This window comes from Paenibacillus sacheonensis, assembly GCF_009909195.1.
GTDB classification, from domain to species: Bacteria; Bacillota; Bacilli; order Paenibacillales; family Paenibacillaceae; genus Paenibacillus_Z; species Paenibacillus_Z sacheonensis.
The window spans coordinates 115,344-173,014 of the sequence record NZ_JAAAMU010000003.1; the positions used below are offsets into that span (position 1 = coordinate 115,344).

Genomic DNA, 57,671 nt, shown 5'->3' on the forward strand with positions numbered 1-57,671 from the left:
GCCGCATCGGCTAGTGGTATGATACAAACAGAGAACGAAGCGGGTATAAGGAAGGAGTGGTCGGCGATGAACGAGCCGAATTCAACGCTTGCTGAGCGGCTGGCAGCCGCGCTTGCGGAGATCGAGGAGCTGCGCGGCGACAAGCTGCGCCTGCAGCGGGAGCTCGTCCGGCTGCGCGGCTTGCTGCGCGGGGAACCGCGGGAGCTCAGGTCCACGAAGCTGAACGAGGCGCTGCGGGAGTAGGCGGGATGGACAGCGTTGTGGGGGGCTGCGGGAAGGCCGCAAGGAACCTGCAGTCGGGTTGCGAGTGACTTTCGCAACGGGCGAGGCTTCCAGCGCGCGTTTTGACAGCGCTGAAGGCGGCCTGCCGCCGAGCCGCCGCGTGAAAGAACTTGCGCGAACCCGCGGATGGCTACTGGAAAGCATAGCGAAAAAGCGCTACAATACGAGTAGTACAAACAGGGCGAGGTGATCTCAATGTCAGAAAACCAAACGACGCCGGAATCGCAGGAGCAAGAGCTGGATCAGCCGAAGAAGGTATCCCTAGCCGATGCCGTCAAGCAGAAGCTCGCGCAGAAGAAGCTTGAACAGGCGAACGGCGGCAAGCAAAAATTCGGCCCAGGCGGCAACCAACAAACGATGAAGAGCCAGAATACGAAGAAGGTCAACAACCAGCGCAAGAAGATGGGCGTGTAACGCAAACGACTGGCACGAAGGAGCGCAGTCGCCGTTATTCGGCGACAAAGCTTCTTCCCGCACAAATAGGAGGCAAGGATGCCGGAGACGGAGCCTTCCTTCATTTTTCTAAACTGAAGGTGGTCGCCGCCTTCAGTTTTTTCATGATCGGGGGAGGAGAGCGAGTCATGCGATTAAAATCATTCACTGGAATAGGGACGGAAGAACGTCACGCGCTCATTCTGCTGGACAGCTACCGGCGGCTGCTAGGAAAGCCGCTCATGGAGACGAATGCGGACAAGCCTGCGGCGGAGCAGCTGTTCGAAGCGCCGATCGCGGTGCTGTCTCACGGTACGCAGCTGGCTCCCGTGCTCAATTATGGCAATCGGACCGCGCTCGGGCTGTGGGAGATGGACTGGAACGCATTTACGTCCATGGAATCGCGTCATACGGCCGAACCGCTCATCCAAGCCGAGCGGCAGCGGTTTCTCGAAGCTGTGGCGGCGAAGGGCTACATTGACGACTACAGCGGCATTCGCATTGCCGCGAGCGGCCGCAAGTTCCGTATCGAGGAAGCCGTCGTATGGAATCTGGTTGACGAAGCCGGCGATTATTATGGCCAAGCGGCTGCCTTCGCCAAATATACGCGGGTATAGAGGAGGCTGCAAGCAGCGATGAAACCGATAATCGATTACTGCTTGTCCATGAAATGCGCGGAGAAGGATTACCCCTTCGGACCGGAGCCGCTCGTCATGAAAGTCGGCGGCAAAATGTTCGCGCTCATCTCGGACAACGACATATCGCTCAAATGCGATCCTGCTATCGCGGAAAATCTGCGCGAGCAGCATGAAGCCGTGAAGCCGGGCTATCACCTGAACAAGAAGCATTGGAATACCGTTACGGTCGACGGCACCCTGCCGCTGGCGGAGATCTACGACATGATCGCGCATTCCTACGCGCTGGTCTTCAGCGGGCTGCCGAAAGCGGAACGCAATCGGATCGACGCCTTGCTGCGGCTGCCCTAATTCAGCTGGCTGCCGGGGTCGATGCGGCGTGCCGCCTGAATGCCGTGCGCGGCTGGATCGTCTTTGGGAATCACCGCATACCCGCTTGTAGTCGACGGCGGGGCATGCTTAGCGGATGGGGCACCATCCCGGCGGTCCCGAGCAGATGACGGCGGTAAAGCCCGGGGCGTCCTTCGCGAGGTCGGCGAAATAGCTGCTGATGACATGATTGCTGCCTACGGAGCCGTTGCGGAAGCTGCGCTTCACTTCTTCTTTGACGTGGAGGTAATAATAGCTTTTGTCCGTCTTGGGCGAGTTATAGACGAGCGGCGGCAGATGCGGCACGACATCGTATTCGTTCTGCACGCGGAAGTTGATGGGCACGGCGGCGTTGTAGCTGCGGACGAAGGACGGATCGCCGACGCGGGGCGCGCCGAAGGTATACGTAATCAGGCTGGGCGGCTTGCGATTGACGGCAATATCAAGCGAAGCGAGCGTGGCGAGCGCGCCTCCGAGGCTGTGGCCGGTCACGAACAGCGGTTTATCCGCGGACGTCTGGTCGAGCAGACGGAAGATTTCGTCCCGCGCCGACATGTAGACATCGGTGAAGCCGCGGTGGGTGAGGCAGCCTTTGCCGACCGGCTTGAAAACGGTCTGCTGCGCAATCATATCGGTGATCCAATCCGTCGGCGAGCTGGTGCCGCGGAAGGCGAGAATAATGCCGCGCTCGGACTCCAGCACGAAGCCGAACGGCTCCTGGCCCCCGGCGTAGGAGGCGGCGCCGAACGGCCCGACCAGCCGGTAGGTTTCGGGGATCAGGAACAATCCGCCGTTATCGTATTGCACGTAGGTTTGACTGCAGACGGCCGCCAGGAAGATTGCCGTTCGCAGGTCCATCGCGCTGCCGTTGTTCATGGGTGTTCCCCCTCTCGATACTTCCATTGTATGAGGCGCTGGGCCGCTGTGCTTTAGGCGTCTGCCCTTTCGATGGGCCAAAGCGGCGATTCAACGGAGAGGAACCGGGGTAATAGAAGACAAGAGTCTTGCGATGAGCGGCGGGTAGACGGTAAGGCCGAAAATCATGAATAAATAGGAGAACCAGCTGGCATGAATAAATTAACGGCATTGGACGGGGCGGGGAAGAGATGGCATATGCGCATTGCCGTCGTTGACGATAATCCGATGAACATCACCGTCGTGAAAGAAATATTGAAGCGCGCAGGGTATGCGGACATGCTGACGGCGGCAAGCGGCATGGAGCTGTTCGCCCAGCTCGGATTGGATGCGAACGGTTACGAGCCCGAAGGGGCGGCGGGAGGCGACGACCACGGGATCGATCTGATTCTGCTCGATATGATGATGCCCGGGGTGGACGGGATTACGGTCTGCGCGCGCATTCAAGAGTCGCCGCGGCTGAGGGACATTCCGATTATCATGGTAACGGCGATCGGCGACTCCAAGAAGCTGGCGGAAGCGCTGGACGCCGGCGCGATCGATTACGTGACGAAGCCGATCAATCGAATCGAGCTGCTCGCGCGCATTCGGGTCGCGCTGCGGCTGAAGGAACAGAAGGACTGGCACAAGGAGCGCGATCGGCGGGTAAGGGAGGAGCTGCAGCTGGCCCGGGAGGTTCAGTATGCCGCGCTACCGCAACCGGTAGACGATGAGGGGATGGCGATCGACGCCATCTACCGCCCGTCGGAGGAGCTGTCCGGCGACTTGTACGCCTGGCACCGGATCGACGACAATCGATACGGCATTGCCGTCATCGATGCCATGGGACACGGGATCAGCTCGTCGCTGGCCAGTATGTTTATCGCTTCCGTGCTGAAGGAGGCGATGACCAAGCAGGTAGAGCCCAAGCGCGTCGTCAAGGAGTTGAACCGCCGTTCGCATCAGCTTCAGTTTGCGGACCAGCTGATCCAGTATTATTTCACGGGCTTGTACATGGTCGTCGATCTGAATAAAGGGGTGCTGGAATACGTCAATGCGGGACATCCGCCAGGACTGCTTATTCGAAGCGACGGGCAAGTCGAGAATTTCAAGGTTGGCGGGGTAGCCATCGGCTTGTTCAGCGAGATGGCACTGGAGAAGCATGTAATCGAGATTCTGCCGGGGGACCGTATCATGCTGTTCACGGATGGCATGTACGACTTGGTCGGCAGCGATTACGAGGCGGACAGGGAAACGAGCTTGGCGGAACTGCTTCGGCCGTTCTGCGGCAAGACGCCGGTCAAGGCGCTCGAGGATGCGCTGTTCACCGGCGAACAGCGGGAAGACTTGGCGTCCGATGACCGCTGCATCGTCGTGGTGGATATCAAATAAATGCAAAAAGGGAGCATCTCTGGGCGGTCTGAACCGGCACCTTGGGAGAGCTCCCTTTCTTATTCGGTCGGGATATGATTGCGGCTCGAGCGCGAGGGAAGCGGAGCATCGCCGGCGTCGGCTGCCGCGCCTTCGGATGGGCTTCCCTTCGGCACCATGGACACCGTTGCCTGCGTGCGGTAGGAAGCCCGGCGGCTCGGAAGCGGCGGCGCGTCGGCGGAATTCGGATCGGATCGTTCCGAATCGGCCGGCCTCGGCCGGGATGTACTCACGATATCGCCTTTGGAACGGCCGTTCAGCAGGTCGCCCGTCCAGCCTTTGTGCCACAGCCACCAATAGATGAGCAGCGTCGTGACGACGATGATGGAGCTGACCGTAGCGAAGCCCCAGCGTTCGCCGGCCCACGGAATGCGGTTGAAATTCATCCCCCACACGGCGCCGATGACGGTGGCCGGCATGAAAAGAGCGGTGAAGATCGTCAAGGTTTTCATGATATCGTTGCCCCGGAAGTTCGAGATGGCATCGTCCATCATAAGCAGCGTATCGATCTCCATCGCATAATGGCTGAGCAGGCCTTGGACGCGGTCCAGCCTGAGCTCCATCCGTTTGAATTCCTCGAGATCCGAGAGCTCGTCCATGAACGCTTCCTTGGCCGCGCCCTGAATCTCCTTGATCGGAATAAACAAATGGCTCCAGTGAAGCAGCTCGTAGCGCCGTTTGAAAATCTCGTTCATGAGTCCCGTCTTGTTATGGCGGCTCATGTTCAGCTCCAGGTCGCCTAGCCGGGTTTCGAATCGATCCAATCCGGTATGGAAGGTCTCCAATATGCTGCTCAGAATGACGAACAACGCCTCCGGTGCCGAGTGGCAGCGGTTCAGCTTATCCTGCCACGGGTCGAGCTGAAGGCGCAGGGAGAGGCGCAGATCGCTTTGATACGTGACGAGCTTGTCCTTCGTGACGCGAAAATGCAGCGGGTGGATGTCGTTCTCGTCATCCGATACCTGGAACATCAGCGTTCCCTGCAAGACCGAATGCCCGCCCGGAAGCTCGGATACGATGATTTGATTATGCTCGCAGCCTTCCACCTCCTGAAGCCAGGCGGCGAATTCGGCAGGGGTCTGCTTGACATCGAATTTGGCCTCGGCTTGAAAACTGCCGTCGTCCTCGTTCGGATTCGCCGCGGCATTGCGGGCGGCTTTCCGGCTGCGGCTTAAACCGGAGACGTCCGGTCGTTTGGCGTGCAGCATATGCCATTCCCATTCCGAAGGAAATTGCAGCAACCGATGCATCATGGATTGGAAGCCTCCTGCTTGTCCGTACGTGCGCGAAAGTCGATAGTACCATCATAACGCGAATTTGACAGATAGTACAACTCGGGAGCGGCAAATTGTTCCAAATTGCTCGCAGGCCCAGCGCCGCGAATCAAAAAAGCACGCTCGAATCCGGTCGTGATAACCGGTTCGGCGTGCCTCTCGGGAATTAGAGTTCCTCTTGCTCGCTGAGCAGCACCTTCAGCTTGTCGATGGCTCGGCGCTGGATGCGCGAGATGCTCATCTGGGAAATCCCAAGCTGGTCGGCAATATGGCGCTGCGGCAGTCCCTCCGAGTAAGCCAGAAGCAGCACCTGCTGCTCCTGCGGCTTAAGCTGCGACATCGCTGCCTGCAGATCCAGCCGCCGGTCGACGTTGTCGAAATCATCGCCAGGCGAGCCGAGCAGATCGCCAAGGGAGGTGGCGTTGTCCTCTTCCGAAATCGGCGTGTCGAGCGACACATAGTGATACAAGTCTCGGCCCGCGAGGATCTCGGTCGTTTCCTCGACGGAAAGCGCCATCTGCGAGGCGATCTCCTCGACTTTCGGCGACCGCTCGAGCCTGACGGTCAGTTCGTCGATGGCTTGCTGCACCGCAATGCCTTTTTCTTTGATCCGGCGCGGCACCTGGACGTACCAGGATTTGTCGCGCAGGTAGTTTTTCATATGCCCGATGATGCTCTTCATGGCATAAGGCTCGAATTGAACGCCCAAAGAACTGTCGAATTGACTGAATAGGCGGAGCAGGGCGATTTGGCCGACCTGCATCAGATCCTCGTATAAATCAGGTCGATTACGCGAAATTTTACCGGCAGCCATACGAACCATAGGCTCATAGTGCTTAATCAGCTGTTCTGCGATCTCATTGTTGGGACTGTCCTGATAAGCGATAATGAGTTCGGCGCCGGTAATAGGTGGTTGATTGGCCGGCTGCGTGCTCATCACATATCACCGCTTTTAACCAGACGCTTCGTCAAGACCACTTCCGTCCCCATGTCGCTGTTTACCTCGACGTCGTCCATCAACGCTTGCATCAGATAAAGTCCGAGACCGCCGGCTTGCAGCTCGTCGATCGACTTTCCGTTGACCGGAGCCGCCTTGCGGGCAGCAACGGCCGCATCGAAGCTTCGGCCGTCGTCTTTCACGACGATGGAGAGCGCGTCGTCTCTCTTCACGAAGCGGACCTCGATCCGCGGCGGAGGCGTCGGCGCTTGAGCGGCCTCGCCCGCGTTCAGATCGCCGTAGGCGTACAGCACCGCGTTGTTGCAGGCCTCCGAGACGGCGACCTTCATGTCTTCGATTTCTTCATAAGAGAAGCCCATTTTTACGGACAGTCCGTAGAGGGTGAGCCGCACCAAATCAATATATTCCGCAGACGCAGGCACCTGCAGCGTAATAACATCCTCCGTTAAGTTCATCATTCATCTCTATCCTTTCTTCTGCTCGCCCCGAACGGCGAATTAGGCTTGTTTAAGAAGAAACGGCGTAATGCCCGTCATGTCGAACAGTTTGCGAATGTGCGGCGGCACGGCTTCCACGGAGAAAGGCGCCTCCTTGGCATGACGGGCTTTCAGCACGGATACCAAAATGCCGATGCCGGTGCTGTCCACGTAACGCAGTTCGCGCAAATTGAGCACGAGCTCACGATCCGTTAATTCGATGAGCGGAGACATGACCGCTCTCATTTGAACGGCGGACTCGAGGTCCAGCTCGCCCCCGATGTACACGATGCATTTTCCTGTTTGGTTCTCTGTACGTACAAATAATTTATCATTTTGCTTCATCGCAACGACGCTCCTGTATACATAGTGACATCTTGTTATGTGTTGAATTACCCCTGCTTGACGCGCGTGAAACACGGAACGGGAATTTGGGATAAAGTTACAAATTTGGCGTTGCGCGATAACATCCGAGATGGAGGGCATACGCCTCGTCGTCTCCAACACTCGAACCCCTGAAGCCCCAAGTTCGTATTACGCTGCTGCATGCTTGCGAATATTTTTGCTTGTTTCGTTGTGAAATTACTATAACATAGGTCGTGAAGCGCACGCCGCCTTGACTATATTCTGCCACCGCATCAGGTGCCGGGATTTTTCGGAGCGGCTTTTTGTGCATTGCGGCCTAGCCAAGCGAAAGGTGTGAAGGGGGATCACAAACTAGTTGACCAAGCCTATGAAGAATGGGCTGCATCCAGCCATTCTCAGAGCGGTCAACCACAAGAAGTTACAGATCTTATGCGCGTGACCTGGAGGAACAAAATTTAAAGATTCGTGCCGGTGCCATAGCTTCTTGGGATGGACGATCGGGTCTTGATTTCGATCGGATATCTTCCGATTACCCATGAGCTTGAAACGCTGCCAGCAGCTCGTTCTCGCCTTAGTCGATCTATTCATCGCAGCGGCTGTACAGAAGCAGCCGAGTCCGATAGAAGCGGAGACGAATCGCTGCGAAAGCAGCACGATTCGGCGTTTTCGCCTTCAGAGCCTGCCGCTCTTGCGAACCTCCGATTCCGCATGCAAGGCGAATTCTGCATCGACTAGTCGAACGGCAGCTTCTATTTTCGTTAAGTTGGCGACAACGCTATCGCACGTTCGCTATACGAGCCCAGTAACGCAAACCCCGCCAGACGCTTCATTCGCAGACCCGGCACCTAGCTCATTATTTAAACTTTTACGCTATATCCTGCCTGCTCCGCCTGCCCGCATACGCGCTCGACGGATTCGCATCGATCCGATTGAATCCTCCCTAAACAGGGTATACCATCCATATCCGAATCAAAATGGAGGCGAAGAAGATGAGCTATAAAATCGCGATTTTCGATACGCAGAACGATGCGATCCAGGCCGTACAAGCACTTGAGAGCGCAGGCTTCACCCCTACGGAGCTGAAAGTCATCGCAAAGAACCGGGACGAATCCCGCCGCATCGAGTCGGAGACGGACGTCCACGCGGACGAACTGGAGGACTTGCAGGAGACCCGCGCCGCATACGACGAGCACGGTCTTGGGGATCCCCGCATCATTGCGCCCGTCGCGGTCACGCCCGGACTCGGGATGTCGGGCGGGTTTACGAGCGGAATGGCCTTCCCCGGCACGCCCTTCATCGCGGCCGGCGTGTTCTTGGATGATGACACCAGCACGAACAGCGCATTGTCCGACCTCGGCGTACCGGGCGGAGACGTCGATAAATGCAGGGAAGCGATCGCGCAGGGAGGCATCATCGTCGCTGCCGATATCGGAAACGAGTCCTCGGACGGAGGACCGGATTTATCCCGCGGCGGCGAGGCGGAAGCTGCATTCCGAAGCTGCGGAGCCGCGCGAATTCTGTAGGCTGGTGTCGCAGATTTGGAGACAGGCTGTGTCGAATGGAGCGGAATGCTCCCGGCACGGCCTTTTTGGCATTTGTCGCGGGCGGTCATTTACAACTGCGAAAACTCTCTGCTATGCTAATGAAAACTGTCCGTCCGGGCAGTTTCGATGCCAAATGAAGCCTAGAGGGAGACGCCATGATGAAATCGGTTACTGTGTACGACATCGCCAAAGAAGCGAATGTTTCCGTCGCTACGGTTTCCCGCGTTCTGAACAACACAGCCCCTGTCAAAGCATCCACTCGGGAACGCATCCAAAGCTTGATCAACAAGTACCAATTCCAGCCGAATGCCTTGGCGCGCAGCCTGATCAAGAAAGTGACGGGGATGATCGGGATCATCCTGCCCGATATCACCAATCCCTTCTTCCCCGAAGTGCTGGCCGGTCTTGAGCAGGAAGCGCGCAAGCAGGGCTATACCTTCTTCCTCTGCGACACGGGATCGTCCAATCTGGATATCAAGGAGCAGTACAAGCGCGAAACGCAGTACTTGAATATCCTCATGGAGAAGCAGGTGGACGGCATCATCATGATCGGAGGCCGGATCGACCTCCATAAGTGCAGCAAGGAAATGGCCAAAGAAGTGGCGGAGATCAACAAACGCGTACCGCTCGTGTTCATCAACGGCAATTTGCCGGGCGCAAAGTTCCATCGGGTCGTCATCGACGAGGAAGCGGGCGGAAGAATGGTCACCGAGCATCTGATCGGACTGGGCCACCGCGATATCGCGTTTATCGGCGGCTATTCGCAGATGTCGAACACCGTCGAACGGCTCCAAGGGTTCCGCATGGCCATGGAACGGGCCGGCTTGCCCGTCCGCGAGGAATGGATCGATCACGGCGGCTTCTCCGTCCAGCGGGGCAAGAACATGATGGGACGGCTGCTGGAAATGGACACCGTACCTACGGCTGTCGTCTGCGCGAACGACTTGGTCGGCATCGGGGCGATCAAAGCCGCCGTTAAGTCCGGGCTGCAGGTGCCGCGCGACGTGTCGATTACCGGCGTTGACGGCGTTCCGCTCGCGGCCAGCGTCATTCCGGAACTGACCACGATGTCGCTGCGCTGCTTGGAACTCGGGCGCGCGGCAGCCAGCGTGCTGCATGGGCTGATCTCCAAGTCGGGCGACGTTCAGACGCTGACGATCCTGCAGCCGGAGCTGGTCATTCGGGAAAGCACGTCCGTACCGATGCAAAAAGAAGCCTAATTATTTTTTGAAAAAACCGTATTGACAGCGCTATCATTTTGCGAGTAAACTTCAAATCAAGGAAGCCCTGATGCAGGGTTTAATTTTTAAACTGTTATGAAATGGGTTTCACTCTGCGCTACATAATCGTATAAACCAGTTTGCCCGCAAGCAGCTGTAACCGTGGAAATACACGCTCATTACCGGAATGGAGAAGTTCGCGAACCTCGTCTAATCCCGCTAAGCAGTCGTGTATTTTTATTTTTGCGGATTATGAAACGGGTTTCATGAATCCGCTTTCAAAACCCACCCCCCGGGAGGATGCCACTTATGAACATGGAAACGAAAAGCGATGCGTCGCTGCAGCTGAGCGCTTCGTCGCTTCGAATCAACGGGCAGTCCGAAATCATTCTCTGCGCTTCGCTCTTCTACTTCCGCATCCCCCGCGCCCTGTGGCGCGATCGTATCGAACAGGTCAAAGCTTTCGGTTACAACGCGATCGACGTCTATTTTCCTTGGAACTACCACGAACGGGAGGAAGGAAGCTGGGATTTCACCGGCGAACGCGATGCCGAGGCTTTCCTGCAGCTGGCGAAGGAAGCGGGCCTCTGGGTCGTCGCAAGACCCGGTCCTTACATCTGCTCCGAATGGGACGGGGGCGGTCTTCCCGCTTACTTATTCGCCAAGGAGCACATGGTGATCCGCAGTGCGGACCCGGCTTACATGGGAGCCGTCAAGAAATGGTATGACCGCATCATTCCGATGCTCGCCAACTATGAACTGAGCCGCGGAGGCACCGTTATCTGCGTGCAGCTCGAGAACGAGCTCGACTTCTACGACTGCCCCGATCCGGCGGCGTATATCGCCGGTCTCCGCGACATGGCGCTCGGCGGCGGAATCGAAGTGCCGCTTATCGCATGCGCCGGGCAAGGTGGTCTGTACGAAGCATCCGGACTGGTGGAAGGCGTCGTGCCGACCTGCAATTTCTACCCGAACGACCGCGATCCTGCCTTCGAGGCGAAAGCGGCGTCCTACGGACAAAGGCTGGCCGGCATGAACGTGCCGCTGATGGTGACGGAGACGAACCGCTCGCATTTCCTGCTTCGGCGCCTTCTCTCCTGCGGCGCCAAGCTGATCGGTCCTTACCTGCAAGTTTCCGGTACGAATTTCGGCTTTACGAACGGTACGAACAACTGGGGCGATCCGCTGGCGTTCATGACGTCGGATTATGATTTCCACGGCATGATATCACCGGAAGGCCATGTACGCAAGGAAGCGTATGAAGGCCGGCTGATGCGCCGGGTCATTACGGTTTACGGAACCGCGCTGGCGGAAGCCGAATCCGCGCCGGCTTCCGAGGCTGCGAGCATCGATGGCGGGCAGCAAACAGGCGGCACCTTGCTGGAGCGCCGGCTGCGGCTTCCAGACGGAGGCAGCTTGCTCTTCCTGGCCAACGTAGGCGAATCGGCTGAATCGGTTCACCTGCAACTGCGCTCGGAAGGCGAAAGGGTCGTTCCGCAAGCGTCGCGGCTGCAGAGCGTTCCGAATCGATGCATCGTCCTTCCGGTAAGCGTGCCGCTGAACGGCTGGGGGTTCGAGGGGACGCTCCTCTACGCGACGGCCGAGCTGTCGGATGCGAAGCAAACCGCCAATCGAACCGCGATGGTGTTTCACGCGGAGGCAGAAGGCGAGATTGCGCTGGAGCTGGGGCAGGGAGCCTCGTTCTCCGCACGGGACGGCATGACGGTGGAGCATCAAACCGAGAACGGCGAGTTGGTATTGGCTTTCCGAGCGGAGGCGGGCCAAATGGCAGCATGCCGAATCGAGCTGGCCGATGGCCGGGAATTGACCGTGTTCGGATTAGCCCGCGAAGACGCGCTGCTTCTGGCACGGATCGAGGAAGACGGCAGGCTTGCGTTCGAGCCTGGCTTCGAATACGATACGGCGCCCCGCGAGCTGAACGTCGACTGGACGGTGGCTAACCTGCTTCCGGCCGAGACGATGTCCGCTGAACCGGCGATTCGTACGGGCAAGGCGGAATATCTGGAGGAGAACGGCATCTACCGCGGCTTTGCCTGGTATAAGGCGGTCGGCGGAGCGCCGGCAGGGGCGGATGTCCTGGGTCTCCTCGTTCATCAAGGCAGCGACGCGGTCTCGCTGTATGCGGGTTCCGCTTACATCGGCACCTGTACGCCTGGCGGCGGCAGCCGGTACTTGCCGAGCGCCGGCATCGGCGGCGGCGAGCTGACCGCGCGGGTCGAAATGTGGGGACACACCAATTTCGACGATCCGCGTCTCCCGGCCCTTCGACTGAACAGCAAGAAGGGGCTCCAAGGGATCACGGCCGTTACGAGCAGACAGCGGTTGTCATCCAATTGGCGCGTGCGCCGCGTTCATTCCGGCAACGTCGACCCGGATTTTCTGAGAAATGACCGCGACGACAGCGAGTGGGCGTCCGTCAGCTTCGGCGGCTGGCTGTCCCCGGATCACCCGGCGTTCGAATATTATCGCAGACGGTTCACGGCCAGCGGGACGGCGGATTCGTTCACCCTTCATTTCAAAGGAATTCAAGCGCTGGCTCAAGTGTACGTCAATGGCGCGACGGCAGGCAGCGTGCATCCATTCGATCCGTTCGTCGATATTTCCGCCCACGTGAAGCCTGGCGAAGAGGTTCAGATCACCGTATTTCTCCAACGGGTGCTGGGCCTGCCGGCTGGAGAAGTCACCCTTTATGAAGGAAACGCCGCACGGGACTGGGAGCTGTCGGCCTGCGATGAAGACGGACTGCTGGCGAACGCGCAGCGGCACGCTGCGGCGGCGTCGGCATCGGAGCTGCCGCTCCGGCTGGAACCGGGAAGCGTCGCTTGGCTCTTCGGCGCACTGCCGGACGGAGCGCGCGACGTACCGGGCGGCTGGCGGGTTCAGGTGGAAGGCAGCGGCATGAAGCTGACCGCCGCATTGAACGGTACCATCGTCGGGCGTCTGTGGCTCGAAGGCGGCGCATCGAGACCGGTATTGAGCGGCGGCGATCAGCGTTCGTTTTACTTGCCTGGCGCTTGGATGCGGGAGGGCGGCAACGGATTGACGATTCTGCTCGAAGCGGTGGAAGCCGGAGCGGACTCGCAGCTGGACCGATTGATCTTTACACCCGTAGGCGAAATCGTACAACGCAGCTCAGAGGAGGAGGGTTAAAAGATGAAAACGATAACGCAGCCGAAGGCGGTGGCTGCAGCGGAAACTCGTCCGAGGACCGCGAACGGCGGCTGGAAGCGGTTTTGGAACAATCGGACGCTTATGCTGATGTGCGCGCCGGCAGTTATTTTCTTCGCGATATTCGCCTATCTGCCGATGCCGGGCCTGTACTTAGCCTTCATTCGATACAACTACACGGACGGCATTTTCAAAAGCGCGTTCGTCGGCTGGGATAACTTCCGATTCCTCGTGATGACCGGAGATCTGTGGAGGCTCACCTTCAACACGATCGCGTACAACTTGGCCTTTATCATCCTCGGCAACTGTTTGCAAATCTTCGTTGCCATTCTACTGAACGAGCTGCGCAAGAAATGGTTCAAGAAAGTAGCGCAGACGGTCATGTTCCTGCCTTTCTTCATCTCGTTCGTCATCGTGGGCCTGATCGCTTACAACATCCTCAGCTACGATTACGGTCTCCTGAACGGGATTTTGGAATCGCTGGGCATGGATCCGGTCAAAACGTACTCGAATCCGCATGTATGGCCGTTCATTATCATCATTACGTTCCTCTGGCAGTCCACCGGCTACGGCTCCATCGTCTATTTCGCCGCCATCATGGGGCTGGATTCCGAGGTTGTCGAAGCGTCCGAGATCGACGGAGCCAATGCTCTGCAGCGTATTCGCTACATCGTGCTTCCATGGCTGAAGCCGACCTTCATCATCCTGCTGCTCTTCTCGCTCGGCGGCGTGCTTCGCGGCAACTTCGGCCTGATCTACAATCTGGTCGGAGCGAACAACACCGTGCTTTACTCGACGACGGATATCATCGAAACGTACGTCTTCCGCTCGATGTTCAACAATTTCAACTTTTCCATGGGCAGCGCCGTCAGTCTGTACCAGTCCGTATTCGGCTTTATCGTCGTCATAACGGCCAACTGGCTCGTGAAGAAGGCATCGCCGGATAACTCATTGTTCTAGGAGGGAGGAAACCCCATGCAAGGTGAAGTTGTTCGCAAAAGCATACGAAGCGATGCGACATCGTTGTTCGTGAGAGGTTTTGGTTACGCTTTCATTGGTCTGTTCTCGTTCTGCTGCCTGATTCCTTTCCTGCTCGTGCTCGGTACGTCGTTCACCAAGGAAAGCGAGATCGTGAAGCACGGCTTCAACCTCTGGCCGAAAGTATTCTCTACCTTCGCTTATAAGATCGTCTTCGAGAATCCGGGCCTGATCATCGGCTCTTACGCCGTCACGGTCGGCATTACCGTCGTCGGCACGGTGCTGGGCCTGTTCCTGGTGGCGATGACGGGGTACGCGCTGCAGCGGCCGGACTTCCAGCAGCGCAACACGATTTCGTTCTTCATCTATTTCACGACGCTATTCTCCGGCGGGCTCGTTCCGTTCTACCTGCTGATCAAGCAATATCTCGGCTTAGGCGATAATTATTTGGCGGTGCTCCTGCCGGGTCTGATGAGCCCGTTCCTGATCATCATGATGAAAAGCTTCACGAAGTCGATCCCGCATGCGATCACCGAATCGGCCAAGATCGACGGCGCCGGCGACTTCACGATCTTCGTCCGGCTCATCCTTCCGATGGCGACGCCGGCCCTGGCCACGATCGGGCTGTTCATCGCGCTCGGTTATTGGAACGAATGGTACAACGCGATGCTGTTCCTGTCGGCGGACATGAAGTACCGGCCGCTCCAGCTGTTCCTGTATGGCGTCATTACCAGCGCCGACTTCATCAAGAACTCGTCCGCTTCCTCTAACGTTCCGCTTCGCGACGTGCCGCTGGAATCGATGAAGATGGCAACCGCGATCGTGGCGACGGGACCGGTAATCCTGTTCTATCCGTTCGTGCAGCGTTACTTCATTCAAGGGATTACGGTGGGTGCCGTAAAAGGGTAGCATTCGCAGCAATGGCCGCAGGGAAGCGCCTGTATTTGGCGCAGCCCTTATCCATATCCGCTCCGGAACGGCAGCCGTTAACGGGCGGCGCAAGAAAGCGCACTTCAATCATTGGGGAGGCTAAAAAGAATGGGACATGTAAAAAAGCTCACGGGAATCGCGCTGACGCTCGCTCTTGCCGGCAGTTTGGCAGCATGCGGCAACAACAACAACGGCGGTTCGGCTAACGGATCAAGCAACGCAGGCAACGCCGGCAACGGCGGCGGCAATGGCGGCAGCAACAACGGAGCAGCCGCGAACAATAAGGGCGATGCCGGCGGCATCGACACGAGCAAGTTCGAGACGATCAACTACGTCGTGCTCGGCGACAAGCCGAAGAACGGACAGCTGGAGAAAGTGATGGAGAAGGTCAATGCCATTCTGAAGGAAAAGGTCAATGCCGAGCTGCAGTTCAAATGGGTGGAATGGGCGGACTGGCAGACGAAATACAACCTGCTCCTCGCTTCCGGAGAGCCGCTCGATCTGATTACGATCGGAACCGATTGGCTCGATACATGGGGCAATGCGCAGCGCGGCGCCTTCCTGCCGCTTAACGATCTGCTGGAGAAATACGCGCCGCAGACGTTCTCGGAAATTCCGCAGGAGGATTGGGATCAAAGCAAATTCAAGGACGATATCGTCCTGATTCCGGAAGACCACTATACGCAATGGGTCAACCACGGCATCTACTACCGCGGCGATTGGGCGAAGGAGTTCGGCATCACGCAGCCGATCACGGATTTCGAAACGCTCGGCAAGTACTTCCAAGGCATCAAGGACAATAAGAAAGACGTCGTGCCTTGGGATACGAACGGTACGAACGGCACGCTCTATGCGGGCTTCGAAGCGGCATACACCGATAATATAGATCTGCCGATCGGCACCGGCTACGCAGGCGTCTTCACTGGCAAATCGTACGACGAGCGCTATACCGTCGACAGCCCGATTTTCAACGACAAGTTCATCGATTTCGCCAAGATGATGAAGGAATGGGCGGACAAAGGCTTCTGGCGCGAGGACGTCCTGAACTACAAGGGCGACACGCGCAACGAACTGAAAGCCGGTCAAACGGGCGCCGACGCGCATCATACGCAAACGTTCAAAGGCCTTCGCGTCGACATGGACAAAGCGCAACCGGGCTCCGAGCTCCAAATGTTCTCGTACTCCGATACGCGCGGCAACCTGATCTCGATGCCGATCACGCACGGCGGCACGTCGGTCGGCGCGCACAGCAAGCATCCGGAACGCGCGCTCATGGTATACGACCTGATCCGCAGCGACAAAGAGCTGTACCAACTCATTAACTACGGCTTGGAAGGCGTACAATACGAAATCAAGGACGGCGTGCGTACGCGCCCTGCCGCTTACGACGATGCCAAAGACGGCTTCTACACCGACTTCTGGGGCGGCCGCGTCGACAAGAACGAGATCCCTTCGGATACCGACTGGAGCGAGATCGGCACGATCTACGAGAAATACGACCAAATCAAGAAACCGTTCCCGTACGGCAAATTCGTCTTCGACAAAACGACCGTCGATCCGGAAATGACGGCCATCTCCCAAGTCGTCGGCGAGCAAATGCCTGCTATCCTGTACGGCAAAGCCGGCGATCCGGAGAAAGCGGTTCAAGCGCTGCGCGATAAACTGAAATCCGCGGGCTTCGACAAGGTAAAAGCGGAAATTCAAAAACAACTGGATGCATTCAAAGCATCGGAGCAAGGCTAAGCGTAATCAGTCGCGCGTAAGTTAAGCGCGAATGGAGAGCAAGGCGAGCGGCTCGGCAGGGTAAAACCTGCCGGGTCGTTTTTTGCGTTCTGTGCGGGCAGGACGCAGGGTGCGGTTGGCGGTCGGCGCTCTGCCGAGAAGGGAGGAGCTGGGCCGCTTGCCCGGAAGCCGTAACACCTTGCGCGAGCTTCGTCCAGGAGCGCTTTGGTCATCTAGAGCATGCATACTCGAAAAGATTGCGTTCCGCAAGGACGTTGGGCTTTCGAAGGCGCGGCTTGCTGGGACCTGCAACACCTCCCACTAGAGCTGCGTCTAGGTGAGGTCGTTGGGTCACCGAGAGCGAGAGCTGCAATCCGAAAGCTCCGTTCCGCGACAGTGCTGTGCCGCCGATGCGGCAGCTTACTCAAAAGCTGTAATATCTCGCGCTAGAGCTGTGCCTAGGAGAGCGTGGGCATACTCGAAAGGACCGCGTTCCGCGAGGGTGCTGCGCATTCAAAAATCATACATGGCATCATTGGGAGGAAATGCCGAGAAATAAGTGTAAATATGCACCTATTTATAGGTTGGACAGCCCAATTTGGCAGAATAAGTGCAAAAGTGCACTTAATTTTTGATGGTGAGTGATTTTATGCTTAAAAGGCTAGGAATAAGTGCTGATACGCACTTATTTCGTTTTCTGAAGTCGAAAATTAGGAAATAGATGCAGATATGCACTTATTTCGATTAACAGGGCGAATGTAGCCTGGCTGCGTCCGCTTTCAGTCGCTTAGTTCCGGCGCACTGATCGCGGCCAGCGCAGCATTCGGCCCGCACTATCCGCGGCCCTCGCTGTTCTCTGCCCCTGCTGAGTCCGGTCCATGCAGTTGTTAGCGGCGAGCACTGCTGCGCCTGCGTAACCTACGTATGGTTACGCCCAGCGCTCAGCCCGTCCAACACCGGCCTGTGCAGCCCACGGCTCGTGCAGCACTCAGCCCGCGCGGCTCGGCCCTCGCAACGCCGGCCATGCCGCCCTCAGCTCGCACTGGTCGCGACCAGCGTTGCCCATGCGGTTCCCGGCCGCATCGCCGTTCGATCGAATCACCCAGAAATTGTTACGCCTAGTGTGCTATATTTCATTTACATGCATCGTCTTAACTCATGAAGGAGGCGATAATCGTATGCCGCTAGAGGAAAGGCCGGCCTTGTTTCAAGCGCTGTTTCGGGAACATTACCCGTCGGTGCTTCGCAAAATCGCCCTGTTGATCGGGGATCGCGCCGCTGCCGAGGATTTGACGCAGGAAGTATTTTTGCGGCTGTACCGTAATCCGCCGGAGGACCTGGAGCGCGTCGGTCCTTGGCTGCACCGCGTGCTGACCCGTATCGTATATGATCATTACCGCAAGTCGGGGCGCGATTCCAATTTGGCGGAGAAGCAGCTTCGTCAGGCGATGTCCGAGGAGCAGGCGCATCCGTCCAATGAAACGGCCGTGATTCAGAACTGGGAACGGGATGTCGTCCGCCAAGTGTTGAACAAGCTGTCCGAGCGCGACCGTCAAGCCTTATTAATGAAGGAAAAAGGTTTTAGCCATGCCGAAATCGCCGAAGCGCTGCAAGTGAATCCCAAAATCGTCGGGACTTTGCTCATGCGCGCTTCGTCTCGATTCAAGAAAAATTTGCTGATGGAGGAGGTCATGGAATCATGAGCACTAAGGATCCGAAACATCTCAGCGCCGACCAATCAAGTGCCGATTACGACGTGACGGACGAACAGATCGAAGAAGCGTTGAACCGGTTATTTCGAACCGTGAAGGACGAGGACGTACCTGCGGCGTGGGCGCAACGCCGGATTCAAGCCAAAGAAAGAGCGATGTCGGCGCCATTCGTCCAACCGGCTCTTGAGGAGGAGCCGGGAAACCCGGCGCTGGAAGAGATCAAGCCGGCAGGCGTCGCTTCATTAAAAGTCGTCGACGCTTTCCAAGCTGATGCCGAGGCATCCGCAAATACATCTGTGTTTGCATCTTCGAATGCAGGTTCTATGCCGTCCCTTGCGCACGCATCTCCATCCACATCCCCCGCCGCTGCCCCTGGGTTTGCCCGCAAGCAGAGACGTCGGGCAAGAAGATGGACGTCCGGGGTCGTCGCGGCCGCATTGGCGGGCGTAATGCTGTTCACGTCTTGGGGCCAGGACGTGATGGCCAACATGCTGAACACGTTCCGCGTGCAGCATTTCGAGGCCATCTCGTTAACCGAAGCGGATTTCAACGGCTTCCGCCAGGCGCTGGAGGACGGTACGGTCGGGACGCGCCAGCTTGACCTGCGGCTGTACGGCGAGATTCAACAGAGCGGAAGCGGTTCGAGCCGCACGGTAGGCGCGGCGGAAGCCGAGCAGCTGGCCGACCGTCAATTGAAGCTGCTGCCGGGGACGGATGTGGAAGCGATCGAGTACATGCCGCAGCAGGAAATCACCTTCAAGCTGCATCCGAAGGAAATCAACAAGCTGATCGCGATGCTGGGCGGCAAGACGGAACTTCCGGCGTCCATCGACAATGCGCCCATCAAGCTGACCGTGCCGAACAGCTTTACGATGGTGGTGCATGCGAAGGACAGCGGGGCGTCCAATAAGCGCCTCCTGCAGCTGCCGGCGCCTGCGCTGGACGTTTCGGAGGACGTGGACGTAGAGCAGGTCCGCCAGGCGATCCTCGATCTGCCGATTCTGCCGGACACGCTGCGTGCCAAGCTGGCCGCGATCGGCGACTGGCGCAGCACGCTTCCGGTGCCGTCGATGTCGGACGAAAGCTCGAGGACGCTGCGGATTGCCGGCAACGACGCCATTCTGAACGCATCGGCCCATGATCGGACGCTGATCTGGCTGCAGGGCGACTGGATGTATGTGCTCAGCGGCTCGCTCGCGGATTATCCGACCGAGAACGACATGATTAAGGAAGCCGAGGGATTGATGAAATCATGATATTGCAAACGCAAGGGCTGACGAAGACATACGCCTCGGGCGTTGGCTGCGTCGATATTTCCCTGGAAATACAAGAGGGCCGCATCTTCGGCCTTCTCGGCCCGAACGGGGCAGGCAAGAGCACCTTCGTCAAAATGGTGCTCGGCCTGCTGCGTCCCGACGCGGGCAGCGGCATGCTGCTCGGCCGGCCGATCGGCGATCCGGAATCGCGGCGCAAGCTCGGGTATTTGCCCGAGCTGTTCCGCTTTCAGGATTGGCTGACCGGCGAAGAAGTGCTTCGTTATCATGCCGGCCTAAGCGGGATGAAGCTGAGCGAGGTCCGTTCTTCCCATATGGCGTCGCGTATCCGGGACGTGCTGCGGATGACCGGTCTGAACAATCGCGGCGCCGACCGCGTCCGGCACTATTCCAAGGGCATGCAGCAGCGGCTCGGCTTGGCCAGCGCGCTGCTGCTGGATCCGGCGTTCATCATTCTAGACGAGCCTTCGTCCGCGCTCGATCCCATCGGACGTTACGAGGTGAGGCAGCTGCTGGAGCAGCTGCGATCGGCAGGCAAGACGGTCTTCCTGAACACCCATCTGCTGGAGGATGTCGAGGCGGTATGCGACGATGTGGCTTTCCTGCATCTCGGCCGGCTGCGTGCGATCGGATCCATGCGCGAGCTCCTGCATGTCGGCATGAGCTGGGAAATCACGGTCGGCGGCTGGCAGACGGAGCTGGCGCCCGGTATCTCCGGCAGCCTGCTCCCCGGCATGGCGGTCGAAGCGGTCCGCCAAGAGCCCGACGGCAGCGCGCTGCTGCGCGTATCCGCGCATAACCGGGAACAAATCGGCCATCTGAACCGCCTGCTGATGGAAGTGGGCGTTACGTTGTACGAGGTTACTCCGGTGCAGGACAGCTTGGAGCAATGGTTCCTATCCATGTCCGGGGCCGATAGCAGGGAAGGAGGAGCGAGGTCATGACGTGGATCGTATTCGCGGGAAAAGAGCTGTATCGCAAGAAGATCGCGCTGATCGCGCTGCTGCTAACCGTGCTGTACCTCGTGCTGTTCAATTACGTGTTGAGTAAAATGACGGTCCGCCCGGAGGGACTCCTTCAGATTCCTTTCCAATCGCTCATTGCCGGCGTATCGGCAATAACGCTCGGGCTCATGTTCGCCGGCATGATCGTTGCGTTCGTCGTCTTCTTCGCCACGATGGGGGCGATCTCGGGCGAATCGGAGAACGGACTGATGCTGGCCGTGCTGTCGAGGCCGATTCCGCGCTGGAAGCTCTACTTGGGCAAATATTTCGGCATGGCCTTCTGGTTGTTTCTGTACAGCTCGGTCATGTTCGCGGCCATCTTGGTGTCCGTTCATCTAGCAGCCGAGTTGCCGCTGCTCTGGGGGAGCGTCGTGAAGGCTTGGCTGCTGTTCGTATGGGGGCCCATGCTGCTGCTGGCGATCTCGCTGCTTGGCTCCGCGTATTTGCCGATGCTGGCTAACGGCGTCGCCTGCGCTTCGCTTTACGGCCTCAGCTTGTTTTGCGGTTTCGCGGAAGGTTTGTCGAACATGCATGGCGGCAACGACACCTTGAGCAGCTTCACGATGGTCGTGTCGCTGTTCATGCCTTCGAACGCATTGTTCTCCCGGATGACGTACGAGATCATCGAAGGCCTGGATTTGCCGCTGCTGGGAGATTTGTTGAACCAACTGGGGCCGTTCACGCCTTTGAATGCGCCGAATTTGACGTATATCGCATATACGTTCGTCCTGCTGGCCGCGCTGCTTGCGCTTGGGTGCCGGGCGTTCGGACGCAAGGATATGACATAAGCAATGGGAGAGGTAAACGATAATGGGACAGGCGATTTTGCAAGTGCAAGGGTTGTGCAAGCATTATAAGGGCGTCAAGGCGGTCGACGGCGTCGACATGCGGTTGAACCAGGGGGATATTTACGGCTTCCTGGGGCAGAACGGCGCCGGCAAAACCACGACGATCCGCATGATGATGGGGTTGATTCGTCCGTCGTCGGGTTCGGTGAAGCTGTTCGGCGAAGAAGTGGGCAAGGGAAGCAACGCGGTGCTGCGTAAGGTGGGCTCGGTGATCGAATATCCCGGCTTCTACCCGAACTTGACGGCGATCGAGAATTTGGATCTGCATCGGCGTTCGATGGGCATCAAGGACAAACGGACGCTGGAAGAATCGCTGCATACGACGGGACTCTGGGAAGCGCGCAACCGCAAAGCATCCAACTTCTCGCTGGGCATGAAGCAGCGCCTCGGCATCGCGCGGGCGATCCTGCACGGGCCGGAGCTGCTCATTCTCGATGAGCCGACGAACGGGCTCGACCCCATGGGCATCAAGGAAATCCGGCTGCTCATTCAAGAGCTGGCGCAGAAGCGGAAGATTACGATTCTCGTGTCCAGCCATATTCTTAGCGAGGTGGAGCAGCTGGCGACGAAGGTCGGCATCATCCACCGCGGCGTGATGCTGGAGGAATCGACGATGAACGAGTTGAAACATAAGAATCGCCAATATATTGGCCTGCAGGTCGACGATTTCGCCAAGTCGCAGGCGCTGCTGCGCGAGGAGCTCGGCATTCGCGACTGCCGGATGGAAGACGACGGCTGGCTTCGGATTTACGACGACGACCGGCAGCCGGGAGAAATGAACCGTTTGCTCGTGCGCCAAGGGATCGAAGTGAGCAGCCTCGTCGCCATGAAGGATTCGCTCGAAGATTACTTCGTGCGTTTGGTGGAAGGAGGTGCCGCGCGTGGCTGATTTGATTGCTTGCGAATGGTTGAAATGGCGGAGATCGCGGATGCTGTGGCTGATGCTGCTCGGCGCGCTTCTGCCGGCGATGCTCGTGCTGTTCGTCGCGGTGAACGGCATCAGTCACGACGAGCCGTTCCGATGGGCGTATTACTTCGATATGCAGGTACAGATTATGGGAATGCTGATGTGCCCGGCTTTGTTTTCGCTATTGATCGGCTATTTGTTCGCGCGGGAGTTTCAGGAACGGACGATCAACAACCTGCTGACCGGCCCGCATTCGAGGCTGGCCGTGGTCGCGTCCAAATTCATCATTGCCATTCCCGTGCTATTATCCGTTCAGCTTCTGACGTTCCTGCTCATGCTCGGAGGCGGCTTCCTCTTCCCGGGGGCCGTCGATGCCTTCACGTGGTCGATGCTCGCGGACGAAGCATGGAAATTCTGCTTGCTGCTGCTCCTGCAATATGCGCTGACCCCGATCTCGGCGGCCGTCGCCCTGCTCTGGCGCAGCTACATTCCGGCGATGGGTCTCGGCATCTTCGCGGTCATCTCGGAAATGATCATCATGCAATCCAAGTACATCATGTATTATCCGTGGAGCGCGACGCTGAATCTAGCGACGAATATGTTCCCGGATCGCAATTCGGCTTCCATCGGCTATACGACGATGGCGATCGTATGCGTCGTGCCGCTGCTCTTCATCGCCGCCTATTTCCGACGGGCGGACGTGCACAGCGGGTAAGCCTTTTAGCAAGTTCGGCGGCCGGGGAATCTCCCCGGCCGCTTTTTTGTGCGGCTTTCGGATGCGAAGATGGCCGCCGCTTGCCGTTTTCCGCTACCGTTCCAGTCGGAAGGACTGCGGCGATTTCCCGGTATATTGCTTGAACAGCCGGGAGAAGTAATGGATGGACCGGAAGCGGTACTTCTCCGCGATCTGCATGATGCTCAGATTGGAGGAGCGCAGATCGTCCTTGGCCCGATTGACGAGAAACTGGTTCATATACTGAATCGGCGTGACCCCCGTCGTCCGCTTGAACAGCTCGAAGAAGTAGCCCCGGCTCAGTCCCAGCGATTCCGCATACGTCTCCGGCAGGGCGCGGGCGCCGTTCAGGAGATCGTCTTCGATTCGCGCGAGCAGCTTCGTTATCCGGGGATCCGGGAACTGATTCTCCTGCAGCGAGAAATGAAGAAAATGCTCGATGAACTGCAGGAAATGGCTTTGCACGCTCGTGCTACCGATAAACGTGCGCTCGGTCGTGTGGGCATTGGCGGTGTAGCAATGGCGCAGCAAATCGACCCATGTTCGCAGCGCTGCGCCGACATCGGCGACTTCCGGAATGGGATACGGAAACGGCTCGCCGACCAGTTCATGCCGCAAGTGGGAAGGATCGTAGCAGATGGGGCCCGATTCATCCGCGAACGCGGTGGTCCGGTCCACGTAATGCCAATCGAAATAACAGCACGCATGCGTCATCGGATGATCCTTGCTCGATGCCCAGTCATGGCATCGACCGGCCTCCACGTAGACCATCATGCCGGGCAGCGCTTCGTATTCGCGTCCGCGCAGGCGGAAGACGCCTCTTCCTTCGGTGACGAAATAGATGGAGGCCGAATAACAGTGCCGGTTCAAGCTCGCTTGTCCCGGGTAGAACGCGTATTGGGTGGCGTAATAGACATAAGGGTGGAAGCGGGCGAAGTTCATCGTGCGGCTCCTCTCTATGGGAATCGAATTGACCTGACGATCGTGCAACGATCTGACTGGACGCTAAATACAAAACATTCCCGTAAGCTTACAGTTAATATAGCACGATGAACTTGTCAGCCAAAGGGGATGCAGCGCGTGAACAGCGAAATGAACGCATTATCCGATAAACAAATGGTGGATTTCATTACGAACGGTTACCTGGTCTTGCAAAACGAACTTCCCGACGCGCTCCATCAAAGCGTCATGCGTCAAATCGACTTTGCGGTGCAGGAAGAAGGCAATCCCGGCAACAATATCCTGCCGCGCGTGCCGGATATCGCGAAATTCTTCGAGACGCCGGTCGTCAAGGGAGCGCTGACCAGCGTGCTTGGTCCGGATTATTACATGCATCCGCACCGGCATATGCATTACAATCAGCCGGGCAATCAGGCGCCGGGCGGCGGCCAATGGCACAAGGACGGCTACTGGTCTTCCATGCGCAGCCACCGGCCTTGGTGGGTCATGATGTTCTACTACACGCAGGACATTACGGAAGAAATGGGACCGACCGCGATCATGCCGGGCTCCCAATACAGCGAGAAGCTTCCCGGCGGGAAGACGGTGCTCCCGACAGGCAAGGCGGGCACGATCGCGCTCGTTCATTTCGACCTGTGGCATAAGGCGTCGCTGAACACGTCGAACGTCGACCGGTATATGCTCAAATTTCAATTCGTCCGCCTGCGCGAGCCGGTATCGCCGAGCTGGAACCATGTCGATCCGGCCGTGGAATTTCCGGCGGATCGTCCGGACGCCCGCCTCAATCTATGGCAGGATACGTGGCAGTGGCTCCTGGGGAATGCCGGCAAGCCTGCGGCAGCGGGTGCGCAGCGCAAAACCGCAGATGCGCACCGTCATCCCGCCGGCGTGCAGCGCCAGGCCGACGTCGCCGAACTTGAAGCGCGTTTGTCCGACGGCGACGCGGTCGTTCGCAGCCGCGCGGCGGATGCGCTCGGGTTGCTCGGGGAAGCCGCCGCGGGCAGCGCCGGCCGGCTTCGCGGGCTCGTGCAGGAAGCATCGGCGGAAGATGCCGGGCTTAACGCGGCTTACGCGCTCGGCCGCATGGGAGCGCCGGGCCAACAGGTGCTGCTGGAGCTGCTGTCGTCAGGCTCGAAGACGGCGTCGCAGCGGGCGGCATACGGACTGCAGGCCGCGGGCGCGGCTGCGGTCCCGGGGCTTGTCGAGGCGCTGCGGCAGTCGGGCGAGAACGGCAGGGGGCTGGCGGCTTTCGTTCTCGGCATGAACGGCGCGGGCGCTTCCTCGGCCGTACCGGCTTTGATCGCCGCGTTCGAGGACGAGAGCGAGTGGGTGCGGCGCAACGCCGTCGAGGCGCTCGGCATGATCGGCGAACCGGCGGCGCTTGCCGTGCCGGCCCTGGTCCGCGCGCTGCGCGAGGCTGTTGAAGGAGAAGCCCGGGACGGAGCGGTCTCCGGCAGTTCCGACGCCTATGCCGCGAATCAAACCTATATCGCGAACAAAATCGGCTACTCGGCCGCGCTTTCCCTGCTCCGCATCGGCCGGTCCGGCGATCCGGCGCTCGTCGTCTCCGGCTTGCAGGCCGGACTCGAGAGCCGCGACCGCTACGCGCGGGCCTATGCATTCGAAGCGCTGACAGCGCTGCGAACGGAGGAAGCGGTCAGCCTGCTGATCCGGCATTACCGTACCGCCCGCTGGTGCCCGGATACGCATAAGGCGAGCATGTTTTAATGGGAGCGGCATGATGGCTTTGGCTCGCGGCGATTCCCTGAATGCCGTGTTCGTTGGCCAAAATTGATCGTTGACCCCCGACGGAGAGGGAGGTATGCTACCGATAGTGCAATACGAGCGGCGGGGTTCCGGCGCTCGGATCAATTTATCGGTTAGAGGTGACGGTTTGAACGGTTCTTGGCGGTATCAATGGACGACAGACGTGAAATTGAATGTACTCGCTGGCATTACGGCGACGCTGGCGCTTATTCCGGATTCGCTGGCATTTTCGTTTATGGCGGGCGTTCCGCCGACGGTCGGCATTTACGCCTCCATTTGCATCTTGCTGGTGATTACGTTTCTGGGCGGCAGGCCCGGCATGATCTCCGCGGCGGCGGGGTCGATGGCCGTTCTGATGCTGGATCTCGTGAAAGAACACGGCATCCACTATCTATTCGCGGCAACGGTGCTGACCGGACTCATCCAATACTTGATGGGGGCGTTCAAGCTCGGCAAGCTGGTGAATTACGTGCCGCAGCCGGTGCTGACGGGCTTCGTGAACGCGCTGGCGATCATGATCTTCATGTCGCAGCTGCGCTATTTCAAGCATGCTTCATGGACCATGTACGCGCTCGCGGCCGTGGCCCTGGTCATCATCTATATCCTGCCGAGGTATTTCAAAGCAATCCCGTCGCCGCTCGCGGCCGTCATTCTGCTGACGTTCGGCGTCTGGGCGTTCGGCATTCACGGCGTCAGCCAGATCGGCGATATCGCGGCGATCGACGTATCGCTGCCTTCGTTCCTCTTGCCGGACGTTCCGTTCTCTTGGGAGACGCTGATGATTATTTTGCCGTACTCGTTATCGCTGGCCGTGGTGGGCTTTACCGAGACGATGCTGACGCAAAATCTGCTGGACGACACGACGGGGGAGCGAACGGACAAGAACCGGGAGATGCGCGGACAAGGCATCGCGAACTTCGTCGCGGGCTTCTTTGGCGGCATGGCCGGCTGCGCGCTCGTCGCGGAATCGGTGCTCAACGTGCGGATGGGAGGGCGCAATCGATTGTCGACGCTCGTCGCCGCGTTGTTCCTCCTGCTGCTCGTCGTCGCTCTGGGAGATTTATTGTCGCTCGTTCCTATGGCTGCCTTGGTCGGGATCATGCTCATGGTATGCGCGGCGATCTTCGATTGGAGATCGATCTTCAAGGTTCGCGAGGTTCCCGCCAGCGAGACCATCGTCATGGTCGTAACGGTCGGCGCGGTCATCGTCACGCATGACTTGGCGATCGGCGTCATTGCGGGCGTCATCGTCAGCGCTCTGTTCGCGCTCTTGAAGCGCAGGTCGACGAGGAGCCGCAGCGCTGCCGAAGGGTAAGGAGGGGGTCGCATGACCGGCGGGAGCTTCTATGACGCGAAGTGGCGGTCGGAAGGGAATTTCCGGCCCAAAATCGTTGCCTACTACTATAAGCAGTGGGATGATTTTCATATGGGCTTCCATATGCATGACTCCACGGAATTCATGTATGTCATCTCGGGAACGTGCACGGTCGAGACGAAGGACGATCTCGTAGCGATGCGCAAAGGCGATCTAATTATGCTGGATGCCGGCGTCACGCACAGGCTTAGCGTCGAGAAGGGCAGTCCATGCCGGATGCTGAACGTCGAATTTACCTTCAAGCCTTGCGACGGCATTTTCCCGTCATTCGGTCAATTGGCCCAGAGCGACACGGCCTTCTCGGAGCTGCTGGAACGCAGGCCGGATACGCTCGTGCTCCGGGATTCCGCGGACGTGCAGCATATCTTGAAGACGCTCGTGCTGGAGCTGGATATCGGAGGTACGGGGGCAGGCAGGGAGAACATGACGAATCTGCTCATTTCGCAGCTGCTCGTCCGCGTCGCGCGGCTCGCCGCGGAGGACGCGAAGAACGGCGCGGAGCGCCAAATTCATCGTTACGTGCGCACGGCTGCCGAATACCTGCACCAGCATTACGACAGCGACATTCAAGCGAAGGACGTCGCCGCGGCCGTTAACCTGCATCCGGTCTACTTGCAGCGTATCTTCAAAGCGAATATGGAGATGTCCATTACCGAGTATCTCGCCGAGCTGCGCGTGGAGCGGGCCAAGATGCTGCTCGCGCGGACGGATGTACCGATTATCGAGGTAGCCGACTATATCGGGCTGAACAGCAGGCAGTATTTCAGCATGATGTTCAAGAAAGCGACGGGCATGTCGCCTGCCGCTTACCGGAAATCGAAGGCGTCCATCCAGTTTCTGCAAGAGAACCAAGTTGAGATAGTTGACATTCCTTGAACAAATCTGTTGCAAATGTGGAAACGCCTTCTTAACTCGCCTGCTACAATGAGGGTATTGAAATACATTCCCCAAATGGCGGATAGGAGGCTTTTTTCATGTCTTTTAAAGTAGCTTTTGTCGGAGCGGGCAGTATCGGATTCTCGCGTACGCTGCTGCGCGATTTGCTTGCCGTACCGGAGTTCAAGAATATTGAAGTTGCGTTTACTGACATCAATCAGCATAATCTCGACATGGTGACGCAGCTCGTGCAGCGCGACATCCGCGAGAACGGCTTGTCCATCGAGATTCAGTCGACGACGGATCGCCGCGAGGCTTTGAAGGATGCCCGTTACGTGTTCTGCGTCGTGCGCATCGGCGGTCTGGAAGCATTCCAGCATGACGTCGACATTCCGCTCAAGTATGGCGTCGACCAATGCGTCGGCGACACGCTGTGCGCAGGCGGCATCATGTACGGCCAACGCGGCATCGCGGCCATGCTCGAGATCTGCAAAGATATCCGCGAAGTCGCGGAGCCGAATGCGCTGCTGCTCAACTATGCGAACCCGATGGCCATGCTGACTTGGGCTTGCAACAAATACGGCGGCGTCCGTACGATCGGCCTCTGCCATGGCGTTCAAGGCGGCCATCACCAGATCGCGCGCGCCCTCGGCAAGAAGAAGGAAGAAGTCGACATCATCTGCGCGGGCATCAATCACCAGACGTGGTACGTTTCCGTCAAGACGGACGGCGTCGACCGGACGGGCGATCTGCTTGAAGCGTTCGAGAGCGTGCCTGACTTCATGCAGACGGAGAAGGTCCGCATCGATATGATGCGCCGCTTCGGTTATTACTCGACGGAGTCGAACGGACACTTAAGCGAATACGTGCCTTGGTACCGCAAGCGTGCGGACGAAATCAAGGATTGGATCGACATGGGCGTCTGGATCAACGGCGAAACCGGCGGTTACCTGCGCGTCTGCACGGAAGGCCGCAATTGGTTCGAGACCGACTTCCCGAACTGGATGAAAGCCGATCCGTACGTGTATTCGGCGGAGAACCGCGGCGAAGAGCACGGATCCTATATCATTGAGGGCTTGGAGACGGGACGCGTCTACCGCGGCCACTTCAACGTCGTGAACAACGGCGTCATCACGAACCTGCCGGACGACGCCATCATCGAAGCGCCGGGCTATGTCGACCGCAACGGCATCAACATGCCGGTCGTTGGCGATCTGCCGCTCGGCTGCGCCGCTGTATGCAACGTCAGCATCTCCGTGCAGCGCCTTGCCGTGGAAGCTGCCGTGCACGGCGACGACAAGCTGCTTCGCCAAGCGATGATGATGGATCCGCTCGTAGGCGCGGTGTGCAATCCGAAGGAAATTTGGCAAATGGTTGACGAGATGCTCGTCGCGCAGGCGAAATGGCTGCCGCAATACACGGCTTCCGTCGAAGCCGCCGAGAAGCGCCTCGCCGCAGGACCGCTCGTGCCGACCCGCGAGAACTACCAAGGCGCGGCCCGTCTGAAGACGAAGACGATCGAAGAGCTGACCGCGGACCGCGAGGCATCGACCCGCAACGCACGTGAAGCGGATAAAGCGAAAGAACGTCCGGCTGCAGCGCACTAAACGATCCGCTTATAAAGGCTCCGTCCCTCGGCTTCTTCAATAGAAGATGCCAGGTACGGAGCCTTTGTCAGTCACCTATTGCGGGTGATATTAACGTTTCGGATACAGCGGATAGTCGACCGAAGTCGGCACGTCGATCAGAATCAGGCGGAGCTTCGTTTCGACGTCCGCGGTGATGACGGCGGCGTCGGATCTCTCCGCGCGCACGAGCACGAAATCCTTGTGCTTGAATGCCGTGCGATTATCCGGCTGGCCCGCATAGGACCAGGAACCGCCGCCGCGAATCGCGAGCGCCGTGAGGGAACGGCCATTCTCCACGGGATGCGAATAGGAAGCGCCCGGCTCGATCTCTACGTCCCACATGCGGGCGTCGGCTACGATATGGATCGGCGAGCCTTCGCCGATGACCGTTTTCTTCGTAAAGCCGCTGCCTTGCTCGATCGGAAAGGCTTCGTGCTCGTATTGGTTGTAGGTCGGCTCCGTTTGCAGCGCTTCTTGGACGGAGGGCTCGAACCAGATTTGGAAGCCTTCCATATCCGGACCGACGAAGCGCTCTTCGTGGCTGACGCCGGAGCCCGTCTGCATCAATTGCACGCCGCCGGCGCCGATGCTGCTCTTCGTGCCCAGCGTATCCCCGTGCTCGGCTTTTCCCGCAACGACATAGGTCATGATTTCAAAAGCTTGATGGGGGTGCAGCGGAATATACCCGTCTTGTTTCGCATGCGCCCATGCCCAGTAGAACAAGGTGCTGACCCGTTTCACGACGGCGCCTTCCCCGGAGAAGCCGATCGGTTTCTGTTCCGTGATTTTACCGCCGTCAAAAGCGCCGGTTGCTTGCAACGTTGGTCCGTACACGAGTGTTTGCATATGAAAGCCTCCCTATGAATGAGCGTTTATAATTTGTAGTCTCCCGCGCCGACAAGCGCCAAGCCGACGGAGACCGCGATCATGATGATGTTATATTCCATGCCGTTCTGTCTCACCCAGAACCCGAACCTGAAGTGAATGGAGGCGATGGCGCCGAGCATCGTCAGCACGATCAATACGGCAGCGACGTACAGCCAGTGGCCGACCGAGAACAGCAGGCCGCCGGCCAATTCGGCCGACCCCGCCAGCAATGCGAACGTTATGCCGGGCTTCAAGCCGATGGAGCTCATCCAGCTGCCCGTTCCTTTCAGCCCATACCCGCCGAACCAGCCAAACAGCTTCTGGGTGCCGTGTCCGGCGAGCGTCAATCCGACGGCCAAACGAATGATCAACAAGCCAAGCGACATGCTAATGCGAATCTCCTCCGATACTACGTAAAACTATGCTGGGCAGCAAGGCCAAGCTTCTTCAACAGCTGTATGGCTTGCGCCTGCTCGTCTGCCGTTAGGCCGCTGACCGCTTTCGAGATCGCTTCCGTGTGCGGCTCGAAGGCTTCGTCCAGGAATGCTTTACCTTGTTCCGTGATTTCGGCGAACGTAACCCTGCGGTCCGTCGGGCATGCTTTGCGTTTCGCCAGCCCCTTGTCCGCGAGCTTGTCGATCACGTACGTAATGTTTCCGCTCGTCATCAATATTTTCTCGCCGATCTGCTGAAGCGGCTGCTCGCCTTTATGGTACAGAAGCTCCAATACGGCGAATTCGGTCGGGTTGAGTCCGCGGCTCCGAATATCCTGATAGACATGCGCCGTGACCCATTGATGCGCGCGGGAGAGCGTGATAAACAGTTGAAGCTCATTGGTTCTGTTTGGCGTCGTCAATGTTCTTCACCTCATCGAGAGATAGTTTCCAATCATGCGGCTTCATTTCTTCAAAGTGTAATATCTTAATTTAAAGATATATGAATTTGTTCCTTATGTCAAGCTCGCGATAACGGCAAAAGGCAGTTCCCCCATCGCACCGCGCGATGAAGGAAGTTTGCCCCAATCGTCCTCAATAAATCCGATGGACGATTTCTTCGAAATCCGGCTCTTCCATATGAACGTCTTCGATCTCGCCGTATTGTTCGAGCATGCGCAAGGCGTCCATCGCGCTCAGCTGTTCTCGGTTGCAGGCGGCCGTCAAGACGCGTTCGTCCTCGCCGCAGCTGAGTTGAAGTCCGTTGAATTCGGAACGCGTGATCGCATGCTTCGCAGAATCGGCGATCGGGAGTTTGTAGGTAATGCGGATGAGCGTAGGCAGGCCGATGCGGCGGCGTAGATCGTCTATGCTGCCGTCGAAGCCCAGCTTGCCGTCGTTGATGACGATCACGCGGCCGCAGAGCTGTTCGATATCGTCCATGTCATGCGTCGTGAGCAGCACCGTTTTGCCGAGATGCTGATTAATGGACTTGAGAAAGTGGCGGATGCTGCGCTTGGCCGTAACGTCGAGCCCGATGGTCGGTTCGTCGAGGAATAGAATAGCCGGATCATGCAGCAGCGCCGCCGCGAGGTCGGAGCGCATGCGCTGACCCAGCGAGAGCTTCCGGGCCGGCGTATCCATGAACGGTTCCAGTTCCAGCAGCTCGCTGAGCTGGCTAAGCCGCCGCTTCATCATGCCGGCATCGATGCCGTACATGGCGGCAAGGATATCGAACGAATCGCGGACGGGCAAATCCCACCACAGCTGGGTCCGCTGACCGAAGAGCACGCCGAGCTTCCTTGCGACGCGTCTGCGATCATGATGGGGGCTTAGCCCGTCGATCGTAACGCGGCCGGACGTCGGGTGAAGGATGCCGGAGAGCATTTTGATCGTCGTCGATTTGCCTGCGCCATTCGGGCCGATATAGCCGACGAATTCGCCCGGTTCGATGTTGAAATTGATATCCGCTACGGCGTGCTTGATGCGGACATCGCGGGAGAACAGCATGCGGACGCCCTTGAAGGCGCCCTCCTTCGCTGCCGCCGTGCGGAATTGCTTCGATAGATGCTGAACCTGAATCATACGGGGCGGTTCACTCCTTCCTGAATGGCGAATTATGTGCCCGTGCTCTGGTAGCGCATTAATCCGCGTCTCCATAGCAGCAGCCCGGCAGCGAATAGACAAGCGGCCACGACCGGAGAAGCGATCAGCAGTCCGATTCCGCCCTCGCCCCGAAGCAGGTAGAGGGAAGGGACATAATTGGCAAAAGCAACCGGAATAGCCGTCAGCAGCATGCCCTGCATCCACTTCGGGTAGATCGACACCGGGTATTGCACGGCCGTTCGAGCCGCATCCTCGGTAATGGTCTGCAGCTCTTCGATGCGGGTAAGCCAGAAACCGAGGGAAGCCGTCAGCAGGCCGATGGCAAACAGCAATAAAGCACCCGATAACACAATTACAACCGTATACGGGATTGCCGTCCACGTAATTTGGCCATGCTGAAACAGCTCCCGCATGCAGAGGATGAGTACCGTCATGCCTTGGAGGACCTCGCCGATGCGAAACGAAACATTTTGGGACATGAGACCGAGCAGGATCGGAATCGGCCGAAGCAGCAGATTGTCGAGATCCCCGCTGACCAAATAATGCTCCAGATGGTGAACGTCCGAAGCGAGCGTTCGGTAAATGGCCTTCGATAGCGTTAGCACGGCATACAAGTAACCGGCTTCCTCCAGGCTCCAGCCTTTGATATGGCCGAACTTGGCCAGAATGACGGCAAGCATCGCGAATTCGACGACATTGATGACGGCCGCCATGATCGTGGAGAACCAGAAGTTGAACTTATACTGCATCCGGCTGCGTAGGCTTGCCGCCGCGAGCAGCTTATACATGCGCAGCTGTTCCTTCATCCGCCATGCACCTCCACCTTCCGGCGCATCCTGCTCGTTACGAACAGGCAGAGTCCCGTCAATAAGGCGCACCAGCCGGCCGATCCCAGCAGGCTCGAGGCATCCTCGAGACCGAGGTATAACTTTGACGGTATATAATGAAGAAACGGGTAAAAAGAAGCGTGGCTGAGCACGCGAAGCCAGCCCGGCAGCCATTCGACGGGAATGAGAAATCCGGAAAGCAGCATGCTGAAGGCGTAGTTGACCCAGTACAGCCAGCGTGACTCCGTCGTCCAGAGCGCGGCTGCGCCGATCAGGTAATTGATGCAGATAGAGATGTATGCGGCGAGCGCAAGAGCAACAGCGGTCCATAGAAAGGTAATCATCGAGGAAGGGACGTGAAGCGGGAGAACCAAGAGGTAGAGCGCGTAGATCGGGATGCTTTTGTACAACAGCTGGTAAGCGATCTGACCCCATTCCCGGCACATCAACTGATAGAAGAAATGTACCGGACGCATAAGGTCCGTGGCGATTTGGCCCGTTCGAACGGATTGCTCGATGCCGAGGCCGTTGGTCAGGAAGGAGACGACCCAGAGGCTGACCTGATTGAAGGCGACGTAACTGATCATGCCGTTCAAGCCATACGTTCCGAGCGATTGGCTCTGTCCGATGCCAACCCAGATGGAGACGTAGATAAAACCGAAGATGGCGCTCGCAAGGTTATGTACCATATGCGCGCCGCGGTACTGCAAGTTGCGGCGATAGGTCTTGCGCGCCAAAGTGAGGAATAACATGGGTCACCTCCGTCAATGTAAGCTTGCGGCTAAGCCGTATTGCTTGCGTTGCAGGTGAAATGGCGTAGAGAGAGAGCGAGAAATATCATAGCTTAACTAGCAGATTAAGGCAAATTATTTTTTTCTTCATTAAGAAAGCGTGCAAGCAAAAGCCGGAGCGTCTTATGACGCTCCGGCCGAGGGACCGAACGATTACTTGTGCATGGCAGCTTGCCCTTGCTGAACGTCGAGCGGAGCAGGAACGTCGTTTCCTCCGACGAACTGATGTTTCACCAGCTTGTTAAAGGAAGGCAGCCAAGGCATAAGAGAATGGCCCGCCCAAGCCTCCTGCGCATATTGAATCAAATGATTGTTGAATTCCTTATTCGCGGAGATGTGCACCTCTTGGACGGAAGGCGCCAGCTTGCGGACATGAATCGCGATCGTTTGTTTCAGCTCGCTGGAGATTTGATTATGGTCATTGATGGTAAAATAAGAATTATAGGGCGTTGCGATCCGCTGGTTATTCCAGTATGGACTGCCGGTATCGTTGTTGTATACGCCCTGCGTCGATCCGGAGTTGTCCTGCTCGCGCGTGGCGCGGCCGCCCGATTTCATCGTTCCGGTCGCCGTCCAGTCCGTCGTTATGCCGACGTAAGCATTCTTGTCCGTCAGCATCACCAGCGCTCCGGCCACGCCATTAATGCTCGAAACATCATTGGAAATGAGGGAACTGTATTCGAACCAGGCGTTGTCATGCTGGCCCGGCAATCCGCTTACGGTGCCGTACATACGGCTGCCCAGCATTTTTGGATCGCCTTTGTTTTTGCTGCCGTAGTCGTACGTGCTGTTTTGAACGTAACGCTCGTAATTGCAGCCGCTCATGACGACCAGGCTTAGCGTTACAGCGGTAAGCAAAGTAAGAATACGTGCTTGCTTTATCATAAGGTCGCTCCTTTCGTCAGCTTACCTTTAGAATGGGCGGAGGAAGATCAAATATGCATGGTGAAACGATACATAAAGAACCATGGTTTATGCACACAATGTAGGATAGACATGGAGCTTCGCGCCAGTCAGTTGGCAAGCTAAAAAACGAGAAAATCCGTTGATTTTACTGGGATGAGAACATTTTGTGAACATCCTTGGGAACATTGACAAAAAGCACCTTCAACTTTATATTTATTTAAGTGATTAGATTGCGGAAGTTGTCTAAACATCTAGGAATTGCAAGCAGCAGAGCCGCTTTTTCACTGTCTACGGCTGCTGTCAAAACGTAAAAAGTGGGGTTGATTGATGATGAATCGGTGGCACGTTCTAAAACGGCTATTGCCGCTTCTCGCCGGAATGGTGTTGCTGCTGTCAGCTTGCGGACGAGCTGACCTGTCGACGCTGAGACCGCAGGGACCGGTAGCCGAAGAACAGTTCGGACTAATGAAACTTACGATCACGATCATGGTTGTCGTCGTTCTGATCGTATTTGTAATCGCAGGATATGTAATTATTCGCTATCGCCGCCGCCCGGGTGACAAATCGATCCCGGTTCAAGTGGAAGGCAACCACAAGCTGGAGATTATTTGGACGGTCATTCCAATTATCCTTTTGATCATCGTCGGTATCCCGACGGTCAATTCCGTATTCGGACTTGCCAAGGATTACACGAAAGATCCGAATGCCGTGCAAATCAACGTAACGGCTCACCAATATTGGTGGGAATTCGAATATCCGAATCTGGGCGTTAAGACTGCGCAAGAGCTGCTTATCCCGGAGGGCACGATCATTTCCGTGGAAGCGAAGACGGCGGACGTTCTTCACTCCTTCTGGATTCCGTCCTTGGCAGGTAAAGTAGATACCAACCCGGGCGGCAACGTGAACAGAATGTATTTCAAAGCCGACCATACCGGCGTATTCCTCGGTAAGTGCGCGGAGCTCTGCGGACCTTCCCACTCGCTGATGGACTTTAAAGTGAAAGTCGTGGACAAAGCTTCCTTCGATCGTTGGGTTGCAGCGATGAAAAATCCGGTTGCCCTTCCGGAAGACCAGGAAATCGCAACCGTACTTAACAAGCAATGTCTGACTTGCCATGCTATCGGCGATAAAGGCGTCCAGCTCTATCCGAACTTGACCGGTATCGGAAGCCGCGAATCCGTTGGCGGCAAGCTGATCAATACGGATCAGCCTGAATACGCAAACGAAGGTTCGGTTGAAGAAAACCTCAAAACTTGGATTAAAGATCCGCAAGCCGTAAAACCGGGTACGCTGATGCCTAAGGTAGACCTCACGGATCAACAAATCGATGCCATCGCGAAATACTTGGCAGGATTGAAACTAGACTATTAATCACCTACGGAATGAAGGAGGTACCTACTTTGGCTCACGCACATGCGGTTAAGCGGTATAGCGGTCTCATGGACTGGCTGACGACCGTTGACCATAAAAAAATCGGCATTCTGTATTTGATATCAGGCGGATTCTTCTTCCTGGTAGGCGGACTGGAAGCGCTCCTGATCCGGATTCAGCTATGGAAGCCGCTTAACGACTTCGTAGCAGCGCATACTTACAACGAATTGCTGACGATGCATGGTACGACGATGATCTTCCTCGCGGCCATGCCGATCATATTCGCCTTAATGAATGCGATCGTGCCCTTGCAGATCGGGGCGCGCGACGTAGCATTCCCGTTCGTTAACGCGATCGGCTTCTGGACGTTCTTCGCAGGCGGCGTCCTGCTGAATGTCAGCTGGTTCGCAGGCGGAGCGCCGGATGCAGGCTGGACGTCTTACGCGCCGCTTGCCACGCCGACATTCAGCGGCGGACACGGCGTCGACTACTACGTCATCGGTCTTCAAATCGCCGGTATCGGTACGCTGGTCGGCGGTATCAACTTCTTGGTTACGATCATCAATATGCGCGCTCCGGGCATGAGCTTCATGCGTATGCCGATGTTTACATGGACGGCGTTCATCACTTCCGCTTTGATCTTGTTCGCTTTCCCGGCGCTGACGGTCGGCCTGGTAGCAATGATGTTCGACCGCCTCTTCGGCGGGAACTTCTTTGAACCGACGAACGGCGGTAACGCAGTGCTTTGGGAACACATCTTCTGGATTTTCGGACATCCCGAAGTATATATCCTTATCCTGCCGGCATTCGGCGTTATCTCCGAGGTTATCAGTACGTTCTCGCGCAAGCGGTTGTTCGGTTACAGCTCGATGGTATTCGCAACCGTGCTGATCGGCTTCCTGGGCTTCATGGTATGGGCGCATCACATGTTCACGACGGGCCTAGGGCCTGTAGCGAACGCATTGTTCTCCATCGCGACGATGCTGATCGCCGTACCGACCGGTATCAAAATCTTCAACTGGTTGTTCACGATGTGGGGCGGTTCCATTCGCTTCACGACCGCTAACCTGTTCGCCGTAGGTTTCGTTCCTACATTCGTAATGGGCGGCGTTACAGGGGTTATGCTTGCAGCGGCTCCTGCCGACTTCCAGTATCACGATTCGTACTTCGTCGTTGCCCATTTCCATTATGTTATCGTGGGCGGCTTGATTCTTGGCTTGTTCTCGGGCCTATACTATTGGTGGCCGAAAATGTTCGGACGCATGCTGAACGAAGGTCTTGGCAAGCTTTGCTTCTGGACATTCTTCCTGGGCTTCCACCTCACGTTCTTCGTGCAGCATTTCCTTGGTTTGATGGGTATGCCGCGCCGCGTTTGGACGTATCTAGACGGCCTCGGCTTCAATAACCTGAACATGATCAGTACGGTCGGCGCATTCCTGATGGGCGTCGGTACAATCGTGTTCTTGCTGAACATCGTTATTACATCGTTCAAACCGCGCGATGCAGCCAACGATCCTTGGGAAGATGGACGTACGCTGGAATGGACGATTCCGTCCCCTGCGCCGGAATACAACTTTGCTCAAACGCCGCTCGTTCGCGGATACGATGCTTTCTGGAAAGAAAAAATGGAAGGCAAGAAGGAAATGCTGCCTGCCGAACCGCTTGGTTCGATCCACATGCCTTCGCCTTCGATCCTGCCGTTCGTTATGGCAATCGGCTTGTTCATCGCTGGCCTCGGATTCATGTATGGCAAAGGCGATTACGGCGATGGCTTCAAAGCTTTCCTGTTCAACAATCACATCGTAGCGATTCTTGGCATGGCGATTACACTCTTCTGCATGTTCTTGCGTTCGGTGTACGACGATCATGGCTTCCATATCGAAGTGGATGAAATCACTGGAGATAAGGGGGTAAAAGCATGAGCGCACATTCACACGTAGACGGCCAACTGCCGCATGAGCCCGAGAAGGCTACGCTCGAAGGCCGCAATAAGGTTCTTGGTTTCTGGTTGTTCCTTGGCGCGGAGACGGTTTTGTTCGGAACGCTCTTCTCCGCGTTCCTCGCGCTTCGTCATCAAGTTGGCGACGGCAATCCAAGCGGTCAAGAATTGTTCGAGCTGTCGACTACGGCTTGGGCAACGTTTATCCTCTTGACTTCTTCCTTGACAAGCGTGTTCGCGATTCAGTCGATGCACACGAATAAAGTGAAGTCGATGATCGTATGGTTGATTATTACGATCCTGCTCGGATTAGGATTCCTTGGACTCGAGATCGTCGAGTTCGCGAATTACGTGGACGAAGGCCATAAGTTCTCCACGAGCGCATTCAGTACTTCCTTCTATACGCTGGTCGGCTTCCACGGCGCGCACGTATTGTTCGGGATTCTCTGGATCGGCATTCTGATCGCGCAAATTTTCAAAAAAGGCTTGAACGTCACAACTGCTCCGAAGATATATGTAGCCGGTATTTACTGGCACTTTATCGACGTCGTGTGGGTATTCATCTTCACCGTCGTGTACTTGATGGGAAAGGTGGGCTAACGAATGTCAAGTCAACATTCCTCAGTCGAAGAGCAAGCTAAACACCATAAGCACGAAGGCCCTAAGAAGCATATCATTGGGTTCATCATGTCCATCCTGCTGACAATCATCGCTTTCTCGATGGTTGCAGCGGGTGAAATCAATACTACGTTCATTTACATCTTCTTGGTTCTCATGGCTTGCGTCCAGGTCTTTATCCAAATGGGCTTCTGGATGCATATGAAAGATCGCGGTCACTTGTACCCGATCATCGGTATTCTCATGGGCGTGTTCGTCGTATTCACGATTGTCATCATGGCCGAGTATTGGGCTTGGTGGTAATACGGTCCTAAATTGAAGAGGGGGAGGTCCTTTGCCGGCCCCCTCTTTTGTTGTAAATGAGCGTCACCTTGGAAAGGGGTACCAACATCATGCTTGGATTGCAATATTTCAGCTTTGATGAGTTGTGGAGCCCATGGTTTTTCTTCTTGATGACAGCGTTAGTCATACTCTATTTCTATTTAGCTGGACCTTGGAAGGAAAAGCATGCGCCGCTGGAGCCGCGAGTAACCGGCTTGCAGAAGACGTTGTTTGTTTCGGGCATGGCGCTATTGTATCTCGCCATGGGCGGGCCGCTTCAACTGCTCGGACATATGATGTTCACGTTTCATATGGTCAACATGTCCCTGGCGTATTTAATCGCGCCGCCGCTGCTCTTGCTGGGCATACCTGCCTATCTATGGCGGAGCATGTTTCGAGCTCCGTACTGGTCCAAGCTGAGTTGGGCCTTGCATCCGATTTTAACGCTTGTGCTGTTTAATATGCTGTTCTCGATGTATCACGTTCCGGTCGTGCATGACTATATCATGCTTCATTTTGCGATTCATCGACTCTTCTATTTGGTATTGCTTGTCACCTCATTGATGATGTGGTGGCAGATTGCTTGTCCGGTGCCGGAATGGAACCGTCTTACGGATCTCCGCAAGATGGCATATATATTCGCGAACGGCATGCTGCTTACGCCTGCGTGCGCGCTCATTATCTTCTCCAGCACTTCGATGTATGCCACCTATAGCGACCCTGAGGTTTGGGCGAAGGCGATGGGCTATTGCATCGGCAATGCGAACGCAAGCCAGCTGCTTACCAAATTCACGGGTCCGACCTTCTTCAACCTGATGTCGCCCGCGGAGGATCAACAGCTCGGAGGCATCGTCATGAAGCTCGTGCAGGAAGTGATGTACGGCTGCATTCTTGCTTATGTCTTCTTCCAATGGTATAAGAAAGAGCACGGAGATTCGAAGGATGACGAGATTCCGGATAACGGCGCGTGGAGCTAAAGCGCTTCGGTGTCTAGCGATTGAATGAACTTTGCGTAGAAATGGACGGGATGAATCTTGTCAAAGTACGATATTTTACCGACGATCAGCACCTCCTTCATCGTCATTAGCGCGATCCTGGTCGCGATCGGCTGGAACCTGGCGATCAAGCGGAAGCTGGAATCGCATAAGAAAGTTATGTTGGCCGGAGCGGTAGCCGCGCTGTTGTTCTTCATCATCTACATGTCCCGCACCATCTTCGTCGGCAATACCGACTGGGGCGGATCGGATGAAATGAAGCCGTATTATTTAACCTTTCTCTTCTTCCATATCGTTCTGGCTACATCAGGCGCGGTGTTCGGGATCACGACGATCACGCTGGGGTTCCGCCAAAGTTTCTCCAAGCATCGCAAGTGGGGCCGCGTGACATCGATGGTTTGGTTCTTCACGGCGATTACGGGCGTTATCGTATATGTCCTCCTCTATCTGATGTATCCGGGCGGCCATACGAAACCGGTGCTGGACGTGCTGTTTGGCGGAGGTTAAGAGGAATAGAAGGCTGGATTCCATGACCGATTCGAAGTAGCAGGCGAATGCTTCACTCCCCGACCTTCGTCGGTGAGCGCAAACCAATCGCCCCTTAGGCGAATGCTGCACTCCCCGACCTTCGTCGGTGAGCGCAAACCAATCGCCCCTTAGGCGAATGCTGCACTCCCCGACCTTCGTCGGTGAGCGCAAACCAATCGCCCCTTAGGCGAATGCTGCACTCCCCGACCTTCGTCGGTGAGCGCAAACCAATCGCCCCTTAGCGGTAAATCTCCTTGTGAGATTTACCGCTTTTTTGTATGATGAATGTTAGATAAGAACATTTGTTGTTTGTTTTAAACAGAGGAGGATGAACGATGCAGCTGCATGGACGGCAGTTTACGAGAAGGGAAATCGAAGCGCGCGTCGGGCGAATCGAGCAGCTCGGCGGCATCAGGCGGATGCAGCATGCCGAGGGCAATGAAGCCGGAGCTTCGGTCATCGCAGTGCGAACCGGTGCCGGTCTGGCCTACGAGGTGACGCCGGATAAGGGATTGGATATCTCGCTGGCCTCCTTCGCAGGTTCGTCCCTGACCTGGCAGTCGGCCAACGGCGATGCGCATCCGTCCTATTACGACGACCAAGGCATCGGCTGGCTGCGTACGGCGGCCGGAGGCTTATTCATGAGCTGCGGCCTAATCCACGTGGGCTCTCCAAGCACGGTTGACGGCACGACGTACAGCCTGCATGGCCGAGCGCATCATACGCCGGCAACACAGGTAGCCGCGGAGAGCCTATGGGAAGGCGACGAGCTGGAGCTGCGCATTCGAGGCGTCGTCGAGGAGACGTCGATATTCGGCGGGCATCTGCGGTTGCGGCGCGAGATTCGGAGCAGGCTTGGCGAGAACGCGATTTGGATCCACGATATCGTCGAGAATGCTGGGTTTCAAGCCTGTCCGCATATGATGCTGTATCATTTTAACTTCGGTTATCCGCTCATGACGGAAGATACGCAGCTTCGTTTTCCCGGCGCCTCGGTCATGGCAAGGGAAGCGGAGACTCCGGTAGACGGCTATGATCGGTGGGACGCGCCGACGGCCGGTTACCAAGAGCGCGTGTATTATCATGAGCTGTCGAAGAATCCTGACGGACGGGCCGAGGTTGTCCTTCACCAGCCGCGGTTTCCGCTCGCCGCCGGCATGACGGCACCGGTCTCGGTGAAGCTGAATTGGGATACGGCCTCATTGCCGCGGCTTGTTCAATGGAAAATGCCGGGAGCCGGCGTGCATGCATTAGGCATCGAGCCGTCCAATTGCGGCGTGGAAGGGATGGATGCCGAGCGTCGGCGGGGGACGCTTCGGATGCTGGAGCCGGGCGAGTCGGTTCACTATGATTTGAAGTTGTCGGTCGGCAGCGATTGACGGGGAGGTTAAGGGATGAGCTTAAATGAACGGCAGCAGCAGCTGCTCGGCCTGCTGGAAAGCAGCGGCGAAGTGAAGGTGGCCGGACTGAAAGAGACGTTCGGCGTAACGGAAATGACGATTAGGCGCGATCTGGAGAAGCTGGAGCTGGCCGGCTACGTGAAGCGTACCTTTGGCGGCGCGATTCTGGCTTCCAAGGACATCGCGATCGGAGACCGGACGGGTGTCATGGCAGAAGAAAAGCAGGCCATCGGCAAAGCGGCGGCCGCGCTCGTGCGGGAGAATGACGCGATCTTCATCGACGGCGGCACGACGACGCTCCAAGTGGCTCGTCATTTGAAAGCCGATATGAACATCACCGTCGTGACGAATGCGCTTAACATCGCGATGGAGCTCTTGGAGAAGCGGATTACGACAGTCGTGACGGGCGGCATGGCGCTTGAAGCGACATCGACGCTGGTCGGCCCTGGAACGCTGGAGACGATCGGCAAGATGGCATTCGACCGCATATTTCTCGGCGCCACAGGACTGACAGCCAAGCACGGCTTCTGCAATTCCAATATGTACGAGGCGGAGATCAAGCGGATGGCGATTGCGCAGGCCTCGGAAGTCAATATCGTCGCCGACCATACGAAGTACGGAGCGAAGGAGCTCTTCTCGTTCGCGGGCATAACCGACGTACGGCGCGTTATCAGCAGCCGTTTGCCGGATGAGAAGCTTATGCAGGCCTGCAAGGAAAGCGGGCTGGAGCTGCTTATTGCCCATGATAATGTTTGATTCGAACATAAGTATAGACAGGAGTCGTTACCTGCGTTACTATAATGTTATAAACGAACATTATATGTTCTAACAGAACAGAGGGGGATGAATACGGATGTCTGTCAAACCAAGACTAAACCGCATGTTCAGCGAGCAGGGGAAGTGTTTCGATGTAGCGGTGGACCACGGCTTCTTCAATGAAGCGTCGTTCTTGTCCGGTATCGAAAACATGAAACAAGCGGTGCAGACGATCGTCGAGGCGAATCCGGACTGCATTCAACTGAGCATCGGCCAGGCAAAATGGCTGCAGGAAGTGCCGGGCAAAAAGAAGCCGGGTCTCGTGCTGCGTACGGATGCCGCGAACATCTATGGCATGGAGCTGCCGCGCTTCGCGTTCAGCGAGCTGATCGACCGCGCGATCGAGAAAGCCGTATCGCTCGATGCAGTTGCCGTCTGCGTCAATCTGCTGCTGCTGCCGAATCAGCCGGAGCTGCATCACCAATGCGTGCGCAACATTTCGCTGCTGAAGAGCGAATGCGAGAAATACGGCATGCCTCTGATGGTCGAGCCGCTCGTGATGCTGCCTAACGAAGCGAAAGGCGGTTACATGGTCGACGGCGATATCGACAAAATCATGCCGCTGGTACGACAAGGGGTCGAGCTTGGCGCGGATGTCATCAAAGCGGATCCTTGCGACGACGTCTCGCAATACCACCGCGTCATCGAAGTCGCATCCGGCATCCCGGTGCTCGTGCGCGGCGGCGGCCGGGCGAGCGACGAAGAAATCGCGAACCGCACGGTTGAATTGATGAACCAAGGCGCATCCGGCATCGTATACGGCCGCAATGTCATTCAGCACCCGAATCCGGCAGGCATGACCAACGCCCTGATGGCGATCGTGCACCATGGAGCGTCCGCTGAACAGGCGCTTGCGATCTTGAACGGACAGGAGGCGCGCTGATATGAGTAAGCGAATCATTAACTTTGGCGTTATCGGCTGCGGATTGATGGGTAAAGAATTCGCAAGCGCCGCCGCTAGATGGCTGCATCTCGAAGGGGTCGATTTCGAGCCGCGCATCGTGGCCGTATGCGACGCGAACCCGGCGGCAACGGAATGGTTCAAGCGGCAGGTGCCGAGCGTGGAGCGCGCGTACGGCGATTACAAGGAGCTGCTCGCGGACGGCGAGGTCGAAGCGATCTATTGCGCGGTACCGCATAATCTGCACGCGCAGATCTATGTCGATATTATCGAAGCCGGCAAACATCTGCTCGGCGAGAAGCCGTTCGGCATCGACGCGGAAGCGAACGCGCGCATCCAAGCGGCACTGGAGGCCAATCCAAGCGTGATCGTACGCTGTTCCTCGGAGTTTCCGTTTTACCCCGGCGCGCATCAGATCATTCAATGGGTGAACGAAGGAAAATTCGGCCGGATCATCGAGGTCGAGGCCGGCTTCTGGCATTCCAGCGACCTGGATCCGACGAAGCCGATCAACTGGAAGCGGCGGATCGCGACGAACGGCGAGTACGGCTGCATGGGCGATCTCGGCATGCATGTGCTGCATTTGCCGATGCGTTTCGGCTGGAAGCCGAACAGCGTGCGAGCGCTGCTGAGCAAGATCGTATCGGAGCGTCCGGACGGCAAGGGAGGCAGCGTGCCTTGCGAGACGTGGGATAACGCGATACTGGCCTGCGAGGTCGAGACGGCGGATCAGCAGTTCCCGATGGTGCTGTCCACCAAACGGATTGCGCCCGGCCACGCCAATACCTGGTTCATCCGGATCCAAGGAACGGACATGTCGGCGGAATTCAGCACGAAGAATCCGAAGCAGGTCTCGTCGCTGCCTTATACCCCGGGCAAACAGCAGGCCTGGCATACGGTGGATGTACCATACAAGTCCGCCTACGGCACGATTACCGGCGGGATCTTCGAATTCGGCTTCTCGGATTCCATTCTGCAAATGTGGGCCGCCTTCTGCGATGAATTGGCTCATGGCACGGACGGCATGACGCAACCGTTCCGCTGCGCGACGCCGGAAGAAGCGGGCGGAAGCCATCGCGTGTTCACGGCCGCGTTGGAATCCCAGCGTTCCGGAACTAACGTAGCGATTGACTGGAGGGACTAGGCGTGAGCGTTGCGCGCACGGGCGTGGACATCGTCGTGGCGGGCCATATTTGCCTGGACGTCATTCCGACGATACATGAACTGAAGGACGGCATGGGCGCGCTGCTCGTGCCGGGCAAGCTCGTCGATATCGGCGCGGCGCGCATCTCGACGGGCGGCGCGGTATCCAATACGGGGCTGGCGCTTCATCGTCTCGGCATGAGCACCAAACTGATGGGGAAGATCGGCGACGATCTGTTCGGCAGCGCGATCGGCAGCGTGCTTCGCGGTTACGGCGATGAATTGGCGGACGGTATGATTGTGGCGTCAGGTGAGTATACTTCGTATACGATCGTCATCAATCCGCCGAATATCGATCGGATCTTCCTTCATTGCACCGGCGCGAATGACACGTTCGCGGCGGCCGACCTTCAGGCGGAACAGCTGGAGGAGGCGCGATTATTCCACTTCGGCTATCCGCCGCTCATGCGGAGAATGTATGAGAATGACGGGGAGGAACTGGCTAATCTGCTGTCGCTGGCCAAAGGGCAGGGACTGACGGTTTCGCTCGATTTGGCTAAGCCGGATCCCTCTACGCCGGCAGGGCAGGCGGATTGGCGAATGATTTTCGTGAAAGCGCTCCCTTATGTCGATGTATTCTTGCCGAGCTTTGAGGAAATCCTGTACATGCTGAAGCGCGACTTGTATGAAGAATTGGCTGCGAAGCATGGCAGCGACTTGCTGCCTCTCGCGGAAGGTCCGCTGCTTCGCGAGCTGGCGGGCGAGCTGCTGGACATGGGCGCCGCCATCGTCGTATTGAAGCTTGGCGAGCATGGCCTATACCTTCGCACGACGGATGATGCGGAGCGTATGGCTGCCCTCGGTAAAGGCGCGCCGGCCTCCGCGGAGGCATGGCGGAACCGGGAGCTGCTGGCGCCGTGTTTTGCCGTGGATGTCGCAGGAACGACGGGGGCCGGCGATTGTACGATCGCAGGCTTCCTGGCCGGATTGCTGAAGGGCTTGGAGCCCGAGGAAGCGCTGATCGGCGCCGTTGCCGTCGGTGCCTGCAACGTGGAACGAGCGGATGCGACGAGCGGCGTCCCGTCCTGGGAAGCCGTGCAGGCGCGTATCGCCGCAGGCTGGAGCAAACGCAGCGTGGAGCTGGCACTGCCGGGCTGGACGGAAGGTTCGGCAGGCCTATGGATAGGACCGGGCGAAGTATAAAGAAACGCATGATTTGCGAAGGGCGCCTTGGTGCTCTGCACCTAAGCAGCTTCCATGCGCAAACCTGCGCTGAAATCATATGAGGGAGGGTGACCGGCATGAAACGCAGCGAAGTGAGAGCGGCGCAGAAACGGGCGGCTGAGATGTTTGATCACATCGGTATTATGCTGACGCCGGAAGAGCGGGAAACGATCGAGGTCGCGGGCTTCGGTCTAGGCAATTTGGAAAGTCAGGGGTTAGAGCTGGTGACTTACATCAATACGGATCGCTATTGCGCGAAGGAGCTTGTTTTGTTCCCGAACCAAACCTGTCCGGAGCATCTGCACCCGCCTATCGGAGATGAACCCGGCAAAATGGAGACCTTCCGCTGCCGTCATGGCGTCGTCTATCTCTACGTGGACGGCGAGAACAGCGGGACGATTCAAGTGGAGGTGCCGGCCGGCAGCGAGGAGTATTATACGGTCTTTCACGAGATCGAGCTGCATCCGGGTCAGCAGTACACGATTCCGCCGGGCACGAAGCATTGGTTCCAAGCGGGCGAGAATGGCGCGATCGTCTCGGAGTTTTCGAGCACAAGCCGCGATGAATTCGATATTTTCACCGATCCGAACATTCAGCGGATGCCCGTTATCGTCGAAGATTAGGGGCCAGTCGGTTTGAACGGTTTGGACGGTACATGGCCGCAGCTCTTATATCCTATACGAATAGCCGGGAGTCCGCAGACAATCCCGGCAATCTTGCCGGCATTCTCGTTAGAGGATGCCGGTTTTCTCGCGCAGCACATGCTCGACTTTGGCCAAATGCTGCCCCATGCGGGCCGAGGCAAGCGCCTCGTCGCGCGCCGCGATCGCGGCTACGATGGAGCGATGCTCCTCCAGCAGCCGGCTGGCGGATCGGTGCTCGGCGTAGAACCAGAGCGAACGCGTATCGCGCATGCTCTCGTGCAAGCGCTCGGACAGCGACTTCATCAGCTCCATCAGCACGGGATTCTGCGTCGCGCGGGCGATCTGCTCATGCAGCAGCACGTCGGCTTGCTCGCCGAAGCTATCGTCGTCCAGCCGATCCTCCATCTGCTGCAGCGTCGCCTGCAGCGCATCGACATCGGCGTCGGTGCGGTGCTTCGCGGCCAGCGAGGCGCAGCCGGTTTCGAGCACCTTGCGCACGTCGAGCAGCTGCAGCAGCGAATCGGCGCGGTCCAGCCAGGCTTCCTGGGCGAAGGCCTGCGACCCTTCGGGCGGAGCCTTCGCGTAGGTGCCCCCGCCTTGGCGAATGTCGAGCAGCCCCTTGGCCTTAAGCGCGCTCAGCGCCTCGCGGATCGTGGAGCGGCCGACTCCGTATTCCGCGGCCAGATCGACGACGGAAGGCAATTTATCTCCGGGCGACAGCTCGCCGGACGTTAGCTGCTGGTGAAGCTGCCGGGCGACCCATTCATTGCTCTTAAGCGGCCTTTCATTCGTGTTCATGGGCGGGAGCCTCCTAGGGGATCGGCGTAATATTTGCAGTGTTCAGCATCTTTCATCTTATGATATACTACTTTCAAAGCAAAGTCATCAGACGACCTGATCTATTGGCGGAAATTCAATCGTAATGATTCATTTCCCGTTTCATTATCCATTCATCCTAAAAGGGGAGCTCTACATGCTGCAACAAGCAGTCGCAGGCAAGCTGCGCGCCATCGTCGGCGCCCAATGGTTCAAAGACGATCCTGAATCGCTCATCACGCATTCCTATGACGGTACCCCGATGCTGCAAACGCTTCCGGACGGCGTCGTTTATCCCGAGAATACGGCCCAAGTTTCCGAAATCATTAAGGTACTGCAGGAGCACCGCGTTCCCGTCGTGAGCCGCGGCTCCGGTACGAACCTATGCGGCGGAACGGTGCCGGTCCAAGGCGGCGTAGTGATGGTAATGCACCGCATGAACCGCATCCTGGAAGTGGATCTCGAGAACTTGACGGCTACCGTGCAGCCGGGTCTGAATACGAAAGCGTTTATCACCCACGTGGAAGGACTGGGGCTGTTCTATCCGCCGGATCCGAGCAGCATGGCGATCTCGACGATCGGCGGCAACATTGCCGAGTGCTCCGGCGGCCTGCGCGGCTTGAAATACGGCACGACGAAGGACTACGTCATCGGGCTGGAAGCGGTGCTCGCGAACGGAGAAATCATCCGCACCGGCGGGAAGCTCATGAAGGACGTTGCCGGTTACGACCTGACGAAGCTGCTCGTCGGCTCCGAGGGGACGCTGGCCGTCATTACGGAAGCGACGCTGAAGCTGATTCCGCCGCCGAAGACCAAGAAGACGATGCTGGCGATGTACAAGGACCTGTACGGAGCCGCGCGGACGGTATCCAAAATCATCGAGAGCCGCATCATTCCGGCAACGCTGGAGTTTCTGGACAATCCGACGATCCGCGTCGTGGACGATTTCGCGAAGCTGGGCTTGCCGCTCGACATGGATGCCATCCTGCTGATCGAGCAGGACGGAGATGCCGAAACGGTGGACCGCGATATTGCGCGCATCGCCGAAATCTGCGCCGGCGAAAATGCGGAACGCGTCAGCATCGCCGCCGACGAAGCGGAGGCGCTTAAGCTGCTGACGGCGCGCCGGAGCGCGTTCACGGCGCTCGCGCGGCTGCGCCCGACGACGATTCTGGAGGATGCGACGGTTCCTCGCTCCAAGATCGCCGATATGGTGCTCGCGATCAACGACATCGCCAAACGCCACGGGGTGACGATCTGCACGTTCGGCCATGCCGGCGACGGCAACCTGCATCCGACCGCGACGACGGATGCCCGCGACGCGAACGAGATTCACCGCGTCGAGGAAGCGTTCGCGGAGATCTTCGAAGCCGCGATCGCGCTCGGCGGCACGATTACCGGCGAGCACGGCGTCGGCCTCGTAAAAGCGCCTTACCTGGAATGGAAGGTCGGCGCGGCCGGCATCGAAGTGATGAAGGCGATCAAGCATTCGTTCGACCCGAACAATATTCTGAATCCGGGCAAAATGTTCGCCAAGTCGGCGCGCAAAAGGGTGGTGCTGCACCGTGGCTAAGACGTTAAGCGATTTACTCCCGAGCGCTCCGGACAGCGGCTGCAGCGAGCTCGCGACGACGCTGAAGAGCGCGCTCGACTACGATCAGCTGACGAACTGCATGCGCTGCGGCTTCTGCCTGCCGGCTTGTCCGACCTTCCGCGAGACCGGCATCGAAGCCGAATCGCCGCGCGGCCGGATCGCGCTCATGAAGGCGGTCGCCGACGGCCTGATGGATCCGGACGAGGCATTCGAGACGCAGATGAACCACTGCCTCGGCTGCCGCGCCTGCGAGCCGGCCTGTCCGGCGGACGTGAAATACGGGCAACTGCTGGAGCAGGCGCGCGACTCCGTCGAGAAGCACACGACGACGCATCGCTGGTGGGTGAAGGCAGCCCGCAAAACCGCGTTCGACGGTTTGTTCCCGCATCAGAACCGGATGCGCCTGCTCGGCGGCGCGCTGCAGATGTACCAAAAGACCGGTCTGCGCAAGCTCGTGCGCGGCGCCGGCCTCATGAAGATGTTCCCCGCGCATATGCGGGAGATGGAAGCGATTTTGCCCGACGCTTCGTACAAAGGCGTCGTGGAGCAGATCGGAGCCTTCCACCCGGCGAAGGGCGAGCGGATCGCGACGGTCGGCTTGTTCCGAGGCTGCATCATGGACGTGCTGTTCACGGAGACGAACAAGCATACCGTCGAGCTGCTGAACGAAGCGGGCTTCGATGTCGTCATCCCGGAATCGCAGAACTGCTGCGGCGCGCTGCATGCGCACAGCGGCGAGCAGGACGGCGCGAAAGCGCTGGCCAAGGGCAACATCGCCGCGTTCAAGGCAGCCGGCGTCGATTGGATCGCCTCCAACGCGGGCGGCTGCGGCGCGCTGCTCGTGGAATACGATCATCTGCTGCATGACGACGCGCAGTGGAAGCAGGACGCGGCTTGGTGCGCGACGCGGACGATCGACGTCAGCAAGCTGCTCGTCGAGCACGGACGCTTGCAATCGGCGGCGCAGGCTGCCGTTGCCGCCGGAGCGGGCTCGATGGTCGGAAGCGGCGCATCGATCGGAGGGGCAAACAACGGAAGTCGCAGCGGCGTACCGGCTTCTGCACCTGCGGCAGTCTCGGCGATATCGCCTCACGGTCACGCCGCGGCATCCGGCGGCTGCGGCGGCTCATGCAGCGGAGGCCTCGGCTTCGCATCGGACGAGAAGGTTCGCATCACGTACCAGGATTCCTGTCATCTGCGCAACGTGATGCGCTCGTCCGAAGCGCCGCGCAAGCTGATGCGCAGCGTGGCGAACGCGGAGTTCGTCGAGCTGGCCGAAGCGGACCGCTGCTGCGGCTCGGCGGGGATTTACAATCTAACCCAGCCGCAGATGGCGGGACAGATTCTCGATCACAAGATGGAGCACGTGAAGCATACGGGCGCCCAGTATTTGCTGACGAGCAACCCCGGCTGCCTGCTGCAGATGAAGAACGGCATCGAGAAGCACGGCATGAGCGGGCAGATGGAAGCCTTGCATCTGGTCGACTTCCTGCATGAACGGATTTGCGGGAAGCATTAACCGCGCGAATGTTCGGCATTGTCATTCCGGGCTCAGGGCCGAAGCTTGAGCGAACGCTGGAACTTGGCCTTAGCTTTAGCGATTGCTGAACCTATTGATACTAAAGGAGCTGCCCCGGCAGCTCCTTTTTTTTCATCGATAGAACTTTATGCTAATTCATAGTTGACACATCGGAATAATCTATATATGATTAATCCATAAGATGGCATGAACTTACCGGACGACCGGAAGTTTCCTAGACTGATTCTCCTTCAAAGGAGCTTAGCGTAGGGGAACTTCCGGTTTTTTGTTGTTCCACGATCCCGCGTAATTCAATAAGAACCATCGTCCAATGAATAAATAAAAACGAGGGGTGTTCAAATGAACAATCGACTGTCTGTTTTCCGGCCATTATCCTTGTTAGTCATCGCTTTACTCAGCCTGGCGCTGATCGTGACCGCCTGCGGCTCGAAGGATTCGAATAACGGCAATGCTTCCTCGTCCAATACCTCCGCTTCGGGAGCTTCCGGCACCAAAGAAATTCGCATCGGCTATCAGAAATACGGCACGGTCAACATTCTCAAAGCAAAAGGCACGCTCGATAAACGTTTGGAATCGGAAGGCTACAAGATCACGTGGACCGAATTTCCCGGAGGTCCGCAATTGCTCGAAGCGCTGAACGTCGGCAGCATCGACATCGGCCATACCGGCGAAGCCCCGCCGATCTTCGCCCAAGCGGCTGACGCTCCGCTCGTCTATCTCGCGCATGAACCCGAAAGCCCGAACAGCGAAGGCATTATCGTCCCCAAAGGCTCGGCTATCGCTTCGATCGCCGATTTGAAGGGCAAGAAGGTTGCGCTCAACAAAGGCTCGAACGTTCACTATTTGCTGGTCAAAGCGCTGGAGAAAGCAGGCGTTGACTATAACGACATCACGACGGTCTTTCTGCCGCCCGGCGACGCCAGGGTAGCTTTCGAGAACGGCACCGTGGATGCGTGGGTCATTTGGGATCCGTTCCTGGCTGCCGCGCAAACCGCGACCGGCGGCAAGCTGTTGACCGACGGCGAGGGTTTGGTTTCGAACATTGAATATTACCTCGCGTCCCGCAAGTTCGCCGAGGCGAATGGTCCCGTGATCGATATATTCAAGGAAGAGCTGAACAAAATCGACGAGTGGTCGGCCGCCAACCAAAAAGAAGTCGCGGCGCTGCTGTCCCCGCAGCTCGGCATCGATGCTCCGTCCCTTGAGCTGGCCGCAGGACGAAGAGGCTATGGCTTGCAGCCGATCGATGATTCCATTATCGAAGCCCAGCAGAAAATCGCGGATACGTTCTTCGGCCTGAAGCTGATTCCGAAGGAGATCCAAGTGAAGGATGCCACGTTGAAATAAACAACTAATCGAACCGAACTGAAGAACGAGCCGAACTGAACGAACTGATGAACTGCACGAACTGCGAACCGATCAGATGAACCAACCCAACTACTCAACATAGGAGCGTGTATGACATGGAAGTATTCTGGTTTATTCCGACGCATGGCGACGGACGTTATTTGGGAAGCGCCGAGGGAGCGCGGGTTGTCGATGCCAAGTATATGCAGCAAATCGCCCAGGCGGCGGATCGGCTCGGTTACGGCGGCGTACTGCTGCCGACGGGAACCTCGTGCGAGGATGCATGGGTCGCGGCTTCTTCGCTGATTCCGGTAACGGAACGCCTGAAATTTCTAGTCGCGCTGCGGCCGGGGCTGATGTCCCCGTCGCTCGCGGCACGAATGGCATCCACGTTCGACCGCCTCTCGAACGGACGGCTGCTCATCAATGTCGTCACCGGCGGCGATCCGGTGGAGCTAGCGAGCGAGGGCGTATTCCTCGAGCATGACGAGCGTTATGACCTGACCAGCGAATTTCTTGAGATTTGGCGCAGGGAGCTTAGCGGGGAGACGGTCGATTTTGAAGGGAAACACTTGAAGGTCAAGGGAGGCAAGGTGCTCTATCCGCCCGTGCAGCGGCCCTATCCGCCCCTGTATTTCGGTGGATCGTCACCTGCGGGCCAACAGGTCGCCGCGGACCATATCGACGTCTATCTGACGTGGGGCGAGCCGCCGCAGGAAGTCGCCAAGAAGATCGAACAGGTTCGACGTCTGGCGGCCGAGCAGGGAAGAACCGTTCGCTTCGGCATTCGCCTGCACGTGATCGTCCGCGAAACGTCCGCAGAAGCTTGGAGAGAAGCGGATCGCCTGATCAGCAAAGTAGACGAGGATGCCATCGCGGCGGCCCGTAAAGTGTTCGCGCGCTACGACTCGGAAGGACAGCAGCGGATGTCCCGTCTTAATGGCGGCGACCGGAGCCAGCTGGAGATTTATCCGAACCTGTGGGCAGGCGTCGGGCTAGTCCGCGGCGGCGCAGGCACGGCACTCGTAGGGAATCCGGACGAAGTGGCCGGACTGATGAAGGAGTATGCGGCGCTCGGAATCGATACGTTCATCTTATCCGGCTATCCGCATTTGGAAGAAGCGTACCAATTCGCCGAGCTCGTCTTCCCGCTGCTGCCGCTCGCGACGGTTCAGCCCGCGGCCGGTCCGACATCGACGAGCCCGTTCGGCGAGCTCATCGCCAATGCGATCAAACCGGCGGAACGGGCTTCCGCCAGATAGGAGGAAACAAGAATGAAGAGTCCAGCAGCACGTAACTGGAAAACTGGAGCGTTATCTATCGGACTCGAGTGGTTGATTCCGATCCTGGTCGTGGCGCTCTGGCAATGGTTCGGCAGCATGGGATGGATCTCGCAGCGTATCCTGCCGACGCCCGCATCCGTCTTGGAAGCCGGGGTCAAATTGATTCGCAATGGCGATCTGTTCGTCTATATCGGCGACAGCACGAGGCGGGCGTTCATCGGGTTCGTGATCGGGGGAGGCATCGGGTTCGCGCTGGCAATCCTTAACGGCTTGCTGCCGCTATCGGAGAAGCTGACCGACTCGTCCATCCAGATGATCCGAACGATTCCGCATCTCTCGCTCATTCCGCTCATCATTGCCTGGTTCGGCATCGGCGAGGAAGGGAAAATATTTCTCGTCGCGCTGGGCGTGGCCTTCCCGATCTATATCAACACGCTGCACGGAATTCGATCCGTGGATCCGGGCTTGATCGAGATGGGCCGCACTTACGGCTTGCGGGGCTTTGCGCTGTTTCGTACGATCATTTATCCCGGCGCGCTGCCGTCCATCTTGGTGGGCTTGCGGTTCGCGCTCGGCATTATGTGGATTACGCTGATCGTCTCGGAGACGATCTCCGCCAATAGCGGGATCGGTTATATGGCGATGAATGCGCGGGAATTCTTTCAAATGGACGTCGTCGTGCTCAGCATCGTCATCTACGCGCTGCTCGGCAAGCTGTCGGACTGGATGGCGAAGCTTCTGGAGAGGAGTTGGCTGAAATGGCATCCGCATTATCGGCGAGCGAAATAATTCATTCACGGCAGGCAGAGGCTCCGGGGGGAGCAGCTGCCCGGGGACTGCAAGTAGAGGTGCGGGACGCGGTCGTGCGGTTCGGCGACCTGACCGTGCTTCGCGATCTGGAACTGTCGATTCCCGCCGGCCAGTTTCTGGCGGTCGTCGGAAGAAGCGGCTGCGGCAAAAGCACGCTGCTTCGCCTGCTGGCAGGTTTGGAACAGGCATCGCGGGGGGCCGTGTCCATTGGCGGAGCCGCCTCGGCCGGTTTACGGTCCGACGTGCGGGTGATGTTCCAGGATGCCCGGCTGCTTCCTTGGAAATCCGTGCTGGATAACGTGCGGATCGGCGTGGAAGGCGGCGACCGCTCCCAAGCGTTGGAAGCGCTGGAGCTCGTCGGCCTCGCCGACCGGGCGAAGGAGTGGCCCTCCGTTCTGTCCGGCGGACAGCGGCAGCGGGTCGCGCTGGCCCGGGCGCTCGTCAGCAATCCGAGCCTCCTGCTGCTCGACGAACCGCTCGGCGCGCTCGATGCGCTGACTCGCATCGAGATGCAGCAGCTCATCGAGCGGTTATGGCTGGAGCGCAGGTTTACCGCCGTTCTCGTCACCCATGACGTGAGCGAAGCCGTGGCGCTTGCCGACCGCGTCGTGCTGGTGGAGAATGGCACTATTTCGCAGGATATAACCATTGCCCTGGCAAGGCCGCGCGAGAAGGACAGCGGATTCTCCCATTACGAGAGCAGCATCCTGAATCGGGTGCTTGGAAGGCGCCCGGTCAGCGTCAATCAGGATGGCTTTGCGATTTAAGCGAAGCTTGCCGATTGGCTGGCATTCACGAGGATATTCTTCAGCTCCCGAACGGTCGTTCATTCGCCTTCGCTGCGAATATTCCTCAAAATAGGGATAACCCCTGAGCGCATATAGTTGAGTAACAACAGGTGCGGGGGTGTTGCGCATGGGAGTCTTCAAATCATTCCTGGCTAAATCCGCGATCGAGCTGTTTCTGCTGCTGTTTATTTATCCGGCTATCGGGCTTGCGCTGCTCGTGCTCGGCTTTACGTCCTCCTGGAAATCCGGGACGATCATGCTCGTATCTGCCCTGCTGCTGCGATTCGTCCTGAAACGCGAAGCGGCAGCGATTCGGCCCATGAGGCGAGGTAAACGATGGGGTCGCAGGCCGCGCGGCAAACGGCAGAGAGGCCAGACGGGCGGAAACGGGCTGAAGGATCGTTTCCCTGGCGAGTTCGAGCGCGGCGTTTCCCCGCCGCAGCTGAGCGATATTTACGCCGACATGGCGGCGCAGCTGCGCGAGCAGGAGGCGCTGCTGGCGATGCTGAGGCAGCAGGAACGGCGCGCGGAATGGCCTGAGGAGCGCCGAGGGGAATGGTGGGCGGAACGGCGAGGGGAACGGCCCGGCAATCCAGGCGGGAGCAGCGGAACGGAACGGCCTGCAGGTCAAATCTGGGGAAGTCGCGAGCAACGGCCATCAGGTGAGAACTGGAGCTTCCGCGGGGAGCGGCCTAAGGACCGTCCTGGCAGCTAGCAGGTTCAGCGGAGCAAGGGGCTGCGACCGAGAGACCGTGCCCGTATCGGATAGCGATTAGTAGATCAGCAGCAAGAAACCAGGGGGATATCATCGAATACGATGATATCCCCCTGGTTTTCTTTCTTCATTACGCTTCTTAATGGCGAGCGAGGAGGGCTCCGCTTGGAACACTCCCCGCTCGGCTTTGCTTATCGCTTTGCTAATCGCTTCGCTTACTGCCCGGCTGCGGCCATCGCTTCCTCGATGGCGCTGTTAGCATCCTTGGTCATTCCCTTGATGGCATCGTCCAAACTCGATTTGCCGAAGAACAGCGGGTTCACGTATTTGTTGAAGATCGAACCGCCGCCGCTCGAGAGATAAGGGTTGACTTTCAGGTATTGGCTCGTGTAGTTCAGCTCGTCTTGAAGCACCGTGTTGACTTGCTTGTCGAATGCGGTTTCTTTAGGCAGCAGATCCATTTTGCTTTGGAAAATCGGCAAACCCCAGCCCGATTTTGCACGGTCGTCGGCCGGCTTGCCGCCGAAGTACCATTCGAAGAACGTCCATGCTTCGTCCGGATGCTTCGAAGCCTTGTTGATGATCGCGCCGGTCGCGCTGCCCGTAGGCGCTACGCGCGTGCCGTTCGGCGCCATCGGCGTCGGCAGCATGCCGAAATCTTCGATATGCGATTTCGCGCGCTCGTCCCCGCGAATGACGCCGCTGTACCAGTACCCCATGACCATCATCGCCGCTTGGTTCTTGAAGAACAGGTCGCCGCTATCCGTTTGGTCGTTGTTGACGGAGTTCGGGCCGATGTTGCTCTTCACGGCATCCACCCACATCGTGATGTAATCTCTTACTTCCGGTTTGTCGAAATCCATCTTGCTGAAGTCATCGTTGTTGATGTCCACGCCGGCGCTGAGCAGGTATTGAAGCAGGGTGTCGTAAAACGGCTCTACCTTGCCCATATCGTGGTTGCCCAAGCCGTATTGCTTGACTTTATCGCCGTCCTTGATCGTCAGCTTCTTGGCCAAGTCGATCAATTCCGGAATCGTAAGCGGCTTCGTGGCATCCGGCAGCGGAACGCCCGCCGCATCGAATACCTTCTTGTTATAGAAAATGGCATAGTCGTTGGACCAGTCTTTCGGCAAGCCGTAGATCGGTCCGGTGCCGACCGTCTTGCCGTCGAAGCGGTACACGTTCGTGATCGGCAGGAGATCGTCCGCTTTGAACACGGTGCTCGTGTTGATGCGATCCGTCAGATCGGCCGCGATGCCTTTGATGACATAGTTGGGAAGTTCTTGCACGCCGCTGATGCGGATGACGTCGGGCGCGTCGCCCGTTGCCAGCTGCGCCGCGAGCTTCGTGGAGTCGATCGTCTCGATGACGACATGGATGTTCGGATGCTCTTTCTCGAATTCGGCGATTTGATCCTTGGAAAGCTCGCCGTCCGTGATGCTGGTACGGATCGTTACTTTGTCGCCGCTCTTGGTGTCGGAATTCTTCGTCGAGGTGTTGGATGAATTTCCGCTGCTGTCGTTCGCGCCGTTGTTGGCAGCGTTCCCGCCATTGTTGCTGCTGCCGCAGCCCGTCAGCACAACTGCTGCTGCCGTAACGGCCGTAAGCATAATCGTCCATTTTCTCAAAATCGTGGCCCCCTTGAAGAAATAGTAAATATCCTG

Annotated in this window: 55 protein-coding genes; 40 read left to right on the forward strand and 15 right to left on the reverse strand. The window is 57.7% G+C overall.

Going from position 1 to position 57,671, the window contains the following annotated elements; genetic code table 11:
- The first annotated feature begins 66 nt into the window (after positions 1–66).
- From GT003_RS06110 to GT003_RS06125, 4 genes are all read left to right on the forward strand, one after another.
- Entirely contained in the window at positions 67–243 is a 177-nt protein-coding gene (locus GT003_RS06110; RefSeq protein ID WP_161695514.1) for a hypothetical protein, read from the forward strand.
- A gap of 234 nt (positions 244–477) precedes the next feature.
- Positions 478–696 carry a hypothetical protein gene (locus GT003_RS06115; protein WP_161695516.1) on the forward strand — a complete coding sequence of 73 codons (219 nt, stop codon included), beginning with the start codon at positions 478–480 and terminating at the stop codon, positions 694–696.
- 167 nt (positions 697–863) lie between these two features.
- The gene (locus GT003_RS06120; RefSeq protein ID WP_161695518.1) at positions 864–1,331 is read left to right on the forward strand and encodes an MEKHLA domain-containing protein; all 468 of its coding nucleotides are present in this window, start codon (positions 864–866) and stop codon (positions 1,329–1,331) included.
- Between the two features lie 18 nt (positions 1,332–1,349).
- The gene (locus tag GT003_RS06125) at positions 1,350–1,700 is read left to right on the forward strand and encodes an MmcQ/YjbR family DNA-binding protein (RefSeq protein WP_161695520.1); all 351 of its coding nucleotides are present in this window, start codon (positions 1,350–1,352) and stop codon (positions 1,698–1,700) included.
- A 108-nt stretch (positions 1,701–1,808) separates the two neighbouring features.
- On the opposite strand, the gene GT003_RS06130 is transcribed toward GT003_RS06125, so the two are convergent.
- Positions 1,809–2,594: a lipase family protein gene (locus GT003_RS06130; RefSeq protein WP_239566075.1), complete on the reverse strand. Its 786-nt coding sequence runs from the start codon at positions 2,592–2,594 to the stop codon at positions 1,809–1,811.
- A gap of 192 nt (positions 2,595–2,786) precedes the next feature.
- Between GT003_RS06130 and GT003_RS06135 the strand changes: the two genes are divergently transcribed.
- Entirely contained in the window at positions 2,787–4,004 is a 1,218-nt protein-coding gene (locus GT003_RS06135) for a PP2C family protein-serine/threonine phosphatase (protein ID WP_239566074.1), read from the forward strand.
- A 59-nt stretch (positions 4,005–4,063) separates the two neighbouring features.
- Here GT003_RS06135 and GT003_RS06140 read toward each other — a convergent pair whose 3' ends face one another.
- The 4 genes from GT003_RS06140 to GT003_RS06155 all read right to left on the reverse strand — a co-directional run bounded on the left by GT003_RS06140 (position 4,064) and on the right by GT003_RS06155 (position 7,096).
- Positions 4,064–5,296 carry a magnesium transporter CorA family protein gene (locus GT003_RS06140; protein WP_161695522.1) on the reverse strand — a complete coding sequence of 411 codons (1,233 nt, stop codon included), beginning with the start codon at positions 5,294–5,296 and terminating at the stop codon, positions 4,064–4,066.
- A gap of 187 nt (positions 5,297–5,483) precedes the next feature.
- The gene (locus GT003_RS06145) at positions 5,484–6,254 is read right to left on the reverse strand and encodes a sigma-70 family RNA polymerase sigma factor (protein WP_161695524.1); all 771 of its coding nucleotides are present in this window, start codon (positions 6,252–6,254) and stop codon (positions 5,484–5,486) included.
- On the reverse strand, positions 6,254–6,730 hold the full coding sequence (rsbW, locus tag GT003_RS06150; protein WP_161696191.1) for an anti-sigma B factor RsbW: 477 nt from the start codon (positions 6,728–6,730) through the stop codon (positions 6,254–6,256). Before rsbW ends, GT003_RS06145 begins: the two co-directional genes overlap by 1 nt.
- Before the next feature lie 42 nt (positions 6,731–6,772).
- Positions 6,773–7,096, reverse strand: coding sequence for an STAS domain-containing protein (locus tag GT003_RS06155; protein ID WP_161695526.1), 324 nt, complete (start codon positions 7,094–7,096; stop codon positions 6,773–6,775).
- 1,010 nt (positions 7,097–8,106) lie between these two features.
- Between GT003_RS06155 and GT003_RS06160 the strand changes: the two genes are divergently transcribed.
- The 12 genes from GT003_RS06160 (at position 8,107) to GT003_RS06215 (ending at position 23,160) form a co-directional block, all read left to right on the forward strand.
- A complete protein-coding gene (locus tag GT003_RS06160) occupies positions 8,107–8,640 on the forward strand; it encodes a general stress protein (protein WP_161695528.1) in 534 nt (177 codons plus the stop codon).
- A 179-nt stretch (positions 8,641–8,819) separates the two neighbouring features.
- Complete coding sequence (locus GT003_RS06165) at positions 8,820–9,881, forward strand: LacI family DNA-binding transcriptional regulator (protein ID WP_161695530.1); 1,062 nt, start codon at positions 8,820–8,822, stop codon at positions 9,879–9,881.
- Between the two features lie 309 nt (positions 9,882–10,190).
- Positions 10,191–13,052, forward strand: a complete 2,862-nt coding sequence (locus tag GT003_RS06170) for a beta-galactosidase (protein WP_161695532.1) — start codon at positions 10,191–10,193, stop codon at positions 13,050–13,052.
- 102 nt (positions 13,053–13,154) lie between these two features.
- Positions 13,155–14,030 carry an ABC transporter permease gene (locus tag GT003_RS06175; protein WP_239566082.1) on the forward strand — a complete coding sequence of 292 codons (876 nt, stop codon included), beginning with the start codon at positions 13,155–13,157 and terminating at the stop codon, positions 14,028–14,030.
- 15 nt (positions 14,031–14,045) lie between these two features.
- Positions 14,046–14,957, forward strand: a complete 912-nt coding sequence (locus GT003_RS06180; protein WP_161695536.1) for a carbohydrate ABC transporter permease — start codon at positions 14,046–14,048, stop codon at positions 14,955–14,957.
- 129 nt (positions 14,958–15,086) lie between these two features.
- Positions 15,087–16,721 carry a DUF3502 domain-containing protein gene (locus tag GT003_RS06185; protein WP_161695538.1) on the forward strand — a complete coding sequence of 545 codons (1,635 nt, stop codon included), beginning with the start codon at positions 15,087–15,089 and terminating at the stop codon, positions 16,719–16,721.
- Positions 16,722–17,878: 1,157 nt separating this feature from the next.
- On the forward strand, positions 17,879–18,403 hold the full coding sequence (locus tag GT003_RS06190; protein ID WP_161695540.1) for a sigma-70 family RNA polymerase sigma factor: 525 nt from the start codon (positions 17,879–17,881) through the stop codon (positions 18,401–18,403).
- Entirely contained in the window at positions 18,400–19,668 is a 1,269-nt protein-coding gene (locus tag GT003_RS06195) for a hypothetical protein (RefSeq protein WP_161695542.1), read from the forward strand. Before GT003_RS06190 ends, GT003_RS06195 begins: the two co-directional genes overlap by 4 nt.
- Positions 19,665–20,630: an ABC transporter ATP-binding protein gene (locus GT003_RS06200; protein WP_161695544.1), complete on the forward strand. Its 966-nt coding sequence runs from the start codon at positions 19,665–19,667 to the stop codon at positions 20,628–20,630. The genes GT003_RS06195 and GT003_RS06200 overlap by 4 nt, the downstream gene beginning before the upstream one ends.
- Positions 20,627–21,478: an ABC transporter permease gene (locus tag GT003_RS06205; protein ID WP_161695546.1), complete on the forward strand. Its 852-nt coding sequence runs from the start codon at positions 20,627–20,629 to the stop codon at positions 21,476–21,478. The genes GT003_RS06200 and GT003_RS06205 overlap by 4 nt, the downstream gene beginning before the upstream one ends.
- Before the next feature lie 22 nt (positions 21,479–21,500).
- Positions 21,501–22,427, forward strand: a complete 927-nt coding sequence (locus tag GT003_RS06210; protein WP_161695548.1) for an ABC transporter ATP-binding protein — start codon at positions 21,501–21,503, stop codon at positions 22,425–22,427.
- Positions 22,420–23,160, forward strand: coding sequence for an ABC transporter permease (locus GT003_RS06215; RefSeq protein ID WP_161695550.1), 741 nt, complete (start codon positions 22,420–22,422; stop codon positions 23,158–23,160). The genes GT003_RS06210 and GT003_RS06215 overlap by 8 nt, the downstream gene beginning before the upstream one ends.
- A gap of 93 nt (positions 23,161–23,253) precedes the next feature.
- On the opposite strand, the gene GT003_RS06220 is transcribed toward GT003_RS06215, so the two are convergent.
- Complete coding sequence (locus GT003_RS06220; protein ID WP_161695552.1) at positions 23,254–24,120, reverse strand: AraC family transcriptional regulator; 867 nt, start codon at positions 24,118–24,120, stop codon at positions 23,254–23,256.
- A 129-nt stretch (positions 24,121–24,249) separates the two neighbouring features.
- Here GT003_RS06220 and GT003_RS06225 point away from each other — a divergent pair, with 129 nt between their 5' ends.
- From GT003_RS06225 to melA, 4 genes are all read left to right on the forward strand, one after another.
- Positions 24,250–25,866, forward strand: a complete 1,617-nt coding sequence (locus tag GT003_RS06225) for a HEAT repeat domain-containing protein (RefSeq protein ID WP_170312148.1) — start codon at positions 24,250–24,252, stop codon at positions 25,864–25,866.
- A gap of 94 nt (positions 25,867–25,960) precedes the next feature.
- Positions 25,961–27,220, forward strand: coding sequence for a SulP family inorganic anion transporter (locus GT003_RS06230; protein ID WP_239566073.1), 1,260 nt, complete (start codon positions 25,961–25,963; stop codon positions 27,218–27,220).
- A 12-nt stretch (positions 27,221–27,232) separates the two neighbouring features.
- Positions 27,233–28,156, forward strand: coding sequence for an AraC family transcriptional regulator (locus GT003_RS06235; RefSeq protein ID WP_161695554.1), 924 nt, complete (start codon positions 27,233–27,235; stop codon positions 28,154–28,156).
- Positions 28,157–28,254: 98 nt separating this feature from the next.
- Positions 28,255–29,763, forward strand: coding sequence for an alpha-glucosidase/alpha-galactosidase (melA, locus tag GT003_RS06240; protein WP_161695556.1), 1,509 nt, complete (start codon positions 28,255–28,257; stop codon positions 29,761–29,763).
- A 90-nt stretch (positions 29,764–29,853) separates the two neighbouring features.
- On the opposite strand, the gene GT003_RS06245 is transcribed toward melA, so the two are convergent.
- From GT003_RS06245 to GT003_RS06275, 7 genes are all read right to left on the reverse strand, one after another.
- A complete protein-coding gene (locus tag GT003_RS06245; RefSeq protein WP_161695558.1) occupies positions 29,854–30,630 on the reverse strand; it encodes a pirin family protein in 777 nt (258 codons plus the stop codon).
- Positions 30,631–30,656: 26 nt separating this feature from the next.
- Positions 30,657–31,037 carry a DoxX family protein gene (locus tag GT003_RS06250; RefSeq protein ID WP_161695560.1) on the reverse strand — a complete coding sequence of 127 codons (381 nt, stop codon included), beginning with the start codon at positions 31,035–31,037 and terminating at the stop codon, positions 30,657–30,659.
- Between the two features lie 23 nt (positions 31,038–31,060).
- Entirely contained in the window at positions 31,061–31,507 is a 447-nt protein-coding gene (locus GT003_RS06255) for a MarR family winged helix-turn-helix transcriptional regulator (protein ID WP_161695562.1), read from the reverse strand.
- Positions 31,508–31,679: 172 nt separating this feature from the next.
- Entirely contained in the window at positions 31,680–32,669 is a 990-nt protein-coding gene (locus GT003_RS06260) for an ABC transporter ATP-binding protein (RefSeq protein WP_161695564.1), read from the reverse strand.
- A gap of 32 nt (positions 32,670–32,701) precedes the next feature.
- Positions 32,702–33,496, reverse strand: a complete 795-nt coding sequence (locus GT003_RS06265) for an ABC transporter permease (RefSeq protein WP_161695566.1) — start codon at positions 33,494–33,496, stop codon at positions 32,702–32,704.
- A complete protein-coding gene (locus GT003_RS06270) occupies positions 33,493–34,269 on the reverse strand; it encodes an ABC transporter permease (RefSeq protein WP_161695568.1) in 777 nt (258 codons plus the stop codon). The genes GT003_RS06265 and GT003_RS06270 overlap by 4 nt, the downstream gene beginning before the upstream one ends.
- A gap of 192 nt (positions 34,270–34,461) precedes the next feature.
- Positions 34,462–35,193 (reverse strand): hypothetical protein, encoded by a 732-nt coding sequence (locus tag GT003_RS06275; RefSeq protein ID WP_161695570.1) that lies wholly within the window; start codon positions 35,191–35,193, stop codon positions 34,462–34,464.
- Between the two features lie 348 nt (positions 35,194–35,541).
- Between GT003_RS06275 and coxB the strand changes: the two genes are divergently transcribed.
- The 12 genes from coxB (at position 35,542) to GT003_RS06335 (ending at position 47,093) form a co-directional block, all read left to right on the forward strand.
- A complete protein-coding gene (gene coxB, locus GT003_RS06280) occupies positions 35,542–36,585 on the forward strand; it encodes a cytochrome c oxidase subunit II (protein WP_161695572.1) in 1,044 nt (347 codons plus the stop codon).
- An 11-nt stretch (positions 36,586–36,596) separates the two neighbouring features.
- Entirely contained in the window at positions 36,597–38,507 is a 1,911-nt protein-coding gene (gene ctaD, locus GT003_RS06285; protein WP_161695574.1) for a cytochrome c oxidase subunit I, read from the forward strand.
- Positions 38,504–39,124 (forward strand): cytochrome c oxidase subunit 3, encoded by a 621-nt coding sequence (locus tag GT003_RS06290; RefSeq protein ID WP_161695576.1) that lies wholly within the window; start codon positions 38,504–38,506, stop codon positions 39,122–39,124. The genes ctaD and GT003_RS06290 overlap by 4 nt, the downstream gene beginning before the upstream one ends.
- Before the next feature lie 3 nt (positions 39,125–39,127).
- A complete protein-coding gene (locus GT003_RS06295; RefSeq protein WP_161695578.1) occupies positions 39,128–39,445 on the forward strand; it encodes a cytochrome C oxidase subunit IV family protein in 318 nt (105 codons plus the stop codon).
- Between the two features lie 89 nt (positions 39,446–39,534).
- Positions 39,535–40,440 (forward strand): cytochrome c oxidase assembly factor CtaG, encoded by a 906-nt coding sequence (ctaG, locus tag GT003_RS06300; RefSeq protein WP_161695581.1) that lies wholly within the window; start codon positions 39,535–39,537, stop codon positions 40,438–40,440.
- A 57-nt stretch (positions 40,441–40,497) separates the two neighbouring features.
- Positions 40,498–40,965 (forward strand): DUF420 domain-containing protein, encoded by a 468-nt coding sequence (locus tag GT003_RS06305; RefSeq protein WP_161695583.1) that lies wholly within the window; start codon positions 40,498–40,500, stop codon positions 40,963–40,965.
- 356 nt (positions 40,966–41,321) lie between these two features.
- Positions 41,322–42,365: an aldose 1-epimerase family protein gene (locus tag GT003_RS06310; RefSeq protein WP_161695585.1), complete on the forward strand. Its 1,044-nt coding sequence runs from the start codon at positions 41,322–41,324 to the stop codon at positions 42,363–42,365.
- Between the two features lie 15 nt (positions 42,366–42,380).
- Entirely contained in the window at positions 42,381–43,142 is a 762-nt protein-coding gene (locus GT003_RS06315; protein WP_161695587.1) for a DeoR/GlpR family DNA-binding transcription regulator, read from the forward strand.
- Positions 43,143–43,239: 97 nt separating this feature from the next.
- Positions 43,240–44,085: a class I fructose-bisphosphate aldolase gene (locus GT003_RS06320; protein ID WP_161695589.1), complete on the forward strand. Its 846-nt coding sequence runs from the start codon at positions 43,240–43,242 to the stop codon at positions 44,083–44,085.
- A gap of 1 nt (position 44,086) precedes the next feature.
- A complete protein-coding gene (locus tag GT003_RS06325; RefSeq protein ID WP_161695591.1) occupies positions 44,087–45,247 on the forward strand; it encodes a Gfo/Idh/MocA family protein in 1,161 nt (386 codons plus the stop codon).
- A gap of 2 nt (positions 45,248–45,249) precedes the next feature.
- Positions 45,250–46,449 (forward strand): PfkB family carbohydrate kinase, encoded by a 1,200-nt coding sequence (locus GT003_RS06330; RefSeq protein ID WP_161695593.1) that lies wholly within the window; start codon positions 45,250–45,252, stop codon positions 46,447–46,449.
- Positions 46,450–46,547: 98 nt separating this feature from the next.
- Entirely contained in the window at positions 46,548–47,093 is a 546-nt protein-coding gene (locus GT003_RS06335; RefSeq protein ID WP_161695595.1) for a D-lyxose/D-mannose family sugar isomerase, read from the forward strand.
- Positions 47,094–47,201: 108 nt separating this feature from the next.
- On the opposite strand, the gene GT003_RS06340 is transcribed toward GT003_RS06335, so the two are convergent.
- Positions 47,202–47,912 carry a FadR/GntR family transcriptional regulator gene (locus tag GT003_RS06340; protein ID WP_161695597.1) on the reverse strand — a complete coding sequence of 237 codons (711 nt, stop codon included), beginning with the start codon at positions 47,910–47,912 and terminating at the stop codon, positions 47,202–47,204.
- A 175-nt stretch (positions 47,913–48,087) separates the two neighbouring features.
- On the opposite strand from GT003_RS06340, the gene GT003_RS06345 reads away from it, so the two are divergent.
- The 7 genes from GT003_RS06345 (at position 48,088) to GT003_RS06375 (ending at position 56,007) form a co-directional block, all read left to right on the forward strand.
- Positions 48,088–49,503 carry an FAD-linked oxidase C-terminal domain-containing protein gene (locus GT003_RS06345; protein ID WP_161695599.1) on the forward strand — a complete coding sequence of 472 codons (1,416 nt, stop codon included), beginning with the start codon at positions 48,088–48,090 and terminating at the stop codon, positions 49,501–49,503.
- Entirely contained in the window at positions 49,496–51,043 is a 1,548-nt protein-coding gene (locus tag GT003_RS06350) for a (Fe-S)-binding protein (RefSeq protein ID WP_420831450.1), read from the forward strand. Before GT003_RS06345 ends, GT003_RS06350 begins: the two co-directional genes overlap by 8 nt.
- A gap of 360 nt (positions 51,044–51,403) precedes the next feature.
- Positions 51,404–52,411 (forward strand): sulfonate ABC transporter substrate-binding protein, encoded by a 1,008-nt coding sequence (locus tag GT003_RS06355; RefSeq protein WP_161695601.1) that lies wholly within the window; start codon positions 51,404–51,406, stop codon positions 52,409–52,411.
- A 116-nt stretch (positions 52,412–52,527) separates the two neighbouring features.
- Complete coding sequence (ssuD, locus tag GT003_RS06360) at positions 52,528–53,673, forward strand: FMNH2-dependent alkanesulfonate monooxygenase (protein WP_161695603.1); 1,146 nt, start codon at positions 52,528–52,530, stop codon at positions 53,671–53,673.
- 12 nt (positions 53,674–53,685) lie between these two features.
- Positions 53,686–54,483, forward strand: coding sequence for an ABC transporter permease subunit (locus GT003_RS06365; protein ID WP_161695605.1), 798 nt, complete (start codon positions 53,686–53,688; stop codon positions 54,481–54,483).
- Positions 54,453–55,271 (forward strand): ATP-binding cassette domain-containing protein, encoded by an 819-nt coding sequence (locus GT003_RS06370; RefSeq protein WP_161695607.1) that lies wholly within the window; start codon positions 54,453–54,455, stop codon positions 55,269–55,271. Before GT003_RS06365 ends, GT003_RS06370 begins: the two co-directional genes overlap by 31 nt.
- Positions 55,272–55,419: 148 nt before the next feature.
- Positions 55,420–56,007, forward strand: a complete 588-nt coding sequence (locus tag GT003_RS06375; RefSeq protein ID WP_161695609.1) for a hypothetical protein — start codon at positions 55,420–55,422, stop codon at positions 56,005–56,007.
- Between the two features lie 215 nt (positions 56,008–56,222).
- Here the strand turns inward: GT003_RS06375 and GT003_RS06380 are convergent, their stop codons facing one another.
- Positions 56,223–57,635 carry an ABC transporter substrate-binding protein gene (locus GT003_RS06380; protein WP_161695611.1) on the reverse strand — a complete coding sequence of 471 codons (1,413 nt, stop codon included), beginning with the start codon at positions 57,633–57,635 and terminating at the stop codon, positions 56,223–56,225.
- Between the last annotated feature and the right edge of the window lie 36 nt (positions 57,636–57,671).

Bases quoted from the DNA above. Each gene is read 5' to 3' on its own strand.
- GT003_RS06110 (WP_161695514.1), top strand. From the start codon at position 67: ATGAACGAGCCGAATTCAACGCTTGCTGAGCGGCTGGCAGCCGCGCTT.
- GT003_RS06245 (WP_161695558.1), bottom strand. From the start codon at position 30,630: ATGCAAACACTCGTGTACGGACCAACGTTGCAAGCAACCGGCGCTTTT.
- GT003_RS06260 (WP_161695564.1), bottom strand. From the start codon at position 32,669: ATGATTCAGGTTCAGCATCTATCGAAGCAATTCCGCACGGCGGCAGCG.
- GT003_RS06355 (WP_161695601.1), top strand. From the start codon at position 51,404: ATGAACAATCGACTGTCTGTTTTCCGGCCATTATCCTTGTTAGTCATC.
- GT003_RS06145 (WP_161695524.1), bottom strand. From the start codon at position 6,254: ATGAGCACGCAGCCGGCCAATCAACCACCTATTACCGGCGCCGAACTC.
- GT003_RS06195 (WP_161695542.1), top strand. From the start codon at position 18,400: ATGAGCACTAAGGATCCGAAACATCTCAGCGCCGACCAATCAAGTGCC.
- ssuD (WP_161695603.1), top strand. From the start codon at position 52,528: ATGGAAGTATTCTGGTTTATTCCGACGCATGGCGACGGACGTTATTTG.
- GT003_RS06170 (WP_161695532.1), top strand. From the start codon at position 10,191: ATGAACATGGAAACGAAAAGCGATGCGTCGCTGCAGCTGAGCGCTTCG.
- GT003_RS06200 (WP_161695544.1), top strand. From the start codon at position 19,665: ATGATATTGCAAACGCAAGGGCTGACGAAGACATACGCCTCGGGCGTT.
- GT003_RS06115 (WP_161695516.1), top strand. From the start codon at position 478: ATGTCAGAAAACCAAACGACGCCGGAATCGCAGGAGCAAGAGCTGGAT.
- GT003_RS06225 (WP_170312148.1), top strand. From the start codon at position 24,250: ATGCAGCGCGTGAACAGCGAAATGAACGCATTATCCGATAAACAAATG.
- GT003_RS06230 (WP_239566073.1), top strand. From the start codon at position 25,961: ATGCTACCGATAGTGCAATACGAGCGGCGGGGTTCCGGCGCTCGGATC.
- GT003_RS06140 (WP_161695522.1), bottom strand. From the start codon at position 5,296: ATGATGCATCGGTTGCTGCAATTTCCTTCGGAATGGGAATGGCATATG.
- GT003_RS06310 (WP_161695585.1), top strand. From the start codon at position 41,322: ATGCAGCTGCATGGACGGCAGTTTACGAGAAGGGAAATCGAAGCGCGC.
- GT003_RS06275 (WP_161695570.1), bottom strand. From the start codon at position 35,193: ATGATAAAGCAAGCACGTATTCTTACTTTGCTTACCGCTGTAACGCTA.
- GT003_RS06185 (WP_161695538.1), top strand. From the start codon at position 15,087: ATGGGACATGTAAAAAAGCTCACGGGAATCGCGCTGACGCTCGCTCTT.
- GT003_RS06155 (WP_161695526.1), bottom strand. From the start codon at position 7,096: ATGAAGCAAAATGATAAATTATTTGTACGTACAGAGAACCAAACAGGA.
- GT003_RS06250 (WP_161695560.1), bottom strand. From the start codon at position 31,037: ATGTCGCTTGGCTTGTTGATCATTCGTTTGGCCGTCGGATTGACGCTC.
- GT003_RS06160 (WP_161695528.1), top strand. From the start codon at position 8,107: ATGAGCTATAAAATCGCGATTTTCGATACGCAGAACGATGCGATCCAG.
- GT003_RS06190 (WP_161695540.1), top strand. From the start codon at position 17,879: ATGCCGCTAGAGGAAAGGCCGGCCTTGTTTCAAGCGCTGTTTCGGGAA.
- GT003_RS06130 (WP_239566075.1), bottom strand. From the start codon at position 2,594: ATGAACAACGGCAGCGCGATGGACCTGCGAACGGCAATCTTCCTGGCG.
- coxB (WP_161695572.1), top strand. From the start codon at position 35,542: ATGATGAATCGGTGGCACGTTCTAAAACGGCTATTGCCGCTTCTCGCC.
- GT003_RS06135 (WP_239566074.1), top strand. From the start codon at position 2,787: ATGAATAAATTAACGGCATTGGACGGGGCGGGGAAGAGATGGCATATG.
- GT003_RS06365 (WP_161695605.1), top strand. From the start codon at position 53,686: ATGAAGAGTCCAGCAGCACGTAACTGGAAAACTGGAGCGTTATCTATC.
- ctaG (WP_161695581.1), top strand. From the start codon at position 39,535: ATGCTTGGATTGCAATATTTCAGCTTTGATGAGTTGTGGAGCCCATGG.
- GT003_RS06340 (WP_161695597.1), bottom strand. From the start codon at position 47,912: ATGAACACGAATGAAAGGCCGCTTAAGAGCAATGAATGGGTCGCCCGG.
- GT003_RS06295 (WP_161695578.1), top strand. From the start codon at position 39,128: ATGTCAAGTCAACATTCCTCAGTCGAAGAGCAAGCTAAACACCATAAG.
- melA (WP_161695556.1), top strand. From the start codon at position 28,255: ATGTCTTTTAAAGTAGCTTTTGTCGGAGCGGGCAGTATCGGATTCTCG.
- GT003_RS06180 (WP_161695536.1), top strand. From the start codon at position 14,046: ATGCAAGGTGAAGTTGTTCGCAAAAGCATACGAAGCGATGCGACATCG.
- GT003_RS06315 (WP_161695587.1), top strand. From the start codon at position 42,381: ATGAGCTTAAATGAACGGCAGCAGCAGCTGCTCGGCCTGCTGGAAAGC.
- GT003_RS06235 (WP_161695554.1), top strand. From the start codon at position 27,233: ATGACCGGCGGGAGCTTCTATGACGCGAAGTGGCGGTCGGAAGGGAAT.
- GT003_RS06175 (WP_239566082.1), top strand. From the start codon at position 13,155: ATGCTGATGTGCGCGCCGGCAGTTATTTTCTTCGCGATATTCGCCTAT.
- GT003_RS06165 (WP_161695530.1), top strand. From the start codon at position 8,820: ATGAAATCGGTTACTGTGTACGACATCGCCAAAGAAGCGAATGTTTCC.
- GT003_RS06125 (WP_161695520.1), top strand. From the start codon at position 1,350: ATGAAACCGATAATCGATTACTGCTTGTCCATGAAATGCGCGGAGAAG.
- GT003_RS06325 (WP_161695591.1), top strand. From the start codon at position 44,087: ATGAGTAAGCGAATCATTAACTTTGGCGTTATCGGCTGCGGATTGATG.
- GT003_RS06220 (WP_161695552.1), bottom strand. From the start codon at position 24,120: ATGAACTTCGCCCGCTTCCACCCTTATGTCTATTACGCCACCCAATAC.
- GT003_RS06320 (WP_161695589.1), top strand. From the start codon at position 43,240: ATGTCTGTCAAACCAAGACTAAACCGCATGTTCAGCGAGCAGGGGAAG.
- GT003_RS06345 (WP_161695599.1), top strand. From the start codon at position 48,088: ATGCTGCAACAAGCAGTCGCAGGCAAGCTGCGCGCCATCGTCGGCGCC.
- GT003_RS06210 (WP_161695548.1), top strand. From the start codon at position 21,501: ATGGGACAGGCGATTTTGCAAGTGCAAGGGTTGTGCAAGCATTATAAG.
- GT003_RS06335 (WP_161695595.1), top strand. From the start codon at position 46,548: ATGAAACGCAGCGAAGTGAGAGCGGCGCAGAAACGGGCGGCTGAGATG.
- ctaD (WP_161695574.1), top strand. From the start codon at position 36,597: ATGAAGGAGGTACCTACTTTGGCTCACGCACATGCGGTTAAGCGGTAT.
- GT003_RS06205 (WP_161695546.1), top strand. From the start codon at position 20,627: ATGACGTGGATCGTATTCGCGGGAAAAGAGCTGTATCGCAAGAAGATC.
- GT003_RS06270 (WP_161695568.1), bottom strand. From the start codon at position 34,269: ATGTTATTCCTCACTTTGGCGCGCAAGACCTATCGCCGCAACTTGCAG.
- GT003_RS06370 (WP_161695607.1), top strand. From the start codon at position 54,453: ATGGCATCCGCATTATCGGCGAGCGAAATAATTCATTCACGGCAGGCA.
- rsbW (WP_161696191.1), bottom strand. From the start codon at position 6,730: ATGAACTTAACGGAGGATGTTATTACGCTGCAGGTGCCTGCGTCTGCG.
- GT003_RS06290 (WP_161695576.1), top strand. From the start codon at position 38,504: ATGAGCGCACATTCACACGTAGACGGCCAACTGCCGCATGAGCCCGAG.
- GT003_RS06265 (WP_161695566.1), bottom strand. From the start codon at position 33,496: ATGAAGGAACAGCTGCGCATGTATAAGCTGCTCGCGGCGGCAAGCCTA.
- GT003_RS06120 (WP_161695518.1), top strand. From the start codon at position 864: ATGCGATTAAAATCATTCACTGGAATAGGGACGGAAGAACGTCACGCG.
- GT003_RS06375 (WP_161695609.1), top strand. From the start codon at position 55,420: ATGGGAGTCTTCAAATCATTCCTGGCTAAATCCGCGATCGAGCTGTTT.